Genomic DNA, 56,723 nt, shown 5'->3' on the forward strand with positions numbered 1-56,723 from the left:
AATCGGTGGAGCTGCATGACAAAGTCATCGGGCATTATCTGAACATAAAACACTACCAATAAGTTGGAGTCATTACCTATTTTACATCGTAATAATCCTTTCCTGAATGCTCACCCTGGTGTATATCCGAGAGTAACTTTCTGACATCATCTCCTCGAGCATGTCCCATATCTATCCAGCCCAAAACTTCGGTGTAGATTATCCCACTTCTTAAAATTCCAGCCTCTCTGCCATCCTGAATTTCTTCTCTTACGCTCATGTCTATCACTCCGACTGACTAAATGCTGAAGATTTTGCTGTAAATGCCCCTACACACATAGAAGCGATAGCTGAGGGGGACCATTTTTCAGAATAGAGGTCGCTGAATATCAGAGTTTACTCATGATGACTTCCCTAATGGCTTCTGGCGTGTCAACTTGTTCTATGGTCGGGGAGTGATAGCTTGATGAAATATCATACGTAGCCCGCCAGTAAACGGCGGCGCTACGTGTTTTTTTCGATGAGCATGTTTATAACCTCTCACTACGCATTATATTTTCTCATCATTTATCAGTATCGCCAATACCATGAAGCGCATGCAATATGGCATTTTCATCAAATCAGCATTAGCTGTAGTTATTAAAATCGTTTCACCTTAGAAAATCTCAATCGTGACAGTGCGCACAAATCGTTAACCTTAGCCCCCAGCAAATCAGGGGGAAGACATGCTGTTACACGTTTTATATTTAATTGGTATCACAGCTGAAGCCATGACGGGGGCGCTTGCGGCAGGTCGTCGTCGTATGGATACATTTGGCGTCATTATTATTGCCACTGCGACCGCCATTGGCGGTGGTTCGGTACGCGACATTCTTCTCGGCCACTATCCGCTTGGCTGGGTAAAGCATCCTGAATACGTCATTATCGTGGCAGCCGCTGCGGTACTGACAACGATTATTGCTCCCGTGATGCCCTACCTGCGTAAAATATTCCTCGTACTGGATGCGCTGGGCCTGGTGGTCTTCTCTATTATTGGCGCACAGGTGGCGCTGGATATGGGTCACGGGCCGATTATCGCCGTGGTCGCTGCGGTTACCACCGGCGTCTTCGGCGGCGTATTACGCGACATGTTCTGCAAACGCATCCCGCTCGTATTTCAGAAAGAACTTTATGCCGGCGTGTCATTTGCCGCTGCCGTGCTGTACATCGTGCTGCAACATTATGTCTCCAGCCACGATGTGGTGGTGATATCTACCCTACTGTTCGGCTTTACAGCACGTTTACTGGCACTGCGCCTGAAGTTGGGACTACCGGTATTTTATTATCGCCATGAAGGCCATTAAGGCATAAAACCCGCGATACGCTGAGCAGCTAACCAGTTGCTCAGCGCAGTGATTTCTCGATCCTCCAGCCACTGAATAACCCGTCGTGTCCTCTGCCCCCCCATGGAAGGAAGCTGCCGCCAGCTTTGTTCATCGCGGTCCTGCAATTGTTGCCACGAATCATCCCGACTGGCATTCAGCGTTGCCTGTGTTAACGGTATTCCCATGGCGATAACCCAGCGCGTGAACGGGAGATGGCGCGACAGATTAAACTGATGCCATATCTTCTCCCCTTTGCTCACGCCTAATGTGGACTGGATCTGCTCCTGAGTTAATCCGAGCCAGAAAAAGATATGCTCAAAACGATACGCCTGATGCAGTTCCCGCCACCCCGCTTCACCAATACCTTCTAATTCCAGCACCTCTTTTGCGCCCAGCCAAACCAGTCTGGCAATAAACTGCTCGTAACACCCCGGCGTGGCATAAAAACAGGTCATTGAATTGAAGCGACCCTCAGGCGGCTTTGGCTTAGTGCGTTGAGTGCTACGCCAGACCACTTCGTCGATTCGGGGGATCCCCTGACCTGCCAGACTTATCAGAATATGATCTCCAGGTGCGATATCCCATTCATTCCAGCGACGTACAGAGCCAATATTGACACGTTGCACTCGTTTATCGTCCAGCATGACGGGCTCCAACATAGCAACAACGGCAATTTTCCCACTTTTACCAACTGAAAACTGAATATCTGTAACCTCTGATACCTGAGCCACCGGGGGATATTTCCACGCTGCCAGCCAGTCGCCCTGCCCGGGTACCCAGTATCGCGCCTGCGGTTCTTTCCCCGCTCGCACCACGACACCATCCGTCACAAAAGGGAGCGCCGAAGTCCACCACCTGGCGCGGGTATGCTCTACATCGTCCGCATTCTTCACAGCCTGAGTATAGCGCTGCGCAAAACTGAACCCGGCAGCGGTGAGTTGCTCCAGCCTTTCCGACATGACCGCCGGACCATCAGGCCAGGCCCAGATAAATATGTTCAGAGAGCGTAATAACTCCGGCGTGTTCTGCCGCATCATCATTCCGGCAACCTTAGAACGGGCATTCATACCGCCTTTCTTTTGCTGGATATGCCCATCCTGCTGCAAAAAAATCTCCCCCTGCAGCGTGCTGTTAGCAAGCAGTCCTCTGACGGTCCGCGGTATTGAAGGCATCTGGAGAACCTTTTGCGTCCAGTCCTCACCTTTGAGGCCGTTACCACGGCTAATCGCCTTAATCAGATTGCCATCCCGATAAACCAGCGTTACCGCAACACCGTCTACCTTTGGTTGCACCCAGAGATCGCTACGCGTCTGCATCCATTGCTGCACCGCTTGTTTATCCGCCAGCTTACGAACACCCGTATGAGGAACAGGGTGCAATATTGAGCCGCTTATCGGTGGCGCAGACAGGTCTGTCTGTGAATCACCTCCGAAACAGCGCTGCCATTGGCGTAGTTGCGCATTCAACTGATCATAAATACCGTCATCTACGGCACTCACACCCTGCTGCCAATAACTATCATTCCATTGCGTTATCTGCTGTTGTAGTCGCGACATTTCCTCGTTTGCCCGATCTGCAGACCAGGCGGGACACGCGGCCCCGGCCCGCAAATGGCAGAACAGCAACGCCAGCACAATGCTTTTCCATAACCCCATACCGCCTCCGCCTGAAAATGCGTTTCCCGGCAGGTATAGCGCAAAGCCTCATCGAAACAGAGCGGCAAAAACTCATCCTGCGAACAGCTTTCCGGACATTTGCATGTATTGCTGCAAATCACCGATAAAACAGGAAACTGGTACGCAAAACGCAATAAACATGCGCAAAAAGTGTGACAAGGGCTACGTCACAAAGCGGCTACGTGTATAATAAGCTCGTATGTAGGCTCTCTTTCGACAATCACATACATTAAGATACTCATGGCTCAAGGCACGCTTTATATTGTTTCTGCCCCCAGTGGCGCGGGTAAATCCAGCCTGATTCAGGCTTTATTAAAGACCCAACCGTTGTATGACACCCAGGTTTCTGTTTCACACACCACGCGCGCACCGCGCCCGGGGGAAGTGCATGGTGAACACTATTTCTTTGTGAACCATGACGAATTCAGAACCATGATTGGCAGAGATGCGTTCCTGGAACACGCTGAGGTATTCGGCAATTATTACGGCACTTCGCGTGAGACGATTGAGCAAGTATTAGCATCCGGCGTAGATGTCTTTTTAGATATCGACTGGCAAGGTGCACAGCAAATTCGTGAAAAAATGCCGCATGCACGCAGCATTTTTATTTTGCCACCTTCTAAGATTGAACTGGACCGCCGTCTCCGCGGCCGCGGGCAGGATAGCGAAGAAGTGATCGCAAAACGTATGGCGCAAGCTGTTGCAGAAATGAGCCATTACGCCGAATATGATTATCTTATTGTGAATGATGATTTCGATACCGCCCTGGGCGATTTGAAAACCATCATTCGCGCCGAACGTCTGCGCATGAGCCGCCAAAAGCAGCGTCATGACGCTTTAATCAGCAAACTGTTGGCAGACTGAACCCACATTCAGTATCATGCCCAGTCATTTCTTCACCTGTGGAGCATTTTAAGTATGGCACGCGTAACTGTTCAGGACGCTGTAGAGAAAATTGGTAACCGTTTTGACCTGGTACTGGTCGCCGCGCGTCGCGCTCGTCAGATGCAGGTAGGCGGAAAGGATCCGCTCGTACCGGAAGAAAACGATAAAACTACCGTTATCGCGCTGCGCGAAATCGAAGAAGGTCTGATCAACAACCAGATCCTCGACGTACGTGAGCGCCAGGAACAGCAAGAGCAGGAAGCCGCTGAATTACAAGCCGTTACCGCTATTGCTGAAGGTCGTCGTTAATCACAAAGCGGGTCGCCCTTGTATCTGTTTGAAAGCCTGAATCAACTGATTCAAAACTACCTGCCGGAAGACCAGATTAAGCGTCTTCGGCAGGCGTATCTCGTTGCACGTGACGCTCACGAGGGCCAAACACGTTCAAGCGGTGAACCCTATATCACGCACCCGGTAGCGGTAGCCTGCATTCTGGCCGAGATGAAACTCGACTATGAAACGCTAATGGCTGCGCTGCTGCATGACGTGATTGAAGATACCCCTGCCACCTACCAGGATATGGAACAGCTTTTTGGTAAAAGCGTTGCTGAACTGGTAGAAGGGGTATCAAAGCTTGATAAGCTTAAGTTTCGCGATAAGAAAGAGGCGCAGGCCGAAAACTTTCGCAAGATGATTATGGCGATGGTGCAGGATATCCGCGTCATTCTCATCAAACTTGCCGACCGAACCCACAACATGCGCACGCTGGGCTCATTACGCCCGGATAAGCGCCGCCGCATCGCTCGTGAAACCCTCGAAATCTACAGTCCGCTGGCACACCGTTTAGGTATTCATCATATAAAAACCGAGCTAGAAGAGCTGGGTTTTGAAGCGCTGTACCCGAACCGCTATCGCGTGATTAAAGAAGTGGTTAAAGCCGCTCGCGGCAACCGCAAAGAGATGATCCAAAAAATCCTCTCGGAAATCGAAGGGCGTTTGCAAGAGGCAGGCATTCCGTGTCGCGTAAGCGGGCGTGAGAAGCATCTGTACTCGATTTACTGCAAAATGGTGCTCAAAGAGCAGCGTTTTCACTCCATCATGGATATCTACGCATTTCGCGTCATCGTTCATGATTCCGATACCTGCTATCGCGTACTCGGCCAGATGCACAGCCTGTACAAACCACGTCCTGGTCGCGTGAAAGACTATATCGCCATTCCGAAAGCGAACGGATATCAGTCTTTGCACACCTCAATGATCGGCCCTCATGGCGTCCCGGTTGAAGTACAGATTCGTACTGAAGACATGGACCAGATGGCGGAGATGGGTGTTGCAGCGCACTGGGCTTACAAAGAGCACGGCGGCGAAAGCAGCACCACTGCGCAAATCCGCGCTCAGCGCTGGATGCAAAGTCTGCTGGAACTGCAGCAGAGCGCCGGTAGCTCGTTTGAATTTATTGAAAGCGTCAAATCTGATCTCTTCCCGGATGAGATTTATGTTTTCACACCGGAAGGGCGCATTGTCGAACTGCCCGCCGGTGCAACGCCTGTCGACTTCGCCTACGCCGTGCATACCGATATCGGTCACGCCTGCGTTGGCGCCCGCGTCGACAGGCAGCCTTACCCACTTTCGCAGCCGCTCTCCAGTGGCCAGACCGTTGAAATCATTACCGCGCCAGGCGCTCGCCCCAATGCGGCATGGCTCAACTTTGTGGTCAGTTCAAAAGCTCGCGCCAAAATTCGCCAACTGCTGAAAAACCTTAAGCGCGATGATTCCGTCAGTCTGGGCCGTCGTCTGCTCAACCATGCCTTAGGCGGTAGCCGTAAACTGGCAGAGATCCCGCAAGAGAGCATCCAGCGTGAGCTTGAGCGCATGAAGCTCGCCACGCTTGACGATCTGTTAGCTGAAATCGGCCTGGGTAACGCCATGAGCGTGGTCGTTGCGAAAAACCTCCAGCAGGGTGAAGTGCCGGCAAATGCGCCAGCACAATCTGGTCATGGCCATCTGCCGATTAAAGGCGCAGACGGCGTGCTGATCACCTTCGCAAAATGCTGCCGTCCAATTCCTGGCGATCCAATCATTGCCCACGTCAGCCCGGGTAAAGGTCTGGTGATCCACCATGAGTCCTGCCGTAACATCCGTGGCTACCAGAAAGAGCCAGAGAAGTTTATGGCAGTGGAATGGGATAAAGAAACAGAGCAGGAATTCATCACCGAGATTAAGGTGGATATGTTTAACCACCAGGGTGCTCTGGCGAACCTGACGGCGGCAATCAACACGACCACCTCCAATATTCAGAGTCTGAATACGGAAGAGAAAGATGGCCGCGTGTATAGTGCCTTTATTCGCCTGACAGCACGAGATCGTGTGCACCTGGCGAATATCATGCGCAAAATCCGCGTCATGCCGGACGTGATAAAAGTCACCCGTAACCGAAACTAGTCTTATGAATGAACAGCGCTATGCACGTATCCGCGAGATGCTCGCACGTCGTCAGCCCGATCTGACCGTCTGCATGGAGCAGGTTCACAAACCTCATAACGTTTCTGCGATTATTCGTACTGCAGATGCGGTCGGCGTGCATGAAGTCCACGCCGTCTGGCCGGGTAGCCGCATGCGCACTATGCTCTCTTCTGCCGCAGGCAGTAACAGTTGGGTGCAAGTCAAGACCCACCCGACTATTGGCGATGCTGTCACACATTTAAAAAGCCAGGGTATGCAGGTTCTGGCAACCCATCTGTCAGATAACGCCGTGGATTTTCGCGAGATTGATTACACACGCCCCACCTGCATCCTGATGGGCCAGGAGAAAACTGGCATCACTCAGGAAGCGTTGGATCTGGCTGATCAGGACATCATCATTCCCATGACTGGCATGGTGCAGTCGCTGAACGTTTCTGTCGCCTCCGCGCTGATTCTGTACGAAGCACAGCGCCAGCGGCAAAACACGGGGATGTACCGACGAGAAAACAGCATGCTGCCACAAGATGAGCAGCAGCGTTTACTGTTTGAAGGCGGTTATCCGGTGCTGGCGAATGTCGCTAAGCGCAAAGGTCTTCCCTACCCTCACGTAAACACGCAGGGCGAAATTGAAGCCGATGCAACGTGGTGGGCCACTATGCAATCTGCGAGATAAACGCGATGAAAGGCCGTTTACTGGATGCCATCCCACTCAACTCTCTGACCGGCGTTGGCGCAGCGCAAAGCAGTAAACTGGCGAAAATTGGCCTGCACACCGTGCAGGACCTCCTGCTCCACCTTCCTCTGCGCTACGAAGATCGTACTCATCTTTACCCAATTGGCGAACTCTTGCCTGGCGTCTACGCCACCGTTGAAGGCGAAGTGTTGAACTGCAATATCACCTTCGGTGGCCGCCGGATGATGACCTGCCAGATAAGCGATGGCTCGGGTATTCTGACGATGCGCTTCTTCAATTTCAGCGCCGCGATGAAAAATAGCCTCGCGACCGGAAGACGGGTGCTGGCCTACGGCGAAGCCAAACGAGGGAAATATGGCGCCGAGATGATCCATCCGGAATATCGCGTACAGGGCGATCTCAGCACGCCGGAACTCCAGGAAACGCTCACGCCGGTTTACCCGACAACCGAAGGCGTGAAGCAGGCAACGCTGCGTAAACTGACCGATCAGGCGCTGGATTTGCTTGATACCTGCGCCATTGCCGAACTGCTACCACCGGAATTACTACAAGGGATGATGAGCCTGCCAGAAGCTCTGCGCACGCTGCACCGTCCACCGCCGTCACTCCAGCTAAGCGATCTGGAAACCGGACAACATCCGGCACAGCGACGTTTGATTCTGGAAGAACTGCTGGCCCACAACCTCAGCATGTTGGCGTTACGCGCCGGAGCCCAGCGTTTTCACGCCCAGCCGCTGAGCGCGAACGATACGCTGAAAAATAAGCTACTGGCAGCCCTCCCCTTTAAGCCAACCGGCGCACAGGCGCGGGTAACCGCCGAGATTGAACGCGACATGGCGCTGGATGTCCCGATGATGCGACTGGTACAGGGTGATGTTGGTTCCGGAAAAACGCTGGTTGCGGCACTTGCTGCTCTACGGGCAATTGCACATGGCAAGCAAGTTGCGCTGATGGCCCCCACCGAACTCCTGGCTGAGCAGCACGCAAATAACTTCCGCAACTGGTTTGCACCGCTGGGAGTTGAAGTGGGCTGGCTGGCCGGCAAGCAAAAGGGTAAAGCGCGTCAGGCACAGCAGGAAGCTATTGCCAGCGGCCAGGTACAGATGATTGTCGGCACTCACGCTATTTTCCAGGAACAGGTTCAGTTCAATGGTCTGGCTCTGGTTATCATCGACGAACAACACCGCTTCGGCGTGCATCAACGCCTGGCACTATGGGAAAAAGGTCAGCAGCAGGGTTTCCACCCGCATCAATTGATCATGACCGCCACGCCAATCCCACGCACGCTGGCGATGACCGCCTATGCCGATCTCGACACATCAGTGATTGATGAACTGCCTCCGGGACGTACACCGGTCACCACCGTCGCGATTCCGGATACCCGCCGCAGCGACATCATTGACCGTGTGCGTAACGCCTGCACGCACGAAGGACGTCAGGCGTACTGGGTCTGCACGTTGATCGAAGAGTCTGATTTACTGGAGGCCCAGGCAGCAGAGGCCACGTGGGAAGAACTTAAACTCGCTCTGCCGGAGCTTAATATTGGTCTGGTGCACGGGCGCATGAAACCTGCAGAGAAGCTGTCTGTCATGGCTGCGTTTAAACAGGGCGAAATGCATCTGCTGGTCGCCACTACAGTGATTGAAGTTGGCGTAGACGTACCTAACGCCAGCCTGATGATTATTGAAAACCCGGAGCGTCTGGGTTTAGCGCAGTTACACCAGCTGCGCGGCCGCGTCGGTCGCGGTGCAGTCGCTTCTCACTGCGTCCTGCTGTACAAATCACCGCTGTCAAAAACAGCGCAAAAGCGTCTGCAGGTGCTGCGAGACAGCAACGACGGATTCGTTATTGCGCAAAAAGATCTGGAGATCCGCGGCCCCGGTGAGCTGCTGGGTACACGCCAGACCGGAACGGCGGAATTTAAGGTGGCGGATTTACTGCGCGATCAGGCAATTATTCCGGAAGTTCAGCGCATTGCCCGCCATATTCACGAACGTTATCCACAGCAGGCAGTGGCGCTGATAGAGCGCTGGATGCCAGAAACTGAACGCTACTCCAACGCATAACCCTCTTCATCGCGGCGGTTATCACACCGCCGCACGGCCTTTATTGCGCAAAAATCGGCAACAGCAGATACAGCTTAATCACCAGCGCGTTGACGATATCGATAAAGAACGCCCCCACCATCGGCACCACCAGAAACGCCATATGTGATGGACCAAAACGTTCGGTAATCGCCTGCATGTTGGCTATCGCTGTCGGCGTTGCGCCGAGGCCAAAGCCACAGTGCCCGGCAGCCAGCACCGCCGCATCGTAGTTCTTACCCATCAGGCGCCAGGTGACAAAAATCGCATACAGCGCCATGAAAACGGTCTGTACGACAAGGATTGCCAACATTGGCAGCGCCAGCGAGGCCAGTTCCCACAGCTTGAGGCTCATTAACGCCATTGCCAGGAACAGCGACAGGCTGACGTTACCAAGTACCGAAACCGCACGCTCAAACACCCGATAAAAGCCCAGTAGCGCCAGACCATTACTCAGGATCACACCGACAAACAGTACGCAGACGAAGGTCGGCAGTTCCAGCACCGTTCCCACCAACATTTGCGCAACGATTTTGCCCACCGTCAGGCAGATAGCAATCAGCGCGATGGTTTCAATCAGCACCAGCGAAGTGATGATGCGCCCAACATCCGGCTTTTCAAACGCAGTCGGTACTGCCTGATCGTCCGGCATACCATCCGGAGTCGTGGAGTGTTTTACCAGATAGCGCGCAACAGGCCCACCGATCAAGCCGCCCAGCACCAGGCCGAACGTTGCGCATGCCATTGCCACTTCAGTTGCATTAGCGAAACCATAGCGTTCAATAAACAGCTTGCTCCACGCCGCTCCAGTTCCGTGCCCACCAGAGAGCGTTATCGAACCGGCAATCAGGCCCATCAGCGGGTCGAGACCCAGCAGGCTCGCCATACCGATACCAATAGCGTTCTGCATTAATAGCAGCCCAACAACCACAATCAGAAAGATGCCCACCACGCGGCCACCCGCGCGCAGGCTGGCAATATTGGCGTTCAGGCCGATAGTTGCGAAGAACGCCAGCATCAGCGGATCGCGCAACGTCATATCAAAATTGACCTCCCAGCCCATGCTTTTTTTCAGCACCAGCAACGCGATCGCCACCAGCAATCCACCTGCTACAGGTTCGGGAATCGTATATTTTTTCAGGAAAGAGACAGACTGGACGAGCTTACGCCCCAGCAGCAACACCAGGGTTGCAGCAACCAGTGTTGATAATGTATCGAGGTAAAACATATACAGCTCCATTAGTGCGCTTTGCAGTTCTGCTACGCACGATTCATTCCAGGTCGATTTTTAGCTCTTAATGAGTTATCGGGGTGGATTTTAAGCAGAAAATGATGAAAAGTTATATAAAAATGTTTGTTTATCCGTTTTAAATATTAAGAATAGTTACTCGCAAACGTTTGCTTTTCTGTCCTGGTCAGATAAAATCACCGCTTTTCCACCATGGGATTGCCTCTGATGTCCGTTAACGCCGTAGAGTCGACAAATGCGCAACCGGTTGCGCAGACTCACAACAGTGAACTGATTTACCGTCTTGAAGATCGCCCCCCGTTAGCCCAGACCCTGTTTGCCGCCTGTCAGCATCTGCTGGCCATGTTCGTCGCGGTGATCACCCCTGCTCTGTTAATTTGCCAGGCGCTTGGTTTACCGGCTCAGGATACTCAACACATTATCAGTATGTCGCTGTTCGCCTCCGGCGTGGCTTCTATCATTCAGATCAAAGCCTGGGGACCGGTAGGTTCAGGGCTGTTATCCATTCAGGGCACCAGCTTTAACTTTGTTGCGCCGCTGATTATGGGCGGTACGGCGCTAAAAACCGGTGGCGCCGATATCCCAACCATGATGGCGGCGTTGTTTGGCACACTGATGCTGGCAAGCTGCACCGAGATGGTTATCTCGCGTGTATTGCATCTGGCACGTCGTATTATTACTCCGCTGGTCTCAGGGGTGGTAGTGATGATCATTGGTCTGTCACTGATTCAGGTGGGCCTGACATCGATTGGCGGCGGTTACGCGGCAATGAGCGACAACACCTTTGGCGCACCGAAGAATTTGATGCTAGCTGGTGTCGTGCTGGCGCTGATTATCATTCTTAATCGCCAGCGCAACCCATACCTGCGCGTTGCGTCACTGGTGATTGCCATGGCGGCGGGCTACCTGCTGGCCTGGTTTATGGGCATGTTGCCACAAAATACCGCGCCGGTAAGTCAGGATCTGATCATGGTACCAACGCCGCTGTACTACGGTCTGGGCATTGACTGGAGCTTACTGCTACCGCTGATGCTGGTCTTTATGATCACCTCGCTGGAGACCATCGGTGATATTACGGCCACCTCCGATGTCTCCGAACAGCCGGTTTCTGGTCCGCTGTATATGAAACGCCTGAAAGGCGGCGTGCTGGCGAACGGTCTGAACTCGTTTGTTTCCGCCGTATTCAACACCTTCCCGAACTCCTGCTTCGGTCAGAATAATGGGGTCATCCAGTTAACCGGCGTTGCCAGCCGCTATGTTGGTTTTGTAGTGGCGCTGATGCTGATCGCGCTGGGTCTGTTCCCGGCAGTCAGTGGCTTTGTACAACATATCCCTGAACCTGTTCTGGGCGGGGCAACGCTGGTAATGTTCGGGACTATCGCCGCCTCCGGGGTACGCATCGTGTCACGTGAACCGCTGAACCGCCGCGCCATCCTGATTATCGCACTGTCGCTGGCTGTTGGTCTCGGCGTCTCCCAGCAACCGCTGATCCTGCAGTTTGCGCCTGACTGGGTAAAAAACCTGCTCTCTTCCGGCATTGCTGCTGGCGGTATTACCGCTATTGTTCTGAACCTGATTTTCCCGCCAGAGAAAGCGTAAGCGAAATGCGGCGTTGATTCTGAATCAACGCCGCTGTAACGCTCTTTCACCATTCCCGCCTTGAGGATTGCGCGTAAATCGTGCATAACTTGACTATGTGCACTTCGCGGGATGGAAGACCATGAAATTTATTGGAAAGCTGCTTATTTACGTGCTGATCGCCTGTGCAGTGGCGATCCTCGGCCTTTATTTTCTACTGCAAACCCGTTGGGGTGCGGAGCATGTCAGCGCCTGGGTGTCAGAGAACAGCAGCTACCATCTGGCATTTGATACCATCGATCACCGGTTTTCTTCCCCTTCCCATATTCTGCTGGAAAACGTCACCTTTGGCCGGGATGGTCAGCCCGCAACGCTGGTCGCTAAAACGGTTGATATTGGCCTGAGCAGTCGTCAGATCACCGACCCGTTGCACGTTGACACCATCTTGTTGCAAAACGGTACGCTCAATCTTTCTCAACACACTGCGCCGCTTCCGTTCCAGGCCGATCGCCTGCAGTTACAGGATATGGCACTAAACAGCCCCGGCAGTGAGTGGAACCTGAGCGCGCAACGCGTGAACGGCGGCGTTATTCCCTGGAACCCTGAAGCGGGTAAAATTCTCGGCAACAAAGCGCAAATTCAGCTCAGCGCCAGTTCATTAACGCTTAACGACGTTCCAACCACTAACGTGCTAATTGAAGGCAGCATTGACCATGACCGCGTGACGCTTAGCAATATTGGCGCAGACGTGGCGCGTGGGGCATTAACCGGCGTGGCGCAGCGCAATGCTGATGGCAGTTGGGTAGTGGAGAATCTGCGGTTAAATGATATCCGGCTACAAAGTGATAAATCACTGGTCGATTTTTTCGCACCGCTAACCACGATTCCGTCCCTACAAATTGGTCGTCTTGAGGTGACGGATGCCCGTCTGCAAGGTCCTGACTGGGCAGTAACAGACCTCGATCTGAGTTTGCGCAATATGACCTTCAGCAAGGACGACTGGCAAACTCAGGAAGGGAAGCTGTCGATGAACGCCAGTGAGTTTATCTACGGTTCACTGCACTTTTTCGATCCGATTCTGAACGCCGAGTTCTCACCGCAGGGCATTGCGCTGCGCCAGTTCACCACCCGCTGGGAAGGCGGTATGGTCAGAACATCCGGAAACTGGATGCGCAGCAACAAAGCGCTAGTCCTCGATGATGCTGCCATTGCCGGTCTGGAATACACGCTGCCGGAAAACTGGAAGCAGCTGTGGATGAAACCCCTGCCAGCGTGGCTAAACAGCCTGACGCTCAAAAAATTCAGCGCCAGCCGCAATCTGGTGATTGATATCGACCCGAGTTTCCCATGGCAGCTCACCGCGCTGGACGGCTACGGTGCTAGCCTCGGGTTGGTACAGAACAATCAGTGGGGGATCTGGAGTGGTAGCGCCACGCTCAATGCCGCAGCTGCGACGTTTAACCGTACCGACGTGCGCCGACCTTCTCTGGCCCTCGCCGCGAACAGCAGCACGATCAATATCAGCGAGCTAAGTGCCTATACGGAAAAAGGACTGCTGGAGGCCACCGCCAGCATTTCGCAACTGCCTCAGCGCCAGACGCAGGTCAGCCTGAACGGGCGCGGCGTGCCAATAACGATCCTGCAGCAGTGGGGCTGGCCCGCACTGCCGCTTTCCGGCGATGGCAACATCCAGCTTACCGCCAGCGGCAATATTCAGGCCGATGCGCCGCTCAAGCCAACGGTCAACGGTCAGTTGCATGCGGTAAACGTGGAGAAACAGCAGGTAACGCAAACCATGCAGGCGGGCGTGGTTTCGGGGAGTGAAGTCACTGCACCACCACCTGCACAATGATTTATTGCCCGGTGGCGCTTCGCTTACCGGGCCTACTCACGCTCATAAACGAATATATTCACTGCACAACAGCCATTTCACCGGCTCGTCCTCTTCAATCGCCGGGAAGCGACCGCCAGGTTCCAGAAAGTGGTTGTCATGCTGGTCGTCATTGACCATCGAGATTTCCCAGCCCAATACAAACGCTTTCTCAGCCCAGAAACGATGATACAAACGGGGTGGTAGACAGATGCCTTGCCCTGGTTTCAACACCAGCGTTTCGCCGGGCTTAACGGTTCGCCGCTGACCATCCACACTTACCTCAACAATACGCTGCGCGTCATACTGCGCATCGGGCGTGGCCCATGCCAGCTGCATACATAAATCACCGCCGCCGCGATTGACAATATCTTCCATTTTATGGGTGTGAAAATGCCATGGCGTTTGTTGATCCTGCTGAATTTGCAGCATCTTTTCGGCATACGGTTTGGGGTAGTTTGCCGAACCCAACACGCCATTGCGCAACGTCAGCAGCGTGAGCCCGCTTTGCGCAAAATCACCACGACCAAAATCGGTGACATCCCAGCCCAGCTGGAGATCGCGCACTTCACGCCACAGAGTTTGATCCTGTTGCCGCCAGGCGTCGACGGTAAAATACGCAAAGTCAGGCAGACAGATTCGAAAAGTCTCGGCGATGGCATGCGCTTTATCAACGGCATAATTAATTTGTGAACGCTTCATTCCACTTTTCCTTGTCGCGAAAGAGGCGGGTTTCCCCGCCTGCATGCCGTTAGTAAAGTGATGCTTTGCCAGTAGATCCAAACAGCTTCATTTTATGGCGGATCACATCCCGTGCGGCGCTAATCGCTTCCGGGTAAATCACGTTCGGGTCCCACCAGGTTTCTTTCGCCAGAATTTCACGCACCTTCTGGAAGTAGGCATACTTCATATCGCTGGAAATATTGATTTTTCCCACGCCCAGCGTGACGGATTCGGCAATCTCCGCATCCGGGTTCGCCGAGCCGCCGTGCAGCACCAGCGGAATATCCAGCCGCCCGGCGATATCACGCAGAATGTTCATTTGCAGCTCTGGCTGCATTCCTTTCGGGTAGATCCCGTGGGCGGTACCAATCGCTACCGCCAGAGTGTCGGCTCCGGTACGGGCGATAAAATCCTGCGCCTGAGCAGGATCGGTGTAAGTGACTTTTGATACGCCGCCTTCCACTGACGTTCCGGTCTGGCCGATCGTTCCCAACTCCCCCTCAACCGAGACACCTACCGCATGCGCCAGCTTGACTACTTCGCGGGTCAGGGCCACGTTTTCCTCATAGGGCAGCAGCGAACCGTCGATCATCACCGAGGTAAACCCACACTGAATCGCCCGCAGGACATGTTCCACCGATGCCCCATGGTCCAGATGCAGAGTAAAGGGAACCGGGCTGCGCATCGTGATATCGCGGACATAACTAAAAAACGCATCACCGACGAAATCATGTTCGCTGGGGTGAATGGAGATAATTGCCGGCGTGTTGGTTGCTTCCGCCTCTTCGACCACTGCACGCACAAAGCAGCTATCCGCCACGTTGAAGGCGCCAATAGCAAAACCGTGCTGACGAGTAGGCTGCAGTAATTCTTTCATCGAAACTAACATGTTAATTCTCCAGTTTCAGGGTGTAGAAAGCCCTGCCAGTGCGTCATCGCAGAGGCATAGAAGGCGTTACAGAAAATGAATCAGGCTTTGCCGATAGCGCCGCTGGCCTGCAGGTACGGAATAATGGCTTCTTCGCAGGCCTGTTCCATCAGGGCCAGGGCATCAACAAGTTCACAGGATTTGTCGCGACACAGGGTATGTAGCAATGCGGCTTTTCCAGCTTCAAAAACCGCCGCGCCAACGTTAATTTTGGCGACGCCAAACATCGGACAACGCTGTAGCTGGTCAAACGGCGTACCGCTGCCGCCATGTAGCGCCAGTGGCACCGTCGATGAACGGGCAATCTCTTCAAGGCGCTGGAAATCAATCGCCGGTGTCACACCCGGCGCGTACATACCGTGCGCCGTACCGACCGACACCGCCAGCACGTCGATCCCGGTCTGCTGGATAAACGGCCCAACGTCAGCAGTCTGGGTCATCAAATCAACGTTCGTCGCGTGGTCGTAGCGTGGAGCATCGGCAAGATGGCCCAACTCACCTTCCACACACAGCGAGACGCTGGCAGCCAGATCCACAACCGCACGGGTCTGACGAATGTTTTCTTCCAGCGCAAACGCCGAAGCGTCGATCATCAAGCCACTAAACCCGGCGCGAAAAGCCTGGCGGATGCGTACAGGATCTTTGCCGTGGTCCAGTGCCAGCACGACCGGCACCGAGGCTTCATCCGCCAGCGTTTTGACGACCGCAGCGGCTATCGGGGCCGGAAAATGGTCCAGATGCCCCTGATACAGATTCAGAATAATGGGCGCACGGTGTTTCTCTGCCACCCGTACCGCCGCACGGGCGCTTTCCAGGTTCATACAGTTGATGGCCAGCAGCGCGTACTGCTCGCGCCAGGCTTTGGTCACCATGCTTTTCATATCGGCAAACATACGGCCTCCGGTTATTCCAGGGTGAAGGTGATTTCTTCGTCTTTCAGCTTCTGATCGCTGAGTTCGTCAAACTCCTCGTCACGCTCAGTCACCGGTTTCTTCCACAGTGAGAGCATCACACCGCAAATCACCGTACCGATCCCCAATGCCAGACAAAACAGCAGCGGGTGCGTGAAGAGTGGGACCACGAACATGCCGCCGTGCGGAACCGGACTTTCGACACCCCATACCATAATCAAGCCGCCCGCCACCGCTGATGCCACCACACAGGACCCGACCACGCGCAACAGGTCACGCGCCGCAATCGGTATAACGCCTTCGGTAATCATGCAGATCCCCATCGGGAATGCCGCCTTCAGCGCCTCGCGCTCCGCACGGGTGTACTTGTGGCGCGTCAGCAGGAAGGAGAGCGTAATGCCGAACGGTGGAATCATTGACCCGACAAACTTGACCGCTTCAGGACCATACACGCCGCTAACCAGCATGCCATCCGCAAACAGCGACATGGTTTTATTTACCGGTCCGCCGAAATCGAATGTCGCCATTGCGCCGAGGATCGCCCCCATCAGAAAACGGGACCCACCCTGCATGGACTCCAACAGATGAATCAACGCATCCTGCAGCCAGGCAATCGGCTTGCCGATCAGCGTCATCATCAACAGGCCGCCAATCACGGTACTCAACACCGGTAGCACCATGATGGGCATCAGACCCTGCATTGACTGTGGTAAACGGATATAACGTTTCAACAGCAGAACGGTGTAGCCAACCAGAAACCCGCCAAGCATTCCGCCAATAAAACCGGTATGAATTTCGCCACAGACAAAACCGACAATCAGACCCGGCGCAAATCCGGGGCGATCGGCAATGGAGTAGGCAATCGCCGCGCTAATCAGCGGTACAATCAGCCCCATCCCCCAACCGCCTATCTGGTTGAGCATCCAGGGTATTGTCCCTGTTTTTTCACCCACGTTAGTACCGCCAAGTATTTGCCCCAGGGCAATACAGATCCCAGCGGCAACAATTAACGGGATCATCCACGAAATCCCCGTTAACAAATGCTTTTTAATTTCCTGAGATAGCGGAATTTTATTTTCACTCATGTGAAATCCCTCCAGAATGAGGATCGCTACTGGTTTGTGTTAACTAATGATTTTTCGACCTTTTCAAGAAACTGAATCGGCGATTTTATGACTATCTCCGTTTTCACTCGCACAATGCGCTTATTTGAAAATCGTTCCTCCCCTTTTATTTTGACATCTACGGCAAGAATCACGACATCAGCCGCAGAAATATCTTCTGTCAGCAGTTCGTTTTCTGTGCCAATGGTGCCCTGGGTTTCAACTTTTATATTATGGCCAAGCGCTTTAGCACCTTTAATTAGCTTTTCACGGGCAATATAGGTGTGCGCAATACCCGCCGTACAGGCGGCAACACAAACAATATTCATAACATGCTCCACTTTTTATTTAGCAAACATTGGATTCAGCATATTGGCTAAATAGCTCAATAATTTTTTGTGGACTGCTTTCGACCAGTAATTGTTCAATAATGTCTTCGTCAGCCAGTGCTCCGGCAACCTGCGAGAGCAGACGAATATGCGTGGTGTTCTGATCTTCAAGACGGACGGCAAACAAAATAATGCACCGCACATTGCTGCCATCCAGCGTTTCCCAGGGAATATCCTGCCGGGTACGCCCAATAGCCAGCGTCGTATTGATCACCGCTGATGATTTTCCGTGCGGGATCGCAATATGATTTTCGAAGCCGGTCGAGCCTTCTGACTCACGCTGCCAGACATCCTGAATAAACGTTTCGCGACAGCTAATTGCTCCATCTTTTTGCAGAATATCTGTCAGTTCCTCAATAGCCTCCGTTTTGCTTGTGGCCTTCATGTCCAAAATAACGCGATTTGTATTGAGTATTTTCGTGATGTCCATCAATCATACCTCATGGAGTTCAGACATTAATTTTCAACGACCAGCGACGTCGCCCGATGTAATTTTTCCGTAATAACCGTTTCTGTTACCCGCTTAATATCCGCATCATTGAAGAAGGCAGTGACATACACGACCGGCATGGCAACTGCGGGTAAATTAATCGTCGATACCACCAGTTCAATATCGTCCGTCAGTACAGAGGGCAAACTACCTGCCGACACCACGCCAACAATGGTCCAGTCCGGAAAGGCACGCAGAATGCGGCTCTTGAGTAAATGGGAGGTGCCAATACCGGTCGAGCAGACCAACAGCACACGCTTACGCGCCATCTGGCGCTCCATTGCCGCCTGAAAGTGGACGGTAAGATATCCCACCTCATCTTCCGATACCGCCCGCTCGCCCCAACCGCTAAACACCCGATTCACCGCGCATTGGGTCAACCGCCACACGTCCTGCAGCTCGCCTTTGATATCCTCCAGCAGCGGATTGCGAATGCGGATCTGGTAGTTAAGCCGGTTAATCAGCGGCTTAATATGAATCAGTAATCCGTCATATAGCGCACTATCCTGACTGAGATCGCTGTCGACCATCTCGGCGAAGGTGGCAATCAGTCGATGGGTAATCAACCGCGCTTCATCGCTGGAGTGCATATGGCCAATGACGCTTACATCGTTATGCTCTTCAATCACAACGCCAGACGAGATAATATATTGATAAATAAACCAGACTTCGTCTTCCGGCAGTGAATGGGCTATACGTTTTTCGATACGTTGAATCATGCGGCTGGCAATCGAGAAAATGCTCTCATCACATGAAGTGATATTTTCATCTTTTCTCGGTAAGGCATTTCCACGCGTGATGCGATACATCATGATCAGAATATGGGTAAAAATATTGACGTAATACGGTTCGCCTAACGACCAGCACAGATCATTCTCCATTTCCTGCAACAGCGTCTGGACAAATAAAACATCTTCCTCACCAAAATAATGGACTAGCGCTTTATAGCTCCCCGGGTCAAGACGTGAATAAACCACACTACCGGGTTCATTATGGTTAATCACACCGTTGATCAGTGACGCCATCGCCTGGCGCACGCCGCTCTCGCTACCTTCGATGTGCGTACCGCTCTGACTGCGAATCAACGACAGGCCCAGTGGGGTAATCCAGGATTCAATTACTTTTAGATCGTTAACAATCGATGTGCTACTAATGAAATAACGTTCGGATAATTTACTGATCGAGGTTTCATGTGGCGTTTCGCTTAATAGTTGTGACGCTATCTTGACGCGCCGTGAGTTATTCATCATGCCGTCAGCATCATCACCCTCCGTCCCTAATAACTGATCTAAATATAAAAGATCGGTAATATTATCGGCACTTAATATCACACCTGCGCCAGCACGCTTATCAATAGCTATTTTCCATTCCGACAACCACTGTTCCAGTAAACGCAGGTCGCGTTGTACGGTCTTTTCCGAAACAGATAAATGCTCAGCAATTTTCAGCAGTGTGACATATTCCTTCCTGGACAGAAGGAATTTTAATAATCTGTTTTGTCGCGAGGTAATCATTTGCATTATTTACCCTTATTACATACCAGATTAAATATCTATACCCGTCATACTTCAGGCTGCATGTGCGTTGGCTTTTGAGTTACTCGTCTCATCCATGAGACTCGCCCTTAAGGGCCGTCGCTCCGCGACGTTCAAATCTGTTCCCGACAGATATGTCGCTCACCCCAGTCACGTACTTATGTACGTTCAGGGGATTTGCTGCGTCACCGCCTTCCTGCAACTCGAATTATTTAGGTTATAAAGAAGCGTTTATGCTCCACGTGTAATCCGTGATGATAAATATAAAAGGACTACGGTGATGCAACAATACTAAATCGTGTCCTGTATTCCGGACAGAAATAAGACAAAAAAGGGAAATCGTGAGATATTTACAGCGCAGATCACATTTTCTTCAGGTATTAGAGTGACAGCGCTCGCAAATATGGATAGGTAAAAATTTAAGTCAGAATATTTTTTCTTTTCAGATCTGGAACGCTGTACGCATCGTGGGCCGGATATGACGCAATGCGTCGTCATCCGGCACCGCGTTCACATGTACTTATAGGGGTATCGTCAGCCTATCTTCCTCACCTGGCATAACCACCGTTCCCCACGCCCTGCACACAGACCAGGCCAAACGGCAGCGCGCCAAACAGCACCCACGGGCGGAATTTCCCCCAGCGTGAACGAGTGCGGTCGGCAAGCAGTCCCATACAAGGGTCTGAGATAGCATCCAGCGCGCGAGCCAGTAAGAACATCGTGCCGACAAAACCGGCCGGGATACCAAAAATATCGGTATAGAAGAACATCATATATAACATAACGTTATAAAGATGATGTGGCTGGCGGCATCACCCATACCGTAGCCAATCTTCTCTTTAACGGCAAAATATCACTTTTCATTACGCATCCTTGTTAGCACTTTCACACGCACTGCTACCGGTTACAGTTCTTGTAAACCATCCCTGTGAGCGCGGGTATTGCGATATCTCGTTATCAAATTACGATTCTTTTTTCTGCGATCGGGGTAGCGTCGAAAAATGCGTCGAAGTGTAAGCGATGGATTTTGTAGGGATTTATTCGAAACTGGTCATGGTAAGGAGAAAGGGAAGTTAAAAAAGTGAGTGAGGGGGTGTGGAAACCGTAGGAAGTAGCTATAATGCGCCCCGCCTCCATGTAGCAATCGAGGCGCGGAAGATCGTCATCTCCGGTGAGGTGGCTGGACTTCAAATCCAGTTGGGGCCGCCAGCGGTCCCGGGCAGGTTCGACTCCTGTGATCTTCCGCCAAAATTCCTCCGCCACCATCCGAGAAAGTCTAAAAATCCTTTATTTTCAAAGCATATAGTAAATCACTCATCCGTAACCGTCCGACAAGTTCTCCCTGAATCCATGAAAAATATGTATAGTGATGTGTATAGATTTTTTATACACATTTTTGACTTATACACATGCCACTAACAGACATACAAATTAAACGAGCAAAGCCCCAAGACAAGCCATACACATTGAACGACGGACAAGGCCTGTCATTGCTTATCAATCCCGATGGCTCGAAGGGCTGGCGTTTCCGTTTCCGCTTTGCCGGAAAAGCGCGGTTAATGTCATTTGGTAGCTACGACCTTGTGAGCCTAGCTGAAGCACGTGAGAAGCGTGAGACCGCTCGTAAGCAAGTTGCCAATAGCATTGACCCGGTTGAGGAACGCAAAGCCCAAAAGCTGGCACAGCAGCTCTCAACAGAAAACTCATTCGAAGCTATATGTCGGGAGTGGCACTCAAATAAAGCCGATCGCTGGACAGTGGCCTACCGCGAAGAAATCATTAAAACATTTGAGCAAGATGTTTTCCTGTTCATCGGTAAACGCCCGATAAATGAGATCAAACCTCTGGAACTGCTTGAGGTACTACGAAGAATAGAGAAGCGTGGAGCACTGGAGAAGACTAGAAAAGTGCGCCAAAGATGTGGCGAGGTCTATCGCTATGCAATCATAACTGGCCGTGCTGAGTACAACCCTGCGCCTGATTTAGCCATTGCTCTGGCCGTTCCGAAGCAAAAACACCATCCTTTCTTATCCGCAGAAGAGTTGCCTCATTTTATTCGAGATCTGGAAGCGTATACCGGCAGCATCATAACTAAGAATGCGACAAAAATCGTCATGTTAACCGGTGTACGAACCCAAGAGATGCGTTTTGCTACATGGGATGAGGTTGACCTTGAGAAAGGTATATGGGAAATACCAGCAGAACGGATGAAAATGCGTAGGCCTCACATTGTTCCTTTATCTACTCAGGTAGTCGATCTATTTAAGCAGCTCAAACCTATTACCGGCCATTACCCTTATATCTTTATTGGCAGGAACAACCGCAGCAAACCGATCTCGAAAGAAAGTGTTTCCCAAGTGATTGAGTTACTTGGTTACAAAGGACGCGCTACAGGTCACGGTTTTCGCCATACCATGTCAACAATATTGCATGAACAGGGATTTGATAGTGCGTGGATTGAAATGCAGTTGGCGCATGTGGATAAGAACAGTATTCGTGGAACTTATAATCATGCGCTGTATCTTGAAAAGCGTAGAGGAATGATGAACTGGTATAGTAATTATATTTACAATTGCCTAAAAATTTAGTGAGCATTAACTTTAAATAATAAAGCCCCGTGATGGGGCTTTATTTATTTCTTGCTAGCCTTTAACTTTCCCGAAACAAATCCTGAAGTAGCTAGAGTCCTGAAGGATTTTGACGATACTTCATCACCACCTAGTAAATTACGTTTCCATTCAGGCCAATCATTAACATTCTTCTTAGTTTCAACTATATGTTTAATAAACTTATTTTCGTTATTCATAATCAAACCCCTATAATATTTGCAAATAAGTTAACAGAAATCTGTTCTCTTTCCAAGTAGGAAATTGGCAGGAGCGTATTTCTTAAATTTGCGGTTGCTTCATCCCACTCTAACACATCACCATTGCGATCTTTTCTTTTTATTTTATTCCCGTTCCCATTAACAAGTGAAAATAAATTGAAGTAGACCCTAGGTCCAATACCAATGAATGGTTCAAATAATACCTTGCCAGAGTCATTGTAGTCGCTGCTTATAGATTCAGAATGGAATTCATAAGCTTTACTTTTAGGATAAGGTTCAATGTAGACAACCCTTTTTATGCCAGAAGCAATTATATGTTTTGCGCAATTATGACAGGGGAAAGTTGTGCAGTAAATATTTGCATCCTGTGTACTTGTTTGAGTTCTTGCACAAGCCAAAATAGCTTCCATTTCCGCATGGACAACTCGCCCATACTCAGTAATATCTTGAATTAAACTGTCTTGCAGAACCTTCTTAACTTTTCCTTGAGAATTTTTAGGCAATTTACCAAGTATGTCTTCTATTATTTGATTCTTTTGTTTAGCATTGGAATCATGTCCTCGTACATAATCTCTTCCATTTGGAAAATCTTCGTATGAACCTTTTGCCTCATTAAATTCTGGCCAATATAATCCACCTCCAAACTTCGGAACATCATTCGCTCCTGTAGACATAATTGCATAATTCTTTGCTAATACAGCACCAACTTGTCTTGACAAGTCAGCTGACCTCAAAGCTGATGAAAAAGCCATATACATAGCAAACTCATCGAAAGTAGGTGTTATAAAGGGATTTCCGAAAAGAAGATCGAAAGTCCTTTTGATATCATTATTTAATTTGTCATCGCGACCATCTTGACTTAAAAAGAAATCAGCTAAATGAAAACTATCTCGTGTATGCTGTCCATGTCCTGCACCTTCATCCTCATCTCGTTGAATTAGCTTTCTTGCTTCCTCTTCGGGAATCCCTTTATTTTTATTCAAATTATCAAATCTGCGTTGCTCATCTGAAAATACACCGAAAAGTAAGAATCCAGCTCCATATATCTCCCTTAGTTTATGTACCTCTTCGGGATGTTTTATCGAATTTATTATATATGCCACTCCTTTTATATTTGACGATGAGTGTTGCATACCCTCCCTGATTTCATTTATTTTTGCTATAGCCCCAAGCGCTAATATATGATTACAATCACTATCCCTTCTTAAACTATTCCCTTTAGTCATCAGGTCATCTATCCTTTGATAATCTGATGTATAATCACGATCCTCAGTTAATGGTATTATGACATCTTTCGAAATCCTTACTTCTGCACATCTAAACTTATATAATGCAAGTCTCTCTTTTATTTTTATTGTAATGGACTCAAGATTTGTTCCTACCGAACTAACAAGACCAATAACCAATTCATCTAGCGGTCTTGTGGTCCTCTTTTCACTACCCCCTTCCAAGATAGTTGCGGAATCCTTTGGCAACTCTGATATCTTATTAATTTTCAATTTTTAATCCTCACTCCTAAACTCAGGCCACAGAATTATTCTATAATAATTATTTCCTGATAAATCTACAATCTAATCATATTTTTGTTATGTATAGCCCATTTTTATCAAAACTAACAATAACCTTTACTTTGAAGCAATTCTTTCAGTTTTTAACTTTTCAAGCACAGCTCTTTGCAAGAGACAATCGTTTCAACACTCAGCGCGCAATGCTCTCCCCGCCACGCCTGCCCGCTTCTTGGGGCGCTTTTAATGCAGGTGCATGAAGTGGCTCAGGCCGCGCCGCGACTGGCGCTGGTCGGGAGTACAGGAGCGGGAAAACGCATGCAAAACCATGCACCCTTTGGATGCATGGCTTAATTCGGGAAAAATGGCGGGAATTACGAGGATTTTTTGACAGGTTACGGCGCGGCCAGTTCGGCGCGTCGACGGGTGTAAATCATGCTCTGTGCAGGGGTGAATTTTTCACGATTATCATCCCGCGAAGGCGCGTCAGGCCTGTATCCGATGGCCATTAAAATATCGCTATCCTGTGCCGAATAATTAATTTCATTTCCTGCGGCCAGCCAGACGGAAAGAGCTTCTCGCAGGTATGCTACTGAACGGTCAAGCGCACGGTTTTTTATCATCGTGGGCTGGTTCTTAATTCCCATCAGCTCGGGTGCCAGTGCGGCGGCCAGCTCCGCGCCGTTCTGCTGCATAAAATCGTACAGCCGGTTACGGATGCTGATGCGCTGCACCTCCTCATGCGAGGAAATGTAGCGACCGGCGGCCTGATTAATCTCCCATTTTTTTACGTCAATAATATCTCGCAGCGTCTGTAATCTGCGGGAACCTGATGCGTTGTCATCCAGCAATAATTCCTGATATTCCTGTTCTGCGGCGGTCAGTTCGGCTTTACAGTTCAGCCACGCCGTTTTGTTCGTCTGACAGGCATCGAACGCCTGCTGTAAGGTCAGGGTGGTCACGGGTTGTCTCTCCTGATTAATGGTGGAACGGTGAGCTGTAGCAGCTTTTTACCCGGCGGGGTGTAACGGGTACTGTCGGCACCGGTGCGGGTTTCTCATCGACGACCGGGGAACGGATCACCTCAAAGATGGACTCATGCGTTTTGAATGTCGCCGAGCAGTGCACATTCTGGCACTGGAGGTAACTCTCTTTGACGCTGTCAGACATATAGCGGCTGGTGCGAACGTGGGCCGCTGTGCGACAGAAAGGGCAGCGCATCATGACAGTAACCCTCGTGCTTTCAGATCGGCTTCACGTTCCTGCATTTTTTCCTGCCAGACTTTTCGCTGACCGGGCGTGGCCGCAACGTCATGCTCCATATGTGGCAGCGTGGAGGCCGCCAGCCCTGTTTTAAAAAGCACTGGTTCATCAGTCAGACGGATATTGCAGTCATTCACCGCCTGCTCAAGCCATGATTTCACCTTATGCATAACGGCATGCTCTGGTTCGACATAGCCCTGATGCCCGATGGTGTTGGCAAGCGGATTTTCTTTAACCAATATGCTGAGTTTCATTGCTCTAACGAGTGCGCCGCAGGTTTCACGTAGGGCGGCATCGAGTTCATGCTCTGCATACTGGCTGAGTACGCCGTGATGCGCCTGACGGTATGTTCTGGCCGTGCGGTCACAGGCTCCCCGAAGGCTGTCCAGCTCGAAAGACAGCACCTCAGCCATGTTGTCACATTCCAGTGCCAGCTCCCGCCGTGCCACGCGCGCAATATGGCGTTGTTTCAGCTCGTCGGTAATGACAGCACCACCGGCACGAAAGGCGGTGCGCCATGCACCGGAATCATTGCCGTTTTCCTGCTCCAGTTCAGTTTTTTGCGTTTTCACCTGGCTGATGGCCGTCGTGGTTTCGTCCATGCGTCGGGCATTGGTCAGATGTGCTTCTCTGGCCGTCTCAAGACTTTCTATTGCGGGTTTAAGGTAGTCGGGAATAACAGCGGTCTGAGTCATGTCGGGTCTCCTCTTCGTTTCAATCTGAGGAGATTCTGCCGCGCCGGACACAACAACACGATTCATTGCCGTTGTGGCAAAAATGGCACAAACAGACCTTAAAACCCGGCTGGCCAGAGAAAGGTCTCATGAAAACCTTACTCACCTTTTGTTTTTTTACTTATAACTATTCACTACTGTTCACTGAAAAGAAAAAGATAAGTAATACAGAAAGATAAAGGGTGAACAGTTGAGAGTATAACTGTTCACCGACTGTTCACTACTGTTCACCTTTTGCTTTTTACCTAGGTTGCCGGATTTAGTCTTTTTTCCGATTAATTATGAGGAAATATATAAGTGAAAGTGCTTAAAATTACTGCAATGTAATGCATTGATTTGCATCTGTTTGCCACCGTTTGCCATTGTTTTACTCTGAGAAAAGTCAATGTTTATTTCCGCGAAAATCAAACATGACCTGCGGAAAAATATAAACATAATAGGGAGCTACCCGAAGCCGGAGGGACACGCCCGGCACTGTATGGACTTTATGAGGTAGCCCGATGCACACCGCTTTTTCTTCCCCGTCTCCCGCTCCTGCCGCCCCGGTGATGCCGGTCTCTGATGCCGCTCAGGAACGCTTTATCCGCCTGCCCGAAGTGATGCATCTGTGCGGCCTGTCCCGGTCGACCATCTACGACCTCATCAGCCGGGAGGCATTCCCGAAACAAATCTCTCTCGGCGGTAAAAACGTGGCGTGGGCGCACTCAGAAATCACGGCATGGATGACTGACCGCATTGCCGAACGCAACCGGGGTTATGACGCATGATGATGACCGTTCAGCAAACAGCCCCTTTTTCTGGCTTGCTTCTTTTCGCCATTTCCAGGTATAGTTTTCCCGCTGTCGCAAAATCGACAGCCGGGCGTAGGAACCCGAGTTACTTATTGGCGACACCAGACGCGCCATGCGTCTTTTTTTACGTCGTTGCTCAGGAACACCCATTTTCCGGGCTGTGGTGCTTACACCGTGGCCCCTGTCAGATAATGGTGGTCCGGGCGGGGCAGCCTTCGGGCTGGCCGGTTTCCAATAAGGCCGGTATTCCTACCCCCGTTCGGGTCACCACCCATGAGCGTAGGAACTCCGGTGGTGGCAATTACCGCTACTTATTGGAGGTTGCCCTTATGGCTACGACCCTCACCCCGTCACACCCGCAGTTCGTCTTTGTCTTTGCGGCCGTTCGTCGCGCTGACCGTAAACCCCGCGTCCGTATGCTGCGCACCGTTGCCGGTGACGAGCGCTCTGCCCGCCGTGCCCTTGTTCGTGATTATGTCCTGTCGTTTGCCGCTCGCCTGCCGGTGGCGGAGGTGCGCGCATGAAAGAGCTGACCCTGACCATCACCCACGCTGACCTTGTGAGCCTTGAACACCTGCGTAACGTCGGCCAGCTTGTCGGCGACCTGATGCAGGTGCAGGACTGCACGACCGTGCGCCGTGACCCGGCGCAGCAGTTACAGCTCACCTCCGTGATTTACCTTATGACCGCCCAGCTCGACGGCGTGGTCGAACGCTGCAATCAGCACTGGCTGACCGGGGAGGGCAACGTATGAAAAAGCCATTACCGCCCGTATTACGCGCCGCGCTCTATCGCCGCGCCGTGGCCTGTGCATGGCTGACCCTGTGCGAACGCCAGCACCGCTACCCGCACCTCACCCTCGACGCGCTGGAAAGCACCATTGCCGCCGAGCTTGAGGGATTCTACCTGCGCCAGCACGGCGAGGAAAAAGGCCGTCAGATTGCCTGTGCACTGCTGGAAGATTTAATGGAAGCCGGACCACTGAAAACCGCGCCGTCACTGTCCTTTCTCGGGCTCGCCGTGATGGATGAACTTTGCGCCCGTCACATCACATCGCCTGTACTGCACTGAGGGAGAAAATAACAATGAAAATGAATGTAACGGAAACCGTAAAACAGGCCTGCGGCCACTGGCCGCGCATTCTCCCGGCGCTGGGTGTGAAGGTCATTAAAAACCGCCATCAGGCCTGCCCGGTATGCGGCGGCTCTGACCGCTTTCGCTTTGACGATAAAGAGGGGCGCGGCACGTGGTTCTGTAACCAGTGCGGCGCGGGTGACGGCCTTAAACTGATTGAGAGGGTATTCGATGTATCTGCCTCAGAGGCCGCCCAAAAGGTGAATGCTGTCACCGGCAACCTGCCGCTGGTTGCCCCGGAGGTGATTGTGGCCGCAGAGGCTGAAACGGTGGCTGACCGCAAAGCGGCGGCCGCGCTGGCCGTCAGGCTCATGGAGAAAACCCGACCGACCACCGGCAACGCCTACCTCACCCGCAAGGGTTTCCCCGCTCTGGAATGTCTGACGCTCACCGTCATGCATAAAACCGGCTGCGTGACGTTCCGCGCCGGGGATGTGGTTGTCCCGCTGTATGACGATACCGGCGCACTGATTAACCTTCAGCTTATTAATTCTGACGGTCTCAAACGTACCCTGAAAGGCGGAGCGGTAAAAGGTACATGCCATATCATCGAGGGGCAGAAACAGGCAGGAAAACGTCTGTGGATAGCGGAGGGCTATGCGACCGCGCTCACCGTGCATCACCTGACCGGCGAAACCGTCATGGTGGCGCTGTCCTCCGTGAACCTCCTTTCTCTGGCGAGCCTTGCCAGACAAAAACACCCGGCCTGTCAGATTGTGCTGGCCGCCGACCGTGACCTTAACGGCGACGGTCAGAGCAAAGCCGCTACGGCCGCAGACGCCTGTGAGGGTGTTGTTGCCCTGCCGCCGGTGTTCGGTGACTGGAATGATGCGTTCGTTCAGAAAGGCGAAGAGGCGACGCGGAAAGCGATTTATGACGCCATCCGGCCACCGGCTGACAGTCCTTTCACTACCATGAGCGAGGCGGAATTTACCGCCATGAGCACCAGTGAAAAGGCAATGCGGGTGCATGAACATTACGGCGAAGCGCTGGCCGTGGACGCGAACGGCCAGCTCCTGTCCCGCTATGAGGCCGGGATATGGAAAATCATTCCACCGTCAGACTTTGCCCGCGACGTGGCCGGGTTATTTCAGCGTCTGCGTGCCCCGTTCTCGTCGGGGAAAATTGCCTCAGTGGTGGAGACCCTGAAACTGATTATTCCGCAGCAGGACGCCCCGGCACGGCGTCTGATTGGCTTTCGCAACGGCGTACTCGATACCGCCACCGGCACATTCAGCCCGCACCATAAATCGCACTGGCTGCGCACACTCTGTGATGTCGATTTTACCCCGCCGGTGGAGGGCGAAACGCTGGAAACCCACGCCCCGGATTTCTGGCGCTGGCTTGACCGCGCCGCCGGTGGCAGACCGGAAAAGCGCGACGTGATACTTGCCGCCCTGTTTATGGTGCTGGCGAACCGTTACGACTGGCAGCTCTTTCTTGAGGTGACCGGGCCCGGTGGCAGCGGAAAAAGTATTCTGGCCGAAATTGCGACCATGCTTGCCGGGGAAGATAACGCCACATCGGCCACCATCGAAACACTGGAATCACCACGTGAGCGCGCGGCGCTGATTGGCTTCTCGCTGATTCGCCTGCCTGACCAGGAAAAGTGGAGCGGTGACGGGGCAGGACTCAAGGCCATCACCGGCGGGGATGCGGTCTCCGTTGACCCGAAATACAAGGATGCGTACTCCACCCACATTCCGGCGGTGATTCTGGCCGTGAACAATAACCCGATGCGCTTTACCGACCGCAGCGGCGGTGTATCGCGTCGCCGGGTGATACTGCATTTCCCGGAGCAGATTGCCCCGGAAGAACGCGACCCGCAGCTTAAGAACAAAATCGCCCGTGAGCTGGCCGTGATTGTGCGCCAGCTTATGCAGAAGTTCAGCGACCCGATGACCGCCCGCGCCCTGCTCCAGTCACAGCAGAACTCCGATGAGGCACTCAGTATCAAGCGCGAAGCCGACCCGACCTTTGATTTTTGTGGTTACCTTGAAACGATGCCGGAGCCTGAGGGAATGTATATCGGCAATGCCAGCATCATTCCGCGTCAGCCGCGCCTGTATCTCTATCATGCCTATCTGGCGTATATGGAAGCCCACGGCTACAAAAATACACTCAGTCTCACCATGTTCGGCAAGGGACTGCCAGCCATGCTGAAAGAGTACGGGCTAAGTTATGAGAAGCGCCGAAAAAATCAGGGCATACAGACCAATCTGGCGCTAAGAGAAGAAAGCAACGCCGACTGGTTACCGAAATGCGATGGCCCCATAGCGAAATAACCTGACCTGACCGGCAATCGCCGGTCTTTTTTTACCTGAAAAACGGCAAAAGTGAACAGTAAAGTATTCACTGTTCACCAACCATTCACCTCGTAAGTTCATGAATATTATAAATAAAACTCCTTAGTGAACAGTGTGAACAGTTTTTCCAAAAAAAAGTTTTTTTATGGGGGTTTGTCACTGGTGACTTATCAATAGATAGTTTGTGAGTCCAGCAAATGTGTATAGTGATGTGTATAAATAAGAGAACTTAAATATTAAAACACCAATAAATACATGATGTTAAATTGCATATCGAACTCCTGTGATCTTCCGCCAATTTGCTTATCTTATATCCGCCATTTGCCATATCTTCTCCATTCACAAATTCCTATATGATTCTCAGCTCAAAATTCTGAATACATCTATTTACTATGAGTAATCTTATATGAGTACAGCGCTTACTATTATAGCCATTACAGCTACTGTAATTAGTCCATTATTAGCGGTTCAAACTCAGAAATTCATTGAAAAATATTCACAAAAAAAATCATTGAAAATTGACATATTCAAACAACTCATGGCGACACGCTCTCAGAATGCCAGATTATCCAATGAGCATGTTCGCGCGCTAAATATGATAGACTTAGCATTTTATGGTAAATTAAAAAAAGGAAAGACAAAGAGGAGCGCTTCTGAGGGTAGAGTATTATCTTCATGGAAGCTTTATTTTGCACACTTGAATACTTCATACCCTGGTAACGATAATGCCCAGGGCGCTATATGGAATCAAACAAGTAATAATTTGTTTCTGGATTTATTATCAGATATTGCAAAAGATATTGGCTATGATTTTGAGCGAGTCCAATTACAAACAGCCACATATTCTCCGGTTGCCCATGGAGCCATCGAGAGCGATCAGGTAAAAATAAGAAAAGGTTTAGCTGCAATATTTTCAGGAGAAGATGCTTTAAAAATGGAAATTATAAATATTCCAGCAAGACAGGACAATTAATCGAGTCACTACTTATCTTGAGGCTCAATACCTAACCTCTTAAGTTCCTTTCTCCCCAAGGTTTTGAGCCAATTCCCCAAACTCATCCCTTCTGCTTTTGCCGCAGCCTCAAACTGCGCCTTTAACTCGGGCGTGATACGAATCTGGAAAGTTGGTGCTTTTCCAGATTTAGACTGATTTGGGTCGCGTTTAGCTGTTGGCATGTACGTACCTTTTTGTATCTGGCGAGAGCTAACCTCACCAACTATCAAGGAGTTGATTATGGCTGATTCGCATTCTACCCCAGACACCGACCAATCCGGAACCGAACGTTCGGTAATTGTGGGATACCGCCCGAATGTTTTCGACAAATCCACACCCAAAATTATTCTTTCCGGCAAGTGGCTACGTGCGGCGGGGTTTGATACCGGACAACAGATTACCGTAAAAGTGATGAACGGTTGTATCGTCCTGATGGTCTATGGCGAGCAGGAACAACGGTTGCAGGATGAGCTGAAAGAGGCACATCAGAAGCTGAACAGAATTGAGAGCACGCTGGCGACTCTCCAGTAACGTGTAGGTGAACCTGTAAGCGTTACTTACACGTTCACCTGGTGCCGGATGGCGATAACGTTTATCCGGCCTACGCTATCAAATGAATCACCGAATAGAGCCATCGGGATAAAGGTACATCCCCCCTTCCAGATAAACAGGCTCACCGTCACTTATCTTCAAATCATCGTATAGCGATTGCATTTCATTATCTTCTGGCTCTGACTCTAGACGATAATAGGTATCTACATCATATTTCTCATTGCGTAAATCATCATCATTATAGATACCTAAATGTTTCTTTAGCCCTACAATAGTAAATATCCATTTCAGACCATCTTTAATATAATATGCACCGCCATAAGCATTCTCATCTGGAAATTCTTCATATCCCAGGCGTAGCGCGTGTACACGTGCATGTTTTCCTGTTGTTAGACTATTCATATACTCTCATTTTAATTGTTTCATACTATACACTGAACGTCATATTCAAAACACTCTCCTGATAGCCTATGCCAAAAGGTATAAATGACATCACAGTGAAGCCCGCATTATAATGTCAATTAAATTAATAGGCATAATACCATCTCAGCTTAAATGATATGTGTATTTTTATTTATAAATAATTGCAACAATGGACGACTAATGAAAAACGTATTTATGGCAATGATTATCGCTCTCGTCACTATCACCGCATCATCCACTGTTTTTGCATGCCCGAAAGGAGAACATCCGCACGGCGGTACTGGCCCACACCATAAGGGCGGCTGGTGCTCATATGATCAGTAAAATTGCCATTCCTGTCTTGTTATTGCTCTGTTTTTCAACACCCGTGCTGGCAAAATCGACATTGAATATCGACGGCAACTCGCTTTATCACGGCTATCAGTTGTATGAGAAAGGTTTTGATTATTTAAACGTTCGGGATGAACAGACAGCAGTGATGTATATGTCTTTTGTTGCCGGTGTAGCGGGGACACTGTCAAAAGAAAAAATCATCTGTAATGAGAGCATAACCATTGGACAGGAAGCTGATATTGTTGGCAATTACCTCCAGATCCATCCTAAAGAACGAACAAAGTACAGTCCTTCTGAGTTGGCCATGATCGCTTTAGGCAAAGAACTTGCTTGTAGCAAAAATAGTAATAGCTAGCGCTGCACTCTGCTTGTGTTGCCGGATGGCGCTAACGCTTATCCGGCCTACGACTCCCAAAAAATAAAGCCGCCGATCGGTTAATCAGCGGCTTTTACATTACTGCATTACATCAGAAGTTATATTTCACACCCAACATACCGCGGGTATCGCTGTAACCTTTGTCACCAACCTGTTGGGCCACGTTGCTCCACACATTGAGGCGCGGGGTAATTTGGCCTTCAACACCGACTTTCAGCTCGCCGATGTTTTTGGTGCCGCGCATGTCGTTGCTCACATCGTCCATCTTCACGCTGGTTGTCTGCGTGTTATGGATCCAGTTGGCTTCGACAAACGGCTGGAACTCGCGAGATTTACCGTCGTCGATGGCGTTGTGACCATTGATAAAGGCTTTTACCCCCAGACGGGTCATCAGGTTGCCATCAGTGTTGTCCTTCACGCGGGTACCGTTCGCTTCGCGGTGGTTGTCGGCTTGCACGTCCATCCACACCACCTGCGCTTTTGGTTGCAGCCAGTAGCTGTTGCGCTCACTTTCACCCAGCTTGAAGCTATAACCGGCTTCGACCGAAGCGGTTATCCCGCTGGATTTATATTTCTCCGTCGCCTGCTCCTGGCCCATCACTTTGTTATCAAACCAGTTGTACAGCGCCCAGGTATCCACATAGGCACCTGACTTGTCAGCCTCATTGGCATACCAGGTACCGTACAGTCCCACACTGTAGCCAGTAACCTGACCACGCGAATAGTAGCCGGTCAGGCTGGACTGCGTGCGGCTCTGGCTGTTGGCATAACCGGCCATCGCGCCGAGGTGCCAGCGGTCAAGACCGTCGCTACTCCACTGCGCCAGGTCGCCGCCTAGCTGCATCACATAGCTGTTGCTTTGGGTTTTCAACTGCCCGCTACCGTCTTTGAAGCGGGTATGCGCCCCAACGTTATGCAGCCACAAACTGGTGACTTTTTTCTCGCCAGTCAGCATGTCGGTGTACTGTGTTTCACCCAGACGGTCGTGCAGTCGGGTCATAAACAGCGTGTTAGCGGCATAGTTGTTCGCCAGATAGCTACCCGCTTCCGGGCGGTACTGCTGCTCGGTAACCGGAGGCACATCGGGTTCTTCCGGTTCAGGAATAATCGGGTCCACAGGATCGACCGGGTCTGGACTAACCGGATCAGGGTCATGCGGATCGACGGGGTCCGGGTCTTCCGGCTGAATAAAACTGGTCAGATACCAGTTGTTACCCTTCTGCACCACGTTATAGTCGTACGCCCCGGCAACAATACGGCCCGCCTTCTCAAAGGTACCGTCAGAAATACCGGCCACTTCGATGATCTCAATACCTTCAATGGTCTGCGCCCCGGTGCCGCCAATGTTATTTACCGCCACAAACGCATTACCCGCGGTGTTGCCGAGCACTTTCAGCTTGTCAGTTTCAGAGGTATCGTCATTCAAAACCGTGTTGAAAACCAGCTTACCGCCGTTCCCGGTAAAATCTTCATTAATCGTAAGCGTCTGCCACGGTTCACCGTCAGCATGGCCAAAGTTCACGACTGCTCCACCGTTCAGCGTCAGGTCAGTCAGCGTTGAGCTATTGGTCATGTTCCAGGTCGCGTCGCTCATTTTAAGCGAGATAACGCCCGTCCCGGCAGTAGCGCTGGTGATATATGACGCGCCTTCCCACAGCGAGTTATCGGTCATATTGAGCGTAATGGTGCTGTTTTGCTGTGGCAGGCTGCTCGTTGCGGCAGTCGCACTGGCGGCGTGAAGATCGCCGTTGATGAGGAAGCGCCCGCCAGCAGAACCATCCACAATGCCACCCGTTTCGGTGCTAATAGCATAGCTTTCATTGCTGTGATCGCCCGCCATGGTAATGGCCGCACCGCCTGCGAGGTTTATCGCGCCGCGTGAAGCTGCATACAGGCCACGCGGGGCTTTGCTAAATGAGTAACTTTTATCGAAGCTGTTAACCCTTATCGCTGCATTATCACCCAGATTCACGGTCGCATTAGTGGAATAGACCGCATGCGCGCTAATGCCGTTAACCGTAATCTTCGCGTTGTTGCCCAGCTCCGTTTTGGACGATGAGGCGGCATAAATCCCCGTTGAGGAGGTCCCCGTGGTCTCAATGATGGCGTCATTGCCAAGGCGGATCGAAGAGCCGCTCTGTCCGGTGCGAAGACCTTCTGAGCTGTCACCGGTTGTCACAATGTGCGCGCGATCGCCGACGACAATGGTATTTTTGGCAAGCGTGGCATCCCTTAACGCATTTGCGGTGATACCACGCCCCTGAGAGCCGGTGGTTTGAATATACAGATCGTCGCCGACGTAGATGTTTGCCGAGCCTCTCCCACCCTGACCTACCGCGTTATAACCGGCGTTAATACCATCACCATCCTGACCATCCACATAGATGGATGTACGGTCGCCGGTGATAATAAAGACCGGGTTATCCGGCATATTGGCACCGTGCGTGCGGATACCGTCAACATCTTTACCATTATTGGCGGCATTCTTTGACTGCGTGCGAATCGTCAGATCGTCACCGAAAATAACGCCAGGGCTACCCGTAGCACTGTTCTGAATAACGGTAATAGAGTGCTCAAAAGCTTCAGCACCGGGTCCATTAATCGTTAATCCATTGCCATAAACGGGAATAGTGCCCGCACTCCATTGATAAACATAATTCGGCATGGCGCTGGTTTTTGCGAAATTCGCACCTGCCTGTGCGGGTATTATAGCCTGCAATTCCGGGGGCAGACTGCTCACCAGCCCGCTGGAAGGAAGACTATCAACGTCAACCCAGGCGGCATGGGTTGAAAATATCATTGAGGCCAACGCGGCTGACACCGATATGGCAAGACGTGAGTAATTCCTGGGGTTTGGCATAATAGCCTCCTGCTTTTGGGCGTAGAGCGTCCGTCACATCGCCATGATGTGAAAATAATAAAATAAAAATAGATTTATAAAATATTAGAAAGAATTTTATGAATACTTAAACCCAGCTTATCTTCAAGCCGAAGTTTATATACATATATTCTCTTAACATCTATATTGTCTATCTTGGTTATTTGCTGAATACTAATTCCTGAAACAAATCGCTTGAGTAATATCATTTCCGTGTAGTTTAGTGAGCGTCCGCGTTTGCTATTGGCGAGATGGCCAGTAAACAGGCGGCGGATTTTCTGGTGCTGGACATCCTCATCATCGTCAGAATAAATAATACCTTGTATTTTATTACTTTTTGCAAGCCAGTAATTGGCTAGCGGCGTCAGGATCCTGTCAGATATCAGCACGATATGCATACCACTTTGCGTCAGGCGATCCACCCAGTGCGGATCGGCAAACAGGCGCAAATTCGGGAATGAAAAATCAATAAAAATAAACCCATGAGATAAATAGTTCTGATTATTAAGCAGGAGTTTTTCGATAATTCCTTTTTTCAGAAAACGATTTCCCTCTGGCCAGATTGCAAAGGCGGCACGGTGACAGTACTGTGCCCGTACCGCAGCATCCGGAAATAATTGACAGGATAATTCACAGCTTATGCAACGAACACTCTGTAGCGGCTTTATCTTCATCAACGATGACCCCTGCTATTTTTCCCTAAATATTTCATTGGTAAATAAATGTGTCAATCCAACACATTGTGAGTTCCATGTCAGTTAATAACAGTGAGCCATTAGAAATGTTATAAACTCCTGAGAAGTAAATTAACATTAGCTATAAATAACATGATACAGCGTAGTATTTCGACGTTTTATATCGGATTATTTGCCAGTTCATTAGGATTTTTATGCATAAATACAGACCATAGGATAAATCTGAATATAGCACTATTTGCTAAAATATAACCTTAATGAACGATACTTATTAATAACACAATTTTGATAACTCAATCACCCTTGTGCTGCTGGGGATAAATATAATTGCCATTCAGATAAAACTGTAATGAATTCTTATTATTTCACCTTAGCTAATTCTCACCTAAGAAATAGCACGTATAACTCATTGTATTTAAAAACGTTTTATGATTGACAAAAAATTCTTATCCTCAAACATGTACAAAGATAGAGGCGCGCTATCAATTTGCATGTAGTATTAAAAGGTACACTACAGTACCCCATGGTACGTTACGTTACAGAGGACCGGGAATTGTACCTTATCAATCAGTTGGTCGAATTCAATCCTGATAACAAAAGCCTGGTCAACCGGCAGACCGGGCGATCAATTCAACTGCAACTTCCTGCCTCACTGTGTTTTCTCTATTTAATTACTCACGCAAGTGACATTGTTTCTCAGAACACGCTGATAAAAGTAGGCTGGGGAGAGAGAAATAATGTCACGACGACCAATACCCTCTACCAGGCTATTCTGACGCTACGTAATGCACTGGCGGATGTCGGGTTGCCCCGTGACACGGTGAAAACTATTTCCCGCCGCGGACTTACATTGAATGAAAATACGCTGGTAGAGACAATTACGCTTTCTCATGATGATGTTTCTTTGTCAGCCAGTATTCCAGTTCATGACGACCATGAGGTAATACTCCCCCCGGCACAGGCAACGCAGCTCGCGTGGTGGAACCTTTTACTTACCGCCAGCGCGGTTATCGTCATCCTGATTATCTGGCTGGTGTGGTATCAGACGCGCCCGACCATGCCGTTTAACAATTTTGTGTCCATCTCTATGCAGATTCCATCGCGTCAGAACTGCAAAATTTATTATTCACCAAATGAGCAAGATCACGAGGGCTATTTCAGCCTGATGCAGTTACATCCCGAGCTCTGTGAAAAAAACAAACATGTGTTTCTTACCGGTTACCGTAAAACAGAAAGAGTAGTGGCATTTGTATGCGATAAAGATGCGCGGGTAGATGCTCGCGCATTTTGTACCACCCATTACTACTGGATGCACGAGACAAGAAATGAAAAAAACACGTAATCGGACCCTGCTCGTAGCCGTGCTGGTCGTGATGTTCGGTTCAGGTGCCTGGTTATGGCATTCGCGGTATGCTGACCAGCCACTGAATTGTGTGGGAAACGTTGAATGGAATATTGGCAACAAGCGTTTTACCGGCACAGTATCGTTTCGCATGCGCAATGATGAAGGGCTGGCGACCATCACCGGAAAGTTATATGGACATAACACCACGGATATCAGCAGAAACGTTTATTTTAGCTATACCCGGCAGCACGATGCACGATTACTGCAGGCGATGCAGGTCGTAAAAACCTTCGCTGACACAGCAGATGAGGCCGATATCAACACGACTCTGCTAGGGTTTTATCGCCAGACCGGACGGAGTCTGAGCCTGGTGATGGAGGAGTATAAAGGCGCATGGATTTTTGCGAGTTCAAGTGTTCCCTCACTGTACTGCCGTAAAAAGTAACATCAGATTCAGATACAAAAAATACCGTTCTTCCGTGGAGATGCATATTTGTCATCATTGACTTACGAGACATGTGTCACTGAATACACCAATAACCCATTGCTATTCTTTCCCCCGAATCAGGAAACCTCCTGAATACCTTGATATTCATTGCGTAATAATTAAGCGAAATGGACGCGTTATTTCGTCCCGAAGACTTCAACAGACCAATGGATATTTGGAGAAAACGTGGGCAGGGACGTTTATCTCTCCGGCGAGCAATGTCTGACCAGTCAGACGTTTTCGCATTTCAGGAAACAATGTGTTTCCGATGTATTTAATGGCGTACTTATTGAGGGATATTTAATGTTTACGTTTAAAAAGTGCCTGATTGCACTTTCTATTAACCTGGCCGTCGTTTCATCGGGTTTTGCCTGTACAACCCTGCTGGTTGGCAATGAAGCATCAGCGGACGGATCGATGTTGGTCGCCCGTAGTGCCGACAGCGATGCCCTGAAAGCTCAACATTTTGTCATTCATCCGGCAAAACAGAATCAGACCGGTGTTTACAGCACCAAAGCGCATAATGGCGCAAATGATTTTACCTGGCCTCTGCCGAAAAACTCCCTGCGTTATACCACCGTTCCTAACTGGAAAACCCAACTGCACGGCGCAACCGGGTTTAACGAACTGGGTGTTGGCGTAAGCGGTACAGAATCTATTTTTGCCTCGCCAAAAGCACTGGCAGTCGATCCGTACGTTGAGGATAAAGGAATCACCGAAGACGATATCCCGGACATTCTGCTGTCACAGAGTAAAACCGCGCGGGAAGCCGTAGCACTGCTCGGCCATATCGTTGAAACCGCCGGTGCAGGTGAAGGCTTTGGGGTCGCCGTCGTGGATGATAACGAAATCTGGTATCTGGAGACCGGTAGCGGCCACCAGTGGATGGCGCAGCGTCTGCCCAACAATCAGTACTTTGCTACCGGCAATCAGGGGCGTTTACAGGATTACGATCCTAAAAACCCGAACATGATGGCATCGAAAAATCTGGTTGAGTTCGCCACTGAAAAAGGTCTTTACGATCGGGCAAAAGATGGCAAATTCAACTTCTCCAAAGTCTATACCCGTGATGATGAACGCGACCGCACGTATAACGACCCTCGGGTATGGACCATCCAGAAAGAGTTCAACCCTTCTGTAAAACAGGATATGGCTAACGGTCGTGAATTCCCGGTCTTCATGACGCCAGAGAAGAAAATGACGCTGGATGATGTGAAGGCGGTACTGCGCAATCACTATGAAGGTACCAGCCATGACCCCTACACCAACGGCCTGAACGGTAAAGAGCCATGGCGCCCTGTCAGCGTGTTCCGTACCTACGAGGCACACGTCATGCAGGTCCGTCCGTGGTTGCCAAAAGAGATTGGTGAAACGACTTATATCGGTTTGGGTATGGCCGATCTCACCGCTTTCGTTCCGTACTACAGCGGCCTGAAAGCCTACCCGGCCAACTATACGATGGGTACAGATAAGGCGGACGATCAGTCTATCTACTGGAAATATCGCAAATTGCAGACGCTGACGATGACCGATTATCCGAAACTCGCCCCAATTGTTAAAAAAGCCTACAAAGCGTGGGAAGATAAAGTTGCGAAGGAGCAAAAAGAGGTCGAAGCAGAATATTTGAAGATGGCGAAAACGGATAAGCCCGCCGCGGATAAGATGCTGAATGACTTCAACTTGCGCATCATGGCCGATGCTGAGAAGCTGACGGAAGACCTGACCAATCAGCTGTTCACCCTCCGCACCAAAGACATTCAGTCTGATATATTCTTTGCTAACGCCGCGAAGAAAGACTGAGTAACGACGCGATAATATTCTGGCGTAAAGCGCGTATTAGCTTTGCGCCAGCATTTCACACCGCGCCTTCACCGCCTCGTGCAACAGGCGTACCGCCGTTGAAAGCTGCTTCCGATGCGGGCAAATCATATTCAGCGGGACTTTCTCTCCCTGATAATCCGTCATCAGCAGTTGTAATCGACCGTCACGCACATCTTCACTGACATCCAGCCACGACTTGTACGCTATCCCCTCACCGGCAATCGCCAGTCGGCGGATCACTTCCGCATCGTCGCTCATAATGGTGCTGTTGACTTGCACACTGCTGACCTCGCCGTTACGCGTAAACGTCCAGCGATCGTGCAGGCGCCCACGCAATACAAAGGTCATGGCATTAAGCTGTGCTAAATCATCCGGACATTGTGGCTCACCGTTTTGCAAAACCCACTCCGGAGAAGCCACCAGCACACGTCGGTTACCCGATGCAACGGGTAGCGCGATATAAGACGCATCTTCTGTATTGCCGTAGCGAAACGCGACATCGACGGGGTCTTTAAAGACATCCGTGACCTGATCGGAGAAAAAGATCCGCAGACGCAGCGCAGGATAACGGCGTCGAAACGACTGAAAAACCGGCAGCAACAAATTCCGCCCGAGATCGGAAGGAACGGCAATTTGCAGCGTGCCTGAAATTTCATCTTCCGGCGTCTGGATTTTTTGTAACCCGGCATGCATCACATCCAGCATCTGGCGGGCATAGGGCAACCAAACCTCGCCTTCCGGCGTCAGCCGCAGACTGCGTGTGGAGCGGGCAAACAAGCGGATGGCCAGCGTGGATTCCAGACGCTTGATGGCAGAACTGACCTGAGCGGGCTGGACGCCAGCTTCGCGTGCGGCATCGCTAAAGCTATTCAGCGCCGCGGAGCGGACAAACAACGTGAGATCTTCAAGCCGGAACATTTTCACTCCCCGAGTATAAGTCCTGTCGCCGTAGGGCTATTTTTCCCGTTCTGTTGCCGGTTTACCATCGAATTATTCAACTGATTCCTGTAACCGGAGAGACCATGAAAGCCATCGCCATTACCCGCGCCGCAACCCACGGCAACAACATTGAGTTTTTACACGAGATAGATCTGCCTGTTCCGGTCGCCACTGGGCATGACCTGCTGGTTGAAGTGAAAGCGATTTCCGTCAATCCAGTCGATACCAAAGTTCGCGAAGGTTTCAATGCAGACGTGCCGCGCGTGCTGGGCTGGGACGCTGTGGGTGTCGTGAAATCCATCGGTGAAGCGGTGACATTGTTCTCACCCGGTGATGAAGTCTGGTATGCCGGTGCGCTGGGTCGCGCCGGGAGCAACAGCGAATTTCAACTGGTTGATGAGCGCATTACCGCGCTGAAGCCGCAATCACTAGATAACGCATCTGCTGCAGCCCTGCCGCTGACCGCGATTACCGCATGGGAAATGCTGTTCGATCGCCTCGGCGTAGAGGAAGGCGGCAATGAAAATGATGTTTTATTGATTGTTGGCGCGGCTGGCGGCGTCGGCTCCATTCTGACTCAACTGGCCAGTAAACTGACGAAAATGACCGTGATCGGCACAGCATCACGCGCGGAAAGCCAGAAATGGGTCCGTGAAGCGGGTGCGCACCATGTGATTGATCACAGCAAACCGTTAACGGATGAGCTGGCGCGGGTAGGAATCAAGGAAGTAACACACGTTGCCAGCCTGAACAATACCGAGCAGCACTACCAGCAAATCATTGCAGCACTGGCTCCGCAGGGAAAACTGGCGCTGATCGATGATCCGCAAACGCTGGATGCACGTCCGCTAAAAGCCAAAAGTATTTCACTGCACTGGGAATTTATGTTTACCCGTTCGATGTTCACCACCCACGACATCATTGCGCAGCATCAGTTACTGACCCGCGTGGCGCAGCTGATCGATAACAACACTCTTCGCACCACACTGGGCGAGTATTTTGGTGCTATCACTGCGGCGAATCTGCAAAAAGCCCACGCGCAAATTGAAACCGGTCGTTCAGTTGGCAAGATTGTGCTGGAGGGGTTTTAACATGTCTGATTCTGACGTGATTTCAATTATTGCGGTACTGAAAGCCAAACCAGGGAAAACCAACGCACTAAAACAGGCGTTAAAAGCGCTGTTACTCCCCACTCGTCGGGAGCCGGGAAATATTGAGTATGACCTGTTCCAGTTACGCGACACACCGGATGTTTTTTACGTGCGTGAGTCCTGGCGCGGTCAGGCCGGTCTGGACGACCATATCGCCCTGCCACATTTTCAATCATTCATTCTGCAAATGAATGACCTTCTGGCTGAGCCGTTACGGCTGGATTATCTGACCCCGATTGAGCCGTAATATTGATACCGTGCTCCCCTGTTGTTCGGGGAGCATAATAAATATCAGCTGGAGGATTTGCTTAACTCAAGAATAACTGGACAAAAAATAGATATGCTCATTAGCCTCTAAAAAACAGTAGCTTTCGTCACAAAGTTAACATTTAATATATATCGTTAATATTCATCCTGTATCACAATAATAATAACCATATAAAGATATATAGACCAGAAACATCCACCAGATCTTCACCCTTTAATTCCAGTGCACACCATAAAATAAGATGAATAAAGAAATATAATTTCATAATAACAGGCATTGTTATTTTAATGGGGTGGGAGGAAATTAAGTTCACTAAGGAAATTCTGAAAAAGATAACTTTAGCCCCTCTGAAATTAACCATGATGATGTCAATAATGGTTAATTAGCTGTAGAGCAAAAATGGATATCGCCCAGGCGATTATAGACTTTACTGCGGGTTAGATAACCCGCAAAAAGCAACAACAAGGAATGAATCATGTCTACACCTGCTAATTTTAATGGCCAACGCCCAGTGATTGATGTCAATGACGCAGTGATGTTGCTTATCGATCATCAAAGCGGCCTGTTCCAGACCGTTGGCGATATGCCAATGACTGAACTGCGTGCAAGAGCAACGGCTCTGGCAAAAATCGCCACCTTATGCAAAATGCCGGTGATCACCACCGCTTCTGTACCGCAGGGGCCAAACGGTCCACTTATCCCGGAAATTCATGAAAACGCACCTCATGCACATTATGTCGCACGCAAAGGTGAAATTAACGCCTGGGATAACAAAGAGTTTGTTGCGGCGGTAAAAGCGACAGGGCGTAAGACGCTGATTATTGCTGGTACCATCACCAGCGTATGCATGGCATTCCCGGCCATTAGCGCGGTAGCTGAAGGCTTTAAAGTCTTTGCGGTCATCGATGCTTCCGGTACTTACAGCAAAATGGCGCAGGAGATCACCATGGCCCGCGTCGTACAGGCTGGCGTCGTGCCGATGGATACTGCCGCGGTTGCGTCCGAACTGCAGAAAACCTGGAATCGGGAGGACGCAGCGGAATGGGCTGAAGTCTATACCAAAATCTTCCCGGCTTATCAGTTGCTGATTGAAAGCTATACCAAAGCCCAGGATGTCGTGAAAAATAACGAACTGCTGGACTCTCAGCGCGCTTAACTTTTTCCTTCTTTCACAAACGCCTGTTTAGTATAAGCAGGCGTTTTGTCATACGCGGCATCAGCCCCTGTCAGCCATTACGTCCAGCCATAACTCCCCCATCGACATCCCAGATGGCGCCAGTCACCCATTGCGCTTTGTCTGACAACAGGAACGCGACGGATTCAGCCACATCACGCGGCGTACCGACCCGCCCAATCGGATGGAAGCTGTCAAAGCTGCTCATCACACCTTGTACGTCTTCTTTCGGGATAAATCCTTCGTAGATAGGTGTATGCACGACGGCTGGCGAAACGGCGTTGACGCGAATACCGTGAGAGCCCAGTTCGATAGCCAGATTTTTGGTCATGGCATGCAGGCCCGCTTTTGCCATTGAGTACGCTGAAGAAGGCGTTGCGCCAATCGCCAGTTGTGCCCACATCGAACCAATATTCACAATAGCCCCCGGGATGTTAGCCGCTACCATATTTCGCACGACATCGCGGGTGATAAAAAACGTCGCGCGGTTGAGGCTCATATACAGTTCATAATCTTCAACTTCATGATCAGTGAAAGGTTTTGGGAAGAAGACCCCGGCCGCATTCACCAGCAGGTTTATATCTTTGTGCCCGGCGTTCACCGTTGCCATCACCTGCTTCATTCCGGCGTCTGACATCAGATCCGCCACAATGACCGCCACATCACCCAGCGCCGCCAGAGCCTGACGGGCCTGTTCCGCTTTCTCGGCACGATTGCCAATCAGCACCACGCGGCCACCACCCTGAAGGATCAGCTTCGCGGTTTCAAATCCGATACCACTGGTGCCGCCCACCACTAACAGTTTTTTTCCGGCAAATAATGCGTTCATCGCAAACCTCATTTAAAGAATGTGTTGATGCACTAAAGATGCCAGTTGGCGGCGGTACTGACGAATGAGAAGAAATAGCGTAGCAAGAAAGAAAATCTATCTTGCTGGCGTATACTCAGAACACTCAACGAGAAGGGAAAATGGCAGATGCGTTCACTCAACCGGCTTAAATGGTTACACGCTTTTGAGGCCACTGCCCGCCACGGCAGTTTTACCGGGGCGGCACAGGAGCTGGGGGTCACTCCGGCTGCCGTTGGGCAACTGGTTCGTGCGCTGGAAGACTGGGTTGGCCACCCGCTGCTGCATCGTACCCGTTCAGGCAAAGAGCGTCTCACGCTGGTCAGCGAAGCACAGGACGCGTTACGTGAGATAACCCAGGGACTGGATAGTCTGGAATCCGGGCTGAACAAGTTACGCGGTCGGCGGGCGCGCTCGGTGGTGATCATCACGGCCTCTCAGGTACTAGTGATGAACTGGCTGATGAGCCGCCTCAACCGTTTCTCACAAGCGCATGAAAACATAGAATTACGCCTGAACGTGACGGAAAAGCTGATGGATGTTGCTCATGGCGAAGCGGATTTGGGCGTACGTTGCGGCAAAGGCGACTGGCCTGGGGTAAATAAAACCTGGCTGATGGATGAAGAAGCGGTTCTGGTCTGTAGCCCACGCATTGTGCCAGTAGACAAAATATCCTGTGGTGAATGGCTGGCGGCACAGAAGCTTATCCATGATGACACCCCCCACCCCGGCGCCAATCTCCCGGACTTGAATGATGTCCTGACCGCCACCCAGGCACCTGTTGTTCGCGACAGTGGATTGCACATCAACTCTACCTCCGCGGTGATTCTGGCGGCGCTCAGTGGTCAAGGTGTCGCCATTGTGCGCAGGGCATTGGTGCAGCAGCTACTGACAGACGGACAACTGGTTCAACTCCATCCCAACATCCGCTGGCCTCTGGCATGGTCTTACTACATTGTTACGCCACAGCACGCGGTAATGCGCCCGGAAGTCAAAGTCTTTAATGACTGGCTGATTGCAGATGTGCTGGCAGAAATCACAACCATCTCTGCTATGATGCCCGCACACAAATAAAACAAAACAACATGCCGAGGGAAAGATGAGTTCCACCAGAAGAGGGATGATGAACGTCCTGATTGCCGCCGTATTGTGGGGAAGTTCAGGCGTTTGTGCACAGTACATCATGGAGCAAAGCCAGATGTCGTCACAGTTTCTGACCATGACGCGCCTGATTTTCGCCGGACTCATTCTGCTGATGCTCTCTTTTGTGCACGGCGACAAAGTCTTCTCCATTATCAAAAACCGCAAAGATGCCATCAGCCTGCTGATTTTTTCGGTGGTTGGCGCACTCACTGTCCAGCTAACCTTTCTGCTGACCATTGAAAAATCCAACGCCGCCACCGCGACGGTGCTGCAATTTTTGTCACCGACCATTATCGTGGCGTGGTTCTCCGTGGTGCGCAAAGCGCGACCGGGGATTTTAGTGCTGACCGCTATCTTCACCTCGCTTATCGGCACCTTCTTGCTGGTCACCCACGGTAACCCGACGTCGCTGTCCATTTCACCTGCCGCACTGTTCTGGGGTATCGCTTCTGCATTCGCCGCGGCTTTTTATACCACCTATCCTTCCACACTAATTGCACGGTACGGTACGCTGCCGGTCGTCGGCTGGAGCATGTTAATCGGCGGTCTGATCCTGCTCCCGTTCTATGCCGGGCAAGGAACAAACTTTTTGGTGAATGGCAGTTTGATTCTGGCGTTTTTCTATCTGGTGGTTATCGGCACGTCGCTGACGTTCAGTCTGTACCTGAAAGGTGCGCAGATGATTGGCGGACCGAAAGCGAGCATTTTGAGCTGCGCGGAACCGCTGAGTAGCGCGTTGCTGTCTCTGTTGTTGCTGGGCATTACATTCACCCTACCTGACTGGCTGGGCACACTGCTGATCCTCTCTTCGGTAATACTTATCTCAATGGACTCACGTCGCCGCGCCAGAGCGGTTTAGCGCCAACCGGCGCGGCAAAGGGTCATGATTACCAGCCCGGGACCGCGCCGCCGTTAAAGATGGTTTCCGCCGCCTTCGCCACTTCAGGTGACTGATAAGATTGCAGGAATTCTTTCACATTCTCGGCATCTTTATTGTCTTCTCGCGCCACCAGAATGTTCACGTACGGTGAGTTTTTGTCTTCAATAAATACGCTGTCATGTACCGGGGAAAGCCCGGTTTGCTGAATATAAGTGGTACTGATAATCGCCACATCCACTTTTTGATCGTCCAGCACACGCGGTAACTGCGCACCTTCCAGCTCCATAATATTCAGATGCCGTGGATTATCGGTGATATCCAGCGCCGTTGGCAGCAGGCCAGTATCCGCTTTCAGAGTGATTAATTTCTCTTTTTGCAGCAGTAACAACGCCCGTCCGAGGTTAGTCGGATCGTTAGGAATGGCAATCGTCGCACCGTCTTTCAGCTCAGCAAGGGTTTTGATTTTTTTCGAATAGCCGGCCATTGGGAAAACAAAGGTATTACCCACCGCCACCAGCTTATAGCCGTGCGCTTTATTATCTTGTTCAAGGAACGGACGATGCTGGAAGACGTTGGCGTCCAGTTCCCCGTGATTGGTGGCATCGTTGGGCAGCAGAGAACCGCTAAAACCCACCAGCTCCACCTCAAGGCCATATTTTTCTTTAGCGACTTTCTTCGCGACCTCCGCCACATCCTGCTCTGCGCCGTTAATCACACCCACTTTGATATGCTTTGCATCACTGCTCTGCTGATCACAACCAGCCAGCAATAATCCCGCCAGCAATACTGCCGCCCCGGCCCCGAAATAAGGTATCTTCAGCTTCACGTTTTATCCTTTTGCAATAACCGCCTGATGAGTAATGAAATGACTATAACGGGAAGGCCGCTGCGGTTTAAAAAACGAAAAAGCATCAGCAAGAAGAAAAAAGCATAACGGGAAAAAGATAAATTAGTCGGAAGATGCCGTTAGTTCATCACTTGAAAGCCCGGTGATAATTAGCACCAGTTCACGATCGATTCCCTTCTCAAGCATGGCATGGGCTATCCGCAATGCTTCGTCCTGTTTGCCCTCGCGTTTGCCTTCTAGCACCCCTGTCCTTCGCCCCGACTCACGTAAGCATTCTGCAATTGTCATTAATCTCTCCTTATGTTGAGGAACGCGCAGGGCAACTTCTCGAATAAACGCCTCAAAACGCGGTGCACTGCCAGACTGCACTAGGTAATTAAATAGCGTTTCTACCTGACTGTCATTAGCGTGTCCCTTAATCAACAGAGCAACCAGTTTATCGACCAGCACCATCAAATCGCGCTCGCGTATATGCTTCTGGACAAGTTCCAGGAGCGCCACTCGCACACACAACATCTGGGAACTTTTCTATCTGCGAGGCGGCCTGGCGGATAAATACATGCTTTTGCAATGTATTCATTTTCAGGGAATAGCGTTCGCAAAAATGCCCGGTAAGCGTGAGCACCTCCGGGCATTTTTTATGAGCCATCCGGCAATGGCGACATCACACCAGGTCTTTCACTATTTCCATCAACCTGACAACATCTTCAGGTCGGGTATTACCGCTATGTGGATCGATAATCGAGCTGTAAACATGCGGCATCACGCGGGGTACTCCCGCCTCCAGACAGGTTTGCAGGATAACGCCGAAGTTATCAAGATCGATACCGCCGGTCGGCTCAATCAACGTCATGCCGTTTTGTACTGCAGCCGTCGCCAGCACGTACAGCTCAGGCAGCGACTGCTCACCGCCCATCGGGAAGAACTTCGCCGCATGGGCTCCTGAATCCAACATCATACGGACCGCTGCATCGCAGGAAACGCGGGCTGGCGTGCCCTGACTGCTGCTGACACCCGTCGAGATCAGCACTTCCCCGGGTGTGCCCGTCGGGCTGACTAGCGCATTGATATGGGTTTGTTCACCGCCCGTTGCCGCCAGGGCGCCTGCCGCAAACCCGCAGCCGGTAAAGGTCTGGTTGACGTGCGCCGGATAGACCTGTGAGGCAATCATCGCCGCTTTGTAATACTGTGCCGGGTCGCCAGCCCCCAATCCGACGGAGATTGACGGCACATCCGTCATCCAGCGTTTAACTTCCCGAACGCCTTCCTCAACCGAAGAAAACTGCGCCGAAAGAATGCCGATCACCGCGTGGCCTTCGGCAGCATCATAGATTTCCCGCGCATTGGCGATATCCTTCGCCAGCACGTTAATGGCCACTTTATTACGATAAAAATTAATCTGCTGCATGTTCTGCAATCTCCTTTAGTCGGGCCACGATCAGCGCCATTTCCCCTTCTGCGACCGTACGCGGGTCAAGACTAAATATGTCCTGATGAAGGTTGTAACGGCGAGCGTAGATCGCGATATCGCCCTCTCGCAGCTGCGCTTCTACGGCGTAAGCATCCATTCCCAGCACCTGCGCATTCACCCGAATACGAATCCGCCAGATGGCGCGCCCGGCTTCGTCCTGCTCAATATCCGCATCCAGTCCGCGAATCTCTGAAATCGCCTGCACTACGGGGTGGAGCGCTTCGGCAGTGACCACGGTTTGTCCCTGATGGTAGTTTTCCAGGGCATACACCAGCCCAACCATATTCTCTTTGCCGATTTTCATCGCCCGGGCAATTCCGTGATGCTGAGCCTTACAGGCCGCAATCCACTGTTTCTTCCCGGTGATAAACCCGGACGTCGGCGCGTTAAAGGCTTTTGCCCCGCTGTAGACCACCATATCCGCCCCGCTTGCTACCCAGGCGTGTAAATCTTCCTCGGCGGCGGCATCGACAATCAGCGGCAGGTTGTGAACCTGCGCAACCTGCACAAAATCGGCGATGCTCAACATCCCTTTCTGCACGCAGTGGTGCGATTTCACGTACAGCAGCGCGGCGGTATTGTCGTTAATCGCGCTCTCCAGCTGCCAGCGGGCCGCCAGATTACTTGAACCGACTTCCACCACCCGTCCGCCGCCTAAGCGGATGGCGCTGGTGATGGGCGCACCGTAGTCAACGTTATGCCCGCGCAGCATGACCACTTCATTGGCCATACCTGCGCTGTCCGGCATCAGCGTGACTCGCGCCTGGTCACCACGGGTAATGGCGGCGGCAACAGCGATAGCAATACCCGCCGATGCACAGGAGGTGACATAGCTGTCTTCAGCCCCGGTGTAGCGGGAAACCAGCTCGCCGGTACGGTCCACCAGCCGATCAATTTCAACAAAGGCTGAGGCCGCTCGTGCGGTGGCTTGCATCACTTCCGGCGCCACGCTGGAAACACCCAAAATGGTCATCTTGCCGCAGGCGTTAATGACCTGTTTTAGGCCGAGTTGTTGATAGATATTCTGTGTCATGGCTTACAGTACTCCCAGCAGCGAACAGACCACGCTGAGCGCAACAATCGACAGCAAAATCGTGGTGTAACGCGGCCCTTTCTTCACCAGATAGAAGTAGATGGCGAACACCGCCGCCAGTGGTAACAGGCCGGGTGCAATAGAGTCGAGGATCTGTTGAACCACCACTTCAGAGCCTTTCAGGGCACTGAGTTTTAGCGGCGTGGTGATCTTGACGTAGCTTGCAGAAAGCGCCCCCATCATGATCAGACCCAACACGTTCGCGCCGTAGATCAGTTCTTTAATTCGCCCCCCTTGCAGCAGACCGATAATCGAATCACGTCCCAGCGTATAGCCTTTGTGAACCATGCCGTAGCTGATTGCCAACGTGATAGCGGGATAGAGAATGAGCGGCACAATACCGCCCATCGCACTGCCATTGGCGGCAAACGGGATGAAAATCGCAATTAACAGCGGCATGACGGCGGCCCAGATGATGGAGTCCCCCATCCCAGCCAGCGGCCCCATCAGCCCGGTTTTAATCCCGGTAATTGAGGCATCGCTGATCGGCTCGCCGCGGGTTTTCTGCTCCTCCATCGCAATGGAGATCCCCTGAATCACCGCCCCGAACGTCTGCTCTGAGTTGAAGAAGTTCAAATGGCGTTTCAGCGCTTCCACCTGCTCCTCTTTTTGCGGGTAGAGTTTTTTGATGATCGGCGTCATCGAGGCGCAGAAAATCAGGCTTTGCAAACGCTCATAGGAGCTGGACACTTCCGCACCCAGCCAATAAATAAACCAGGCTTTGGTGATGTCGGCTTTGGTCAGCGTGCCGCTTTCACGCGCGCGCTCTACCAGTTCATGCTGCATTACGTCGCTGCTCATCATGCTGCTCCTTCATTTTTCGCCAGACCTTTAATCAGGAAGGCCACGCAGGTACCAAAGATTGCCATCGCCATGATGTCTACCTTCAGGTACAGCACCGCAAAGAAACCGCCGATAAACCACGGCAGCAGGCTCTTTTTACCGATCACCATAATGGTGATGGCGAAGCCCAGCGCCGGCAGAATGCCGCCCATAATTTCAAAGGAGTGCGTCAACCAGTGCGGCATCAGCTTCAGGAAGCTTTCCACAACGTCCTGACCAAAATAGTTGGCGGCAAACACCACCGGGAAACGCAGCACCAGTCCGAGTAACGCCGGGTAGAGGAACGCACAGCGCATAATGCCTGCCATGTTTGCCGTTTCCGCATGCTTGTCGGCCATATGTACCCACGCCGCGTTTAACGTACGGCGCAACTGGTCGAGGAACACGCCGATAACACCGAACGGGATCGCCAGTGCGATAGCCAGGTTCGGGTCCATTCCGGCCTTCACGGCGATAGGAATTGAAATACAGGCAGCCAGCGCCGGATCCGACGGGACGTTGCCGCCTGGCGTGGAGGTCACGCCGAGATAAACCAGCTGCATACCTGCGCCGATGATCATCGCCGTTTCCATGTTGCCTAACAGCAGGCCAACGAATACGGCAATCACCACTGGCTGTAGCAGCATGGCGGAGAAGGTGTAGCCAAGGCGTAATCGGGCAAACCAGTAATACAACCCCATCAGGCTTGCAAAGACTAAAGTATCCATAATTAAGTACCCTGTTATCAAAGAATTAGAATTTTTTCAGGATATCGTCCAGCGACTGCGGCTTATCTTCCGGGATGGTCTGGAAGAACACCTGAATCCCACGATTTTTCAGGTCGCTCAGAATGCCGACGTCTTTTTCATCCAGCGTAATGTTCTGGAACACCGCTTTGCGGTTTGGTCCACCGCCCAGTCCGCCCACTTGAATAGTGGTGACATCAAAGCCCAACTGGACCGCTTCCTGAACCGCCGCCAGGGAGGGGAACAGCACCAGCACTTTGCCGTCACCCAGTTGATTCTCTTTCCAGGCAGCGGCAAAACTTTGATTACCGAAGCAATCCACTTTGATGTTCGGCGGCGCGGCCATCAGGTAGATATTTTTCATAAACGGATCGGCATCCAGCTCATCGCTGACCACCGCAATCCGGTTTGCCTGAGATTGCCCAACCCATTTGGTCACCACTTGTCCATGAATCAGACGGCTATCGATACGACATAAAACGATGTTTGCCATGATGTTTATTCCTTATTGTGATTGTTGTAATTGACGTACGTGGGCCACAACGTCCAGGCAGCTGCTACGCCCGGCCTCGACCAGTTCGGCCACGCAGGTGGTCAGTTGGCCATGCTCGCGTTTGTCGAGCGCCTCCAGTAACAAAGAGGCGTTGAGTCCGGAAATCACTGCCACCGGGTAATCGGCGCTCAGCCGTGCCGCCACGTTAGAGGTGGTGCCGCCAATAAAATCGGTCAGGATCAGTGAGCCTTCTGGCATGATTTTCACTACGGCTTCGACGCGCTGATAAAACTCGCCAAGCGTATCAACAGGCATCAGCGCAATTTCCGTTACGCCTTTAATTTCGCCCATTACCATGCGCAGGCTGTTGCAAAGCTGTTGCCCCCAGCCGCCATGGGTCAGCAGCAGGATCTGGGGCAAGGATTCAGTGGTAGTCAAAATGGCCTCCTGGCTCGATTACATAGACATAGGTAAACAGAGCAAAGGCTGTGCCAGAATTTGTGTCACGCGGGGGAGTTGTGGGTGCCGACGGGGCGCAAAGCCCCATCAGGCAAGGGATTAGCTATATAACAGTTCGTAGATATAAATATATTCCGCATCCGATAAGCGAATGGCATAGGCCTCTTCAATCGGCAGGAAGGCGGATTTAATGACACTAAACGCACGAACATCCAGATCCGGCTTGTTCTCCAGCGCCATCTGTAACGGTTTGCGGTTAATCACGATACGCTCGACCATACAACAGCAGTGGATCAGGAAACGCAGTGTCACCTGGCGACTCGGTTTTAGCGAAAGCGTGGTGGTCAGATGGTTAAGTACACCTTCCATTTCCTTCAGAATCCGCTGTGGGTTAAGCACTGAAATATGGTTAATGATACTTTCCATGGTCAACGCACTGATAAAGCGCATCGCGCTGCGCTCCATCTGCAGTCGGCGTTCGCTGCTGGAGAGATCCGGCGTCAGCAGGCTGAGCACCAGCTCAGGGCCTTGCTCAGAGAACAATTCTTCGAGCGAGATAAACGGAATATCCGGCAGTCCCGGCTGGAAAGTACCCACGATGCCTGCCAGTCGTTCACTGGCGTTAATCGCCTGCTGAACGCGCTCGAGGCTGCGAACTTCGTTGTAATCGAGGATCACCATCCGTGTGTCCTGCGACATCAGTTCGCCGAAGCTCTCTTCCAGAACCTTTTTGATTTTTTCTGCCGTTCCCATCCCGGTGATGCAGGAGATAACCAGTACTTTGCCGTTATTTTCCTGCTGTGGCGTACAGAGCTGGCAGGGTATATTTTTACTCTGCATCAGTGCCGCCAGCTGCGGTAACTCACTGGTTTCATAGCTTAAATCCAGCCCTATCTCCAGCAGGCTGGTGAGCGTAATGTTGGGCATCAGCAGAACGTCTATCTGGAATAATTTGCTGATCGTGCTACCAAAATGGACCAATGAGCCAATATCCACCATCAGGATCAATCGGCGATATTGCCGGGTCTGAATCATCTGCGTCAGGGCTTCCAGCGTGTCGTGCACCGACTGCTCAAAAGGCATATCGATAGCGCTGAACACCTCGCGTTCCAGCACACGATTCACGTACTGCGCCTGGCTTGTGGCGGTCGTCGCGCCGTGGGCAATCAAAATCACCCCGCAGTCCGGGCTGGCGTCAATCCGTTGGCGGTAATGGCGGCACTCCTTGAGGAACAGGCACAGCCAGACCACTTCCGTCGCCGGGCATTGAATATGCAGCAGTTCATTGATTTTTCGGCATAACAGCGTGGCGTTTTCGTATTCATCTTTACAGCGGTCGAGGATCAGGCTGGAAGAATAAAGTTGTGGAATAAGCCCGCGCTGCACGTAGCCAATCAGCGCCAGGAAGTGTTTGCGCAGCGGGTTAACCAGATTTTCCGGCAGCGTGAAGCCAAGCACCTGCTCAACGCAGCCAATCAGCAGCGTGACTCGCTCTTCGATCTGATCGCCATAGCGCGGGGGGTGCGCCACGCTGTCGCGGCTATAGAGACCATATTCAAAAATCGAGCTGAGTTTGTTTTTGAGGATTGCCAGCGTTTCGGCTGGCGGTACGTTGCTGTTACGCAGGTTGATATATTCCCGGGTCAGGAAGCTGTAAAAGAGATCGCTCTCCTCAATTTCGGCTCCGGTGGCCAGCGAATTTTTCAGTGCGGGCAGCGTGCGGGCATCGATGCTCAGGTGCTCTTTGCCTTCGAACAGCGCCCCAACCAGCAGACGTTGTTCCGGCGTGGCGTTAAAGGGGATCTCGGTCAGACGTTTATCCAGCTGTAGCGTATCGCTGTGCTCCGTCATTCCCGAGGCCCAGGCCTGGGCGCAGAGAAACTGAATGTCGCTCTTGAGCTGACCAATATTGCCTTCCAGCGGCTTATTCAGCAGCCAGAGCAGCAGGGTACGGTCGATGCTTATCGTACGCTCGATTTTGCGGCTCTCACGCTGTAAGAAACCAACAATCAGTTCAACCTGCTCTTCCACCGAACGCTGGCGGATACCGGGGAGATCGATACATACCTGAATACGTCGCTGGAAGGTACGCAGCAAAGCCGAGCTTACCGGTTCGGTGGTCGCACATATCAGGCGAACTGAAATAGACCGCGCCACGGCGCTCGAACCCAGCGGCCGGTATTCACCTTTGTCGAGAATAGAAAACAGCTTTTCCTGACCTTCATACGGCAGGCGATGCACTTCATCAAGCAGCAGATAGCCGCCATCAGCCTGTTCGACCAAACCGGGTTTATTCTCGTTTGCGCCGGTAAACGCCCCCTGTCGATGACCAAACAGGTGCGAAGAGAGCAGTTCCGGGTTATGGGCGTATTCCGCGCAGTTGAAATAAACCAGCGGCGGGGGCGTTCCCGCTGCACGTTCACAAGCGAAACGGTGCATCAGTTCGGCAAAAAAGGTTTTACCCACGCCGGAGGGACCGGTCAGCAGAACATGCAGCCCATGGGGATACAGCACCGCCGCGCGGCCTTTTTCCACCGCATCACGCAGGCTGCGATCGTAACCAATCAGGCCGGAAAAGGGATCGTCTGTTGCCTGGTTTTCCTGAACAGGCAACAGGTCAGCAACGGTTTGCACTTCACGCTCGGACTCATCCAGTTTGCGCCCCAACAGCGTTTCAATTGCCTGACGATGCAGAAAGAATACCGGACGCCCGCGGCTTTTAATCACCAGGCCGTCGTTCCAGAGCTGATTGAGATCTTTACTGACTGAGTTGCGCGCCAGCCCGAGGTTAAAGCCGATGGCCTCCGCTGTGAACGCCGTTTCCTGCGCCAGATGGGCAAGATTCACTCCTCGCGTCAGCCGTTCCAGCTCTCCCAGTATTATCTCAATCCGTCTCATCTCTTTACCGCTTAAGAAATAAATGATTGTTCAGAACATACACTATTCTGCTACGCAAGAAAGTGAGGCGGCATCCAGACCTTCCGGTCATCAAAACGTTTTCGACAAATAATGGCGTGCGGAACCGGTTTCCGGGAAGTTATCGAGGGTCATTTGCAGCTGATAGCCGTTTTTCTGATAAAACGGCAGCGCCTGGAAACTCATGGTATCCACCAGCGCATGCAGGCATCCTCTCTCACGCGCCGTCTGTTCGGCGGCCTGCATCAATTGTGTGCCATAACCGCCTTTACGCAGCGAGTCATGCATCCACAGAAAATCGATACACAGCCATTCACCTTTGATTTTGCCGATCAGCCCGCCCAGAATTTCATTGCGATCATCACGCCAATACACCGCCAGGTCACCAAAATTGGTGGTTCTCAGGAACTGGCGATTGTAAGCGCGCAATCCGGCAAGCAGGGCATTTTGATCGTCTTCTGTAACGGTATCAGTAATCTGTATCTGCATCCTATCCTCCTGAAACACTACAACTTCTGGCTGATTTATTTTTAAACGTTAACACAGGCTGATGAGTGAGCCGTATGCCGTCTACACTTACCCTTGAGATGATGCGCATAGACAACAAGGATTATTATCATGAAATTAGCCGTTTTTCCGATTATTGCCGTCCTTTTCACGCTACCGGGCCTGGCGCAGGCTGACTCGGCTTACGGCGGGTTACAGTCGGTTCACGAAAAGAACACCGTACTCAAGGATTTGCGCAAACTTTGCACCCCACAGGGGTCGCCATCGGATGAAGTGTGGGAAAAAACGATTATGTCTGATACGCGCAATCAGCAGCATATTCGCGAAGCCATTGTGGCAATAGAAAGAAATAATCAGAACAACTACTGGGAAGCGCTTGGCAAAGTTGAGTGCCCTGATTTATAGCCATTATGTTGGAAAATGAGCACTGTAACCGGTTTCTGTATCGCAAAAACACGTATTGTTGCCACAACGAATAAAGAGTAAGGGAGCAACAATAATGCGATACCGTTTTCCTGCGAACTTCTGGTGGGGCAGTGCCTGCTCCGCGCTGCAAACGGAAGGTGATAGCCTCAACGGCGG

At 51.2% G+C, this 56,723-nt stretch carries 58 protein-coding genes, 1 tRNA gene and 3 pseudogenes (1 of these 62 running past the window's edge); 30 read left to right on the forward strand and 32 right to left on the reverse strand.

What is annotated here, in order from left to right:
* Positions 1-62 (forward strand): IS1 family transposase (locus RYZ59_RS24810; protein WP_071528444.1); only part of this gene is annotated, 62 nt, incomplete at its 5' end.
* A gap of 17 nt (positions 63-79) precedes the next feature.
* Here RYZ59_RS24810 and RYZ59_RS17630 read toward each other — a convergent pair.
* Positions 80-259: pseudogene (locus RYZ59_RS17630) on the reverse strand (hypothetical protein); the annotation flags it as partial.
* A gap of 445 nt (positions 260-704) precedes the next feature.
* On the opposite strand from RYZ59_RS17630, the gene RYZ59_RS17635 reads away from it, so the two are divergent.
* Positions 705-1,322: a trimeric intracellular cation channel family protein gene (locus RYZ59_RS17635; RefSeq protein WP_038635410.1), complete on the forward strand. Its 618-nt coding sequence runs from the start codon at positions 705-707 to the stop codon at positions 1,320-1,322.
* Here the strand turns inward: RYZ59_RS17635 and ligB are convergent.
* On the reverse strand, positions 1,319-2,998 hold the full coding sequence (ligB, locus tag RYZ59_RS17640) for an NAD-dependent DNA ligase LigB (protein WP_318049922.1): 1,680 nt from the start codon (positions 2,996-2,998) through the stop codon (positions 1,319-1,321). The two genes, RYZ59_RS17635 and ligB, sit on opposite strands and share 4 nt — an antisense overlap.
* A 261-nt stretch (positions 2,999-3,259) precedes the next feature.
* Here ligB and gmk point away from each other — a divergent pair, with 261 nt between their 5' ends.
* From gmk to recG, 5 genes are read left to right on the forward strand one after another with little or no spacing between them, the layout of a single operon-like run.
* Positions 3,260-3,883 (forward strand): guanylate kinase, encoded by a 624-nt coding sequence (gmk, locus tag RYZ59_RS17645; RefSeq protein ID WP_137382115.1) that lies wholly within the window; start codon positions 3,260-3,262, stop codon positions 3,881-3,883.
* Positions 3,884-3,937: 54 nt separating this feature from the next.
* Positions 3,938-4,213, forward strand: coding sequence for a DNA-directed RNA polymerase subunit omega (gene rpoZ / locus RYZ59_RS17650; protein WP_000135058.1), 276 nt, complete (start codon positions 3,938-3,940; stop codon positions 4,211-4,213).
* A gap of 18 nt (positions 4,214-4,231) precedes the next feature.
* Complete coding sequence (gene spoT / locus RYZ59_RS17655) at positions 4,232-6,346, forward strand: bifunctional GTP diphosphokinase/guanosine-3',5'-bis pyrophosphate 3'-pyrophosphohydrolase (RefSeq protein ID WP_318049921.1); 2,115 nt, start codon at positions 4,232-4,234, stop codon at positions 6,344-6,346.
* Between the two features lie 4 nt (positions 6,347-6,350).
* Complete coding sequence (gene trmH, locus RYZ59_RS17660) at positions 6,351-7,040, forward strand: tRNA (guanosine(18)-2'-O)-methyltransferase TrmH (RefSeq protein ID WP_318049919.1); 690 nt, start codon at positions 6,351-6,353, stop codon at positions 7,038-7,040.
* Positions 7,041-7,045: 5 nt separating this feature from the next.
* The gene (recG, locus tag RYZ59_RS17665) at positions 7,046-9,127 is read left to right on the forward strand and encodes an ATP-dependent DNA helicase RecG (protein WP_202037395.1); all 2,082 of its coding nucleotides are present in this window, start codon (positions 7,046-7,048) and stop codon (positions 9,125-9,127) included.
* 40 nt (positions 9,128-9,167) lie between these two features.
* Here the strand turns inward: recG and gltS are convergent, their stop codons facing one another.
* A complete protein-coding gene (gene gltS, locus RYZ59_RS17670; RefSeq protein WP_202037394.1) occupies positions 9,168-10,373 on the reverse strand; it encodes a sodium/glutamate symporter in 1,206 nt (401 codons plus the stop codon).
* A gap of 228 nt (positions 10,374-10,601) precedes the next feature.
* On the opposite strand from gltS, the gene xanP reads away from it, so the two are divergent.
* Positions 10,602-11,993, forward strand: coding sequence for a xanthine/proton symporter XanP (xanP, locus tag RYZ59_RS17675; RefSeq protein WP_271442013.1), 1,392 nt, complete (start codon positions 10,602-10,604; stop codon positions 11,991-11,993).
* Between the two features lie 121 nt (positions 11,994-12,114).
* Positions 12,115-13,824 (forward strand): AsmA family protein, encoded by a 1,710-nt coding sequence (locus tag RYZ59_RS17680; protein WP_318049916.1) that lies wholly within the window; start codon positions 12,115-12,117, stop codon positions 13,822-13,824.
* A 42-nt stretch (positions 13,825-13,866) separates the two neighbouring features.
* On the opposite strand, the gene RYZ59_RS17685 is transcribed toward RYZ59_RS17680, so the two are convergent.
* The 8 genes and pseudogenes from RYZ59_RS17685 to RYZ59_RS17720 all read right to left on the reverse strand — a co-directional run.
* Entirely contained in the window at positions 13,867-14,544 is a 678-nt protein-coding gene (locus RYZ59_RS17685; protein ID WP_318049915.1) for a D-lyxose/D-mannose family sugar isomerase, read from the reverse strand.
* A gap of 49 nt (positions 14,545-14,593) precedes the next feature.
* Entirely contained in the window at positions 14,594-15,454 is an 861-nt protein-coding gene (locus RYZ59_RS17690) for a ketose-bisphosphate aldolase (RefSeq protein ID WP_137382123.1), read from the reverse strand.
* A gap of 80 nt (positions 15,455-15,534) precedes the next feature.
* Entirely contained in the window at positions 15,535-16,386 is an 852-nt protein-coding gene (locus RYZ59_RS17695) for a class II fructose-bisphosphate aldolase (RefSeq protein WP_318049913.1), read from the reverse strand.
* An 11-nt stretch (positions 16,387-16,397) separates the two neighbouring features.
* A complete protein-coding gene (locus RYZ59_RS17700) occupies positions 16,398-17,489 on the reverse strand; it encodes a PTS fructose transporter subunit IIC (RefSeq protein ID WP_202037389.1) in 1,092 nt (363 codons plus the stop codon).
* 26 nt (positions 17,490-17,515) lie between these two features.
* Positions 17,516-17,836 carry a PTS fructose transporter subunit IIB gene (locus RYZ59_RS17705; RefSeq protein WP_137382126.1) on the reverse strand — a complete coding sequence of 107 codons (321 nt, stop codon included), beginning with the start codon at positions 17,834-17,836 and terminating at the stop codon, positions 17,516-17,518.
* 19 nt (positions 17,837-17,855) lie between these two features.
* Positions 17,856-18,326, reverse strand: coding sequence for a fructose PTS transporter subunit IIA (locus RYZ59_RS17710; RefSeq protein ID WP_318049911.1), 471 nt, complete (start codon positions 18,324-18,326; stop codon positions 17,856-17,858).
* Positions 18,327-18,352: 26 nt separating this feature from the next.
* Positions 18,353-19,906, reverse strand: coding sequence for a BglG family transcription antiterminator (locus RYZ59_RS17715; RefSeq protein ID WP_318049910.1), 1,554 nt, complete (start codon positions 19,904-19,906; stop codon positions 18,353-18,355).
* Between the two features lie 596 nt (positions 19,907-20,502).
* Positions 20,503-20,785 (reverse strand): annotated as a pseudogene (locus RYZ59_RS17720) (MFS transporter); the annotation flags it as partial.
* Between the two features lie 289 nt (positions 20,786-21,074).
* Here RYZ59_RS17720 and RYZ59_RS17725 point away from each other — a divergent pair.
* Both RYZ59_RS17725 and RYZ59_RS17730 read left to right on the forward strand, forming a co-directional pair.
* A tRNA-Sec gene (locus RYZ59_RS17725) sits at positions 21,075-21,169 on the forward strand.
* 161 nt (positions 21,170-21,330) lie between these two features.
* On the forward strand, positions 21,331-22,509 hold the full coding sequence (locus RYZ59_RS17730; protein ID WP_318049908.1) for a tyrosine-type recombinase/integrase: 1,179 nt from the start codon (positions 21,331-21,333) through the stop codon (positions 22,507-22,509).
* A gap of 44 nt (positions 22,510-22,553) precedes the next feature.
* Here RYZ59_RS17730 and RYZ59_RS17735 read toward each other — a convergent pair whose 3' ends face one another.
* The 5 genes from RYZ59_RS17735 to RYZ59_RS17755 all read right to left on the reverse strand — a co-directional run bounded on the left by RYZ59_RS17735 (position 22,554) and on the right by RYZ59_RS17755 (position 26,211).
* Positions 22,554-22,727, reverse strand: a complete 174-nt coding sequence (locus tag RYZ59_RS17735) for a hypothetical protein (protein WP_318049906.1) — start codon at positions 22,725-22,727, stop codon at positions 22,554-22,556.
* A gap of 2 nt (positions 22,728-22,729) precedes the next feature.
* A complete protein-coding gene (locus RYZ59_RS17740; RefSeq protein ID WP_318049904.1) occupies positions 22,730-24,247 on the reverse strand; it encodes an anti-phage dCTP deaminase in 1,518 nt (505 codons plus the stop codon).
* A 401-nt stretch (positions 24,248-24,648) separates the two neighbouring features.
* Positions 24,649-25,215 (reverse strand): phage polarity suppression protein, encoded by a 567-nt coding sequence (locus RYZ59_RS17745; protein WP_136391339.1) that lies wholly within the window; start codon positions 25,213-25,215, stop codon positions 24,649-24,651.
* 16 nt (positions 25,216-25,231) lie between these two features.
* Positions 25,232-25,477, reverse strand: coding sequence for an ogr/Delta-like zinc finger family protein (locus RYZ59_RS17750; protein WP_016154081.1), 246 nt, complete (start codon positions 25,475-25,477; stop codon positions 25,232-25,234).
* A complete protein-coding gene (locus RYZ59_RS17755; RefSeq protein ID WP_094322340.1) occupies positions 25,474-26,211 on the reverse strand; it encodes a glycoprotein 3 in 738 nt (245 codons plus the stop codon). Before RYZ59_RS17755 ends, RYZ59_RS17750 begins: the two co-directional genes overlap by 4 nt.
* Before the next feature lie 539 nt (positions 26,212-26,750).
* On the opposite strand from RYZ59_RS17755, the gene RYZ59_RS17760 reads away from it, so the two are divergent.
* The 6 genes from RYZ59_RS17760 (at position 26,751) to RYZ59_RS17785 (ending at position 31,454) form a co-directional block, all read left to right on the forward strand.
* Entirely contained in the window at positions 26,751-27,017 is a 267-nt protein-coding gene (locus RYZ59_RS17760; protein ID WP_167493766.1) for a helix-turn-helix transcriptional regulator, read from the forward strand.
* Positions 27,014-27,565 (forward strand): host cell division inhibitor Icd-like protein, encoded by a 552-nt coding sequence (locus tag RYZ59_RS17765; RefSeq protein ID WP_106902604.1) that lies wholly within the window; start codon positions 27,014-27,016, stop codon positions 27,563-27,565. The genes RYZ59_RS17760 and RYZ59_RS17765 overlap by 4 nt, the downstream gene beginning before the upstream one ends.
* Positions 27,562-27,795 (forward strand): hypothetical protein, encoded by a 234-nt coding sequence (locus tag RYZ59_RS17770; protein WP_106902605.1) that lies wholly within the window; start codon positions 27,562-27,564, stop codon positions 27,793-27,795. The genes RYZ59_RS17765 and RYZ59_RS17770 overlap by 4 nt, the downstream gene beginning before the upstream one ends.
* The gene (locus RYZ59_RS17775) at positions 27,792-28,112 is read left to right on the forward strand and encodes a DUF5375 domain-containing protein (RefSeq protein WP_106902606.1); all 321 of its coding nucleotides are present in this window, start codon (positions 27,792-27,794) and stop codon (positions 28,110-28,112) included. Before RYZ59_RS17770 ends, RYZ59_RS17775 begins: the two co-directional genes overlap by 4 nt.
* Before the next feature lie 14 nt (positions 28,113-28,126).
* Positions 28,127-30,460, forward strand: coding sequence for a primase-helicase zinc-binding domain-containing protein (locus tag RYZ59_RS17780; RefSeq protein WP_106902607.1), 2,334 nt, complete (start codon positions 28,127-28,129; stop codon positions 30,458-30,460).
* A gap of 427 nt (positions 30,461-30,887) precedes the next feature.
* Complete coding sequence (locus tag RYZ59_RS17785; RefSeq protein ID WP_318049898.1) at positions 30,888-31,454, forward strand: DUF6680 family protein; 567 nt, start codon at positions 30,888-30,890, stop codon at positions 31,452-31,454.
* Between the two features lie 8 nt (positions 31,455-31,462).
* Here the strand turns inward: RYZ59_RS17785 and RYZ59_RS17790 are convergent, their stop codons facing one another.
* Positions 31,463-31,657 carry a toxin-antitoxin system HicB family antitoxin gene (locus RYZ59_RS17790; RefSeq protein ID WP_318049897.1) on the reverse strand — a complete coding sequence of 65 codons (195 nt, stop codon included), beginning with the start codon at positions 31,655-31,657 and terminating at the stop codon, positions 31,463-31,465.
* Positions 31,658-31,715: 58 nt separating this feature from the next.
* Between RYZ59_RS17790 and RYZ59_RS17795 the strand changes: the two genes are divergently transcribed.
* The gene (locus RYZ59_RS17795; RefSeq protein WP_191238003.1) at positions 31,716-32,006 is read left to right on the forward strand and encodes a SymE family type I addiction module toxin; all 291 of its coding nucleotides are present in this window, start codon (positions 31,716-31,718) and stop codon (positions 32,004-32,006) included.
* Positions 32,007-32,093: 87 nt separating this feature from the next.
* On the opposite strand, the gene RYZ59_RS17800 is transcribed toward RYZ59_RS17795, so the two are convergent.
* A complete protein-coding gene (locus tag RYZ59_RS17800) occupies positions 32,094-32,429 on the reverse strand; it encodes a hypothetical protein (protein WP_204191585.1) in 336 nt (111 codons plus the stop codon).
* 201 nt (positions 32,430-32,630) lie between these two features.
* Here RYZ59_RS17800 and RYZ59_RS17805 point away from each other — a divergent pair, with 201 nt between their 5' ends.
* Positions 32,631-32,774, forward strand: a complete 144-nt coding sequence (locus tag RYZ59_RS17805; RefSeq protein ID WP_318049895.1) for a hypothetical protein — start codon at positions 32,631-32,633, stop codon at positions 32,772-32,774.
* Complete coding sequence (locus tag RYZ59_RS17810; RefSeq protein WP_318049894.1) at positions 32,764-33,138, forward strand: Rap1a/Tai family immunity protein; 375 nt, start codon at positions 32,764-32,766, stop codon at positions 33,136-33,138. Before RYZ59_RS17805 ends, RYZ59_RS17810 begins: the two co-directional genes overlap by 11 nt.
* 112 nt (positions 33,139-33,250) lie before the next feature.
* Here RYZ59_RS17810 and RYZ59_RS17815 read toward each other — a convergent pair whose 3' ends face one another.
* Both RYZ59_RS17815 and RYZ59_RS17820 read right to left on the reverse strand, forming a co-directional pair.
* Positions 33,251-36,019, reverse strand: a complete 2,769-nt coding sequence (locus RYZ59_RS17815; RefSeq protein ID WP_318049892.1) for an autotransporter outer membrane beta-barrel domain-containing protein — start codon at positions 36,017-36,019, stop codon at positions 33,251-33,253.
* A gap of 74 nt (positions 36,020-36,093) precedes the next feature.
* Entirely contained in the window at positions 36,094-36,711 is a 618-nt protein-coding gene (locus RYZ59_RS17820; protein ID WP_318049890.1) for a helix-turn-helix transcriptional regulator, read from the reverse strand.
* A 574-nt stretch (positions 36,712-37,285) separates the two neighbouring features.
* Here RYZ59_RS17820 and RYZ59_RS17825 point away from each other — a divergent pair.
* The 3 genes from RYZ59_RS17825 (at position 37,286) to RYZ59_RS17835 (ending at position 40,364) form a co-directional block, all read left to right on the forward strand.
* On the forward strand, positions 37,286-38,074 hold the full coding sequence (locus RYZ59_RS17825) for a transcriptional regulator (protein ID WP_202037382.1): 789 nt from the start codon (positions 37,286-37,288) through the stop codon (positions 38,072-38,074).
* Complete coding sequence (locus RYZ59_RS17830) at positions 38,058-38,522, forward strand: hypothetical protein (protein WP_318049888.1); 465 nt, start codon at positions 38,058-38,060, stop codon at positions 38,520-38,522. The genes RYZ59_RS17825 and RYZ59_RS17830 overlap by 17 nt, the downstream gene beginning before the upstream one ends.
* 345 nt (positions 38,523-38,867) lie before the next feature.
* The gene (locus RYZ59_RS17835; protein ID WP_318049887.1) at positions 38,868-40,364 is read left to right on the forward strand and encodes a C69 family dipeptidase; all 1,497 of its coding nucleotides are present in this window, start codon (positions 38,868-38,870) and stop codon (positions 40,362-40,364) included.
* Between the two features lie 36 nt (positions 40,365-40,400).
* Here the strand turns inward: RYZ59_RS17835 and RYZ59_RS17840 are convergent, their stop codons facing one another.
* Complete coding sequence (locus RYZ59_RS17840) at positions 40,401-41,303, reverse strand: LysR family transcriptional regulator (protein WP_318049886.1); 903 nt, start codon at positions 41,301-41,303, stop codon at positions 40,401-40,403.
* A gap of 104 nt (positions 41,304-41,407) precedes the next feature.
* Between RYZ59_RS17840 and RYZ59_RS17845 the strand changes: the two genes are divergently transcribed.
* The 3 genes from RYZ59_RS17845 to RYZ59_RS17855 all read left to right on the forward strand — a co-directional run bounded on the left by RYZ59_RS17845 (position 41,408) and on the right by RYZ59_RS17855 (position 43,899).
* Positions 41,408-42,415 carry a zinc-binding alcohol dehydrogenase family protein gene (locus RYZ59_RS17845; protein WP_318049884.1) on the forward strand — a complete coding sequence of 336 codons (1,008 nt, stop codon included), beginning with the start codon at positions 41,408-41,410 and terminating at the stop codon, positions 42,413-42,415.
* 16 nt (positions 42,416-42,431) lie between these two features.
* Positions 42,432-42,722: a putative quinol monooxygenase gene (locus RYZ59_RS17850; protein ID WP_271449771.1), complete on the forward strand. Its 291-nt coding sequence runs from the start codon at positions 42,432-42,434 to the stop codon at positions 42,720-42,722.
* 496 nt (positions 42,723-43,218) lie between these two features.
* On the forward strand, positions 43,219-43,899 hold the full coding sequence (locus RYZ59_RS17855; RefSeq protein ID WP_202037376.1) for a hydrolase: 681 nt from the start codon (positions 43,219-43,221) through the stop codon (positions 43,897-43,899).
* A 70-nt stretch (positions 43,900-43,969) separates the two neighbouring features.
* Here the strand turns inward: RYZ59_RS17855 and RYZ59_RS17860 are convergent, their stop codons facing one another.
* Positions 43,970-44,746 carry an SDR family oxidoreductase gene (locus RYZ59_RS17860; protein WP_318049883.1) on the reverse strand — a complete coding sequence of 259 codons (777 nt, stop codon included), beginning with the start codon at positions 44,744-44,746 and terminating at the stop codon, positions 43,970-43,972.
* A 147-nt stretch (positions 44,747-44,893) separates the two neighbouring features.
* Here RYZ59_RS17860 and RYZ59_RS17865 point away from each other — a divergent pair, with 147 nt between their 5' ends.
* Positions 44,894-45,838, forward strand: coding sequence for a LysR substrate-binding domain-containing protein (locus RYZ59_RS17865; RefSeq protein ID WP_318049880.1), 945 nt, complete (start codon positions 44,894-44,896; stop codon positions 45,836-45,838).
* Positions 45,839-45,863: 25 nt separating this feature from the next.
* Positions 45,864-46,766 carry a carboxylate/amino acid/amine transporter gene (locus tag RYZ59_RS17870; protein WP_318049879.1) on the forward strand — a complete coding sequence of 301 codons (903 nt, stop codon included), beginning with the start codon at positions 45,864-45,866 and terminating at the stop codon, positions 46,764-46,766.
* Between the two features lie 28 nt (positions 46,767-46,794).
* On the opposite strand, the gene nlpA is transcribed toward RYZ59_RS17870, so the two are convergent.
* From nlpA to RYZ59_RS17920, 10 genes and pseudogenes are all read right to left on the reverse strand, one after another.
* Positions 46,795-47,613, reverse strand: coding sequence for a lipoprotein NlpA (gene nlpA / locus RYZ59_RS17875; RefSeq protein ID WP_202037372.1), 819 nt, complete (start codon positions 47,611-47,613; stop codon positions 46,795-46,797).
* A 123-nt stretch (positions 47,614-47,736) separates the two neighbouring features.
* Positions 47,737-48,138: pseudogene (locus RYZ59_RS17880) on the reverse strand (Rpn family recombination-promoting nuclease/putative transposase); the annotation flags it as partial.
* A gap of 160 nt (positions 48,139-48,298) precedes the next feature.
* The gene (dagF, locus tag RYZ59_RS17885; RefSeq protein ID WP_318049875.1) at positions 48,299-49,042 is read right to left on the reverse strand and encodes a 2-dehydro-3-deoxy-phosphogluconate aldolase; all 744 of its coding nucleotides are present in this window, start codon (positions 49,040-49,042) and stop codon (positions 48,299-48,301) included.
* Positions 49,029-50,138: a D-glucosaminate-6-phosphate ammonia lyase gene (dgaE, locus tag RYZ59_RS17890; protein WP_318049873.1), complete on the reverse strand. Its 1,110-nt coding sequence runs from the start codon at positions 50,136-50,138 to the stop codon at positions 49,029-49,031. Before dgaE ends, dagF begins: the two co-directional genes overlap by 14 nt.
* A 3-nt stretch (positions 50,139-50,141) precedes the next feature.
* Complete coding sequence (locus tag RYZ59_RS17895; RefSeq protein WP_005121522.1) at positions 50,142-51,002, reverse strand: PTS system mannose/fructose/sorbose family transporter subunit IID; 861 nt, start codon at positions 51,000-51,002, stop codon at positions 50,142-50,144.
* Positions 50,999-51,748 (reverse strand): PTS mannose/fructose/sorbose/N-acetylgalactosamine transporter subunit IIC, encoded by a 750-nt coding sequence (locus RYZ59_RS17900; protein WP_003023960.1) that lies wholly within the window; start codon positions 51,746-51,748, stop codon positions 50,999-51,001. The genes RYZ59_RS17895 and RYZ59_RS17900 overlap by 4 nt, the downstream gene beginning before the upstream one ends.
* Before the next feature lie 25 nt (positions 51,749-51,773).
* Entirely contained in the window at positions 51,774-52,259 is a 486-nt protein-coding gene (locus tag RYZ59_RS17905) for a PTS system mannose/fructose/N-acetylgalactosamine-transporter subunit IIB (protein WP_003023959.1), read from the reverse strand.
* A 12-nt stretch (positions 52,260-52,271) separates the two neighbouring features.
* On the reverse strand, positions 52,272-52,697 hold the full coding sequence (locus tag RYZ59_RS17910) for a PTS sugar transporter subunit IIA (protein ID WP_318049871.1): 426 nt from the start codon (positions 52,695-52,697) through the stop codon (positions 52,272-52,274).
* Between the two features lie 120 nt (positions 52,698-52,817).
* Entirely contained in the window at positions 52,818-55,616 is a 2,799-nt protein-coding gene (gene dagR, locus RYZ59_RS17915; RefSeq protein WP_318049870.1) for a transcriptional regulator DagR, read from the reverse strand.
* 90 nt (positions 55,617-55,706) lie between these two features.
* Positions 55,707-56,123 carry a GNAT family N-acetyltransferase gene (locus RYZ59_RS17920; protein WP_318049869.1) on the reverse strand — a complete coding sequence of 139 codons (417 nt, stop codon included), beginning with the start codon at positions 56,121-56,123 and terminating at the stop codon, positions 55,707-55,709.
* A gap of 129 nt (positions 56,124-56,252) precedes the next feature.
* On the opposite strand from RYZ59_RS17920, the gene RYZ59_RS17925 reads away from it, so the two are divergent.
* Both RYZ59_RS17925 and RYZ59_RS17930 read left to right on the forward strand, forming a co-directional pair.
* The gene (locus tag RYZ59_RS17925) at positions 56,253-56,546 is read left to right on the forward strand and encodes a YicS family protein (RefSeq protein WP_202037365.1); all 294 of its coding nucleotides are present in this window, start codon (positions 56,253-56,255) and stop codon (positions 56,544-56,546) included.
* A 94-nt stretch (positions 56,547-56,640) separates the two neighbouring features.
* Positions 56,641-56,723, forward strand: the 5' end (the start) of a protein-coding gene (locus RYZ59_RS17930; protein ID WP_318049868.1) for a glycoside hydrolase family 1 protein. Its footprint extends 1,300 nt past the window's final position; 83 of the gene's 1,383 nt are visible here — the first part of the coding sequence; its start codon is at positions 56,641-56,643; the stop codon falls past the right edge of the window.

The sequence above is a fragment of the Citrobacter sp. HN-141 genome, assembly GCF_033341895.1.
Classification (GTDB): Bacteria; Pseudomonadota; Gammaproteobacteria; order Enterobacterales; family Enterobacteriaceae; genus Citrobacter.

Excerpts from the sequence above, each read along its gene's own strand:
- RYZ59_RS17635 (WP_038635410.1), top strand. The coding sequence starts at position 705 with ATGCTGTTACACGTTTTATATTTAATTGGTATCACAGCTGAAGCCATG.
- ligB (WP_318049922.1), bottom strand. The coding sequence starts at position 2,998 with ATGGGGTTATGGAAAAGCATTGTGCTGGCGTTGCTGTTCTGCCATTTG.
- gmk (WP_137382115.1), top strand. The coding sequence starts at position 3,260 with ATGGCTCAAGGCACGCTTTATATTGTTTCTGCCCCCAGTGGCGCGGGT.
- rpoZ (WP_000135058.1), top strand. The coding sequence starts at position 3,938 with ATGGCACGCGTAACTGTTCAGGACGCTGTAGAGAAAATTGGTAACCGT.
- trmH (WP_318049919.1), top strand. The coding sequence starts at position 6,351 with ATGAATGAACAGCGCTATGCACGTATCCGCGAGATGCTCGCACGTCGT.
- recG (WP_202037395.1), top strand. The coding sequence starts at position 7,046 with ATGAAAGGCCGTTTACTGGATGCCATCCCACTCAACTCTCTGACCGGC.
- gltS (WP_202037394.1), bottom strand. The coding sequence starts at position 10,373 with ATGTTTTACCTCGATACATTATCAACACTGGTTGCTGCAACCCTGGTG.
- xanP (WP_271442013.1), top strand. The coding sequence starts at position 10,602 with ATGTCCGTTAACGCCGTAGAGTCGACAAATGCGCAACCGGTTGCGCAG.
- RYZ59_RS17680 (WP_318049916.1), top strand. The coding sequence starts at position 12,115 with ATGAAATTTATTGGAAAGCTGCTTATTTACGTGCTGATCGCCTGTGCA.
- RYZ59_RS17685 (WP_318049915.1), bottom strand. The coding sequence starts at position 14,544 with ATGAAGCGTTCACAAATTAATTATGCCGTTGATAAAGCGCATGCCATC.
- RYZ59_RS17690 (WP_137382123.1), bottom strand. The coding sequence starts at position 15,454 with ATGTTAGTTTCGATGAAAGAATTACTGCAGCCTACTCGTCAGCACGGT.
- RYZ59_RS17695 (WP_318049913.1), bottom strand. The coding sequence starts at position 16,386 with ATGTTTGCCGATATGAAAAGCATGGTGACCAAAGCCTGGCGCGAGCAG.
- RYZ59_RS17700 (WP_202037389.1), bottom strand. The coding sequence starts at position 17,489 with ATGAGTGAAAATAAAATTCCGCTATCTCAGGAAATTAAAAAGCATTTG.
- RYZ59_RS17705 (WP_137382126.1), bottom strand. The coding sequence starts at position 17,836 with ATGAATATTGTTTGTGTTGCCGCCTGTACGGCGGGTATTGCGCACACC.
- RYZ59_RS17710 (WP_318049911.1), bottom strand. The coding sequence starts at position 18,326 with ATGGACATCACGAAAATACTCAATACAAATCGCGTTATTTTGGACATG.
- RYZ59_RS17715 (WP_318049910.1), bottom strand. The coding sequence starts at position 19,906 with ATGCAAATGATTACCTCGCGACAAAACAGATTATTAAAATTCCTTCTG.
- RYZ59_RS17730 (WP_318049908.1), top strand. The coding sequence starts at position 21,331 with ATGCCACTAACAGACATACAAATTAAACGAGCAAAGCCCCAAGACAAG.
- RYZ59_RS17735 (WP_318049906.1), bottom strand. The coding sequence starts at position 22,727 with ATGAATAACGAAAATAAGTTTATTAAACATATAGTTGAAACTAAGAAG.
- RYZ59_RS17750 (WP_016154081.1), bottom strand. The coding sequence starts at position 25,477 with ATGATGCGCTGCCCTTTCTGTCGCACAGCGGCCCACGTTCGCACCAGC.
- RYZ59_RS17755 (WP_094322340.1), bottom strand. The coding sequence starts at position 26,211 with ATGACTCAGACCGCTGTTATTCCCGACTACCTTAAACCCGCAATAGAA.
- RYZ59_RS17760 (WP_167493766.1), top strand. The coding sequence starts at position 26,751 with ATGCACACCGCTTTTTCTTCCCCGTCTCCCGCTCCTGCCGCCCCGGTG.
- RYZ59_RS17765 (WP_106902604.1), top strand. The coding sequence starts at position 27,014 with ATGATGATGACCGTTCAGCAAACAGCCCCTTTTTCTGGCTTGCTTCTT.
- RYZ59_RS17770 (WP_106902605.1), top strand. The coding sequence starts at position 27,562 with ATGAAAGAGCTGACCCTGACCATCACCCACGCTGACCTTGTGAGCCTT.
- RYZ59_RS17775 (WP_106902606.1), top strand. The coding sequence starts at position 27,792 with ATGAAAAAGCCATTACCGCCCGTATTACGCGCCGCGCTCTATCGCCGC.
- RYZ59_RS17780 (WP_106902607.1), top strand. The coding sequence starts at position 28,127 with ATGAAAATGAATGTAACGGAAACCGTAAAACAGGCCTGCGGCCACTGG.
- RYZ59_RS17785 (WP_318049898.1), top strand. The coding sequence starts at position 30,888 with ATGAGTACAGCGCTTACTATTATAGCCATTACAGCTACTGTAATTAGT.
- RYZ59_RS17790 (WP_318049897.1), bottom strand. The coding sequence starts at position 31,657 with ATGCCAACAGCTAAACGCGACCCAAATCAGTCTAAATCTGGAAAAGCA.
- RYZ59_RS17795 (WP_191238003.1), top strand. The coding sequence starts at position 31,716 with ATGGCTGATTCGCATTCTACCCCAGACACCGACCAATCCGGAACCGAA.
- RYZ59_RS17800 (WP_204191585.1), bottom strand. The coding sequence starts at position 32,429 with ATGAATAGTCTAACAACAGGAAAACATGCACGTGTACACGCGCTACGC.
- RYZ59_RS17805 (WP_318049895.1), top strand. The coding sequence starts at position 32,631 with ATGAAAAACGTATTTATGGCAATGATTATCGCTCTCGTCACTATCACC.
- RYZ59_RS17810 (WP_318049894.1), top strand. The coding sequence starts at position 32,764 with ATGATCAGTAAAATTGCCATTCCTGTCTTGTTATTGCTCTGTTTTTCA.
- RYZ59_RS17815 (WP_318049892.1), bottom strand. The coding sequence starts at position 36,019 with ATGCCAAACCCCAGGAATTACTCACGTCTTGCCATATCGGTGTCAGCC.
- RYZ59_RS17820 (WP_318049890.1), bottom strand. The coding sequence starts at position 36,711 with ATGAAGATAAAGCCGCTACAGAGTGTTCGTTGCATAAGCTGTGAATTA.
- RYZ59_RS17830 (WP_318049888.1), top strand. The coding sequence starts at position 38,058 with ATGAAAAAAACACGTAATCGGACCCTGCTCGTAGCCGTGCTGGTCGTG.
- RYZ59_RS17835 (WP_318049887.1), top strand. The coding sequence starts at position 38,868 with ATGTTTACGTTTAAAAAGTGCCTGATTGCACTTTCTATTAACCTGGCC.
- RYZ59_RS17840 (WP_318049886.1), bottom strand. The coding sequence starts at position 41,303 with ATGTTCCGGCTTGAAGATCTCACGTTGTTTGTCCGCTCCGCGGCGCTG.
- RYZ59_RS17845 (WP_318049884.1), top strand. The coding sequence starts at position 41,408 with ATGAAAGCCATCGCCATTACCCGCGCCGCAACCCACGGCAACAACATT.
- RYZ59_RS17855 (WP_202037376.1), top strand. The coding sequence starts at position 43,219 with ATGTCTACACCTGCTAATTTTAATGGCCAACGCCCAGTGATTGATGTC.
- RYZ59_RS17860 (WP_318049883.1), bottom strand. The coding sequence starts at position 44,746 with ATGAACGCATTATTTGCCGGAAAAAAACTGTTAGTGGTGGGCGGCACC.
- RYZ59_RS17865 (WP_318049880.1), top strand. The coding sequence starts at position 44,894 with ATGCGTTCACTCAACCGGCTTAAATGGTTACACGCTTTTGAGGCCACT.
- RYZ59_RS17870 (WP_318049879.1), top strand. The coding sequence starts at position 45,864 with ATGAGTTCCACCAGAAGAGGGATGATGAACGTCCTGATTGCCGCCGTA.
- dagF (WP_318049875.1), bottom strand. The coding sequence starts at position 49,042 with ATGCAGCAGATTAATTTTTATCGTAATAAAGTGGCCATTAACGTGCTG.
- dgaE (WP_318049873.1), bottom strand. The coding sequence starts at position 50,138 with ATGACACAGAATATCTATCAACAACTCGGCCTAAAACAGGTCATTAAC.
- RYZ59_RS17895 (WP_005121522.1), bottom strand. The coding sequence starts at position 51,002 with ATGATGAGCAGCGACGTAATGCAGCATGAACTGGTAGAGCGCGCGCGT.
- RYZ59_RS17900 (WP_003023960.1), bottom strand. The coding sequence starts at position 51,748 with ATGGATACTTTAGTCTTTGCAAGCCTGATGGGGTTGTATTACTGGTTT.
- RYZ59_RS17905 (WP_003023959.1), bottom strand. The coding sequence starts at position 52,259 with ATGGCAAACATCGTTTTATGTCGTATCGATAGCCGTCTGATTCATGGA.
- dagR (WP_318049870.1), bottom strand. The coding sequence starts at position 55,616 with ATGAGACGGATTGAGATAATACTGGGAGAGCTGGAACGGCTGACGCGA.
- RYZ59_RS17920 (WP_318049869.1), bottom strand. The coding sequence starts at position 56,123 with ATGCAGATACAGATTACTGATACCGTTACAGAAGACGATCAAAATGCC.
- RYZ59_RS17925 (WP_202037365.1), top strand. The coding sequence starts at position 56,253 with ATGAAATTAGCCGTTTTTCCGATTATTGCCGTCCTTTTCACGCTACCG.